53 protein-coding genes (2 of these 53 running past the window's edge) are annotated in these 56,949 nt (G+C 57.2%); 22 read left to right on the top strand and 31 right to left on the bottom strand.

Translation table 11 applies throughout. The features are described 5' to 3' along the window. From ACZ5WW_RS23550 to ACZ5WW_RS23540, 3 genes are all read left to right on the top strand, one after another. Positions 1–231: the 3' portion of an MgtC/SapB family protein gene (locus tag ACZ5WW_RS23550; RefSeq protein ID WP_377163533.1), read on the top strand. The gene continues 1,026 nt to the left of window position 1, outside the view; the window shows 231 of its 1,257 coding nt (coding positions 1,027–1,257); its start codon lies off the left edge, out of view; it ends in the stop codon at positions 229–231. 67 nt (positions 232–298) lie between these two features. Then, the gene (locus ACZ5WW_RS23545) at positions 299–1,261 is read left to right on the top strand and encodes a DnaJ C-terminal domain-containing protein (RefSeq protein WP_377163531.1); all 963 of its coding nucleotides are present in this window, start codon (positions 299–301) and stop codon (positions 1,259–1,261) included. A 1-nt stretch (position 1,262) separates the two neighbouring features. After that, complete coding sequence (locus ACZ5WW_RS23540) at positions 1,263–1,517, top strand: chaperone modulator CbpM (protein ID WP_377163529.1); 255 nt, start codon at positions 1,263–1,265, stop codon at positions 1,515–1,517. Between the two features lie 5 nt (positions 1,518–1,522). On the opposite strand, the gene ACZ5WW_RS23535 is transcribed toward ACZ5WW_RS23540, so the two are convergent. From ACZ5WW_RS23535 to ACZ5WW_RS23525, 3 genes are all read right to left on the bottom strand, one after another. Further along, positions 1,523–2,899, bottom strand: a complete 1,377-nt coding sequence (locus tag ACZ5WW_RS23535; RefSeq protein WP_377163527.1) for a Gfo/Idh/MocA family protein — start codon at positions 2,897–2,899, stop codon at positions 1,523–1,525. Positions 2,900–3,077: 178 nt separating this feature from the next. Continuing rightward, a complete protein-coding gene (locus ACZ5WW_RS23530) occupies positions 3,078–3,560 on the bottom strand; it encodes a hypothetical protein (protein WP_377163525.1) in 483 nt (160 codons plus the stop codon). A gap of 2 nt (positions 3,561–3,562) precedes the next feature. Then, positions 3,563–3,883 carry a hypothetical protein gene (locus ACZ5WW_RS23525; RefSeq protein ID WP_377163523.1) on the bottom strand — a complete coding sequence of 107 codons (321 nt, stop codon included), beginning with the start codon at positions 3,881–3,883 and terminating at the stop codon, positions 3,563–3,565. A gap of 153 nt (positions 3,884–4,036) precedes the next feature. Between ACZ5WW_RS23525 and ACZ5WW_RS23520 the strand changes: the two genes are divergently transcribed. Beyond that, entirely contained in the window at positions 4,037–4,402 is a 366-nt protein-coding gene (locus ACZ5WW_RS23520) for a HesB/IscA family protein (protein ID WP_377163521.1), read from the top strand. A gap of 5 nt (positions 4,403–4,407) precedes the next feature. Further along, complete coding sequence (locus ACZ5WW_RS23515) at positions 4,408–4,968, top strand: hypothetical protein (RefSeq protein WP_377163519.1); 561 nt, start codon at positions 4,408–4,410, stop codon at positions 4,966–4,968. Positions 4,969–4,971: 3 nt separating this feature from the next. Here the strand turns inward: ACZ5WW_RS23515 and ACZ5WW_RS23510 are convergent, their stop codons facing one another. Together ACZ5WW_RS23510 and ACZ5WW_RS23505 are read right to left on the bottom strand one after the other, a co-directional pair. After that, positions 4,972–5,178, bottom strand: coding sequence for a hypothetical protein (locus tag ACZ5WW_RS23510; protein WP_377163517.1), 207 nt, complete (start codon positions 5,176–5,178; stop codon positions 4,972–4,974). Positions 5,179–5,181: 3 nt separating this feature from the next. Next, positions 5,182–6,120, bottom strand: coding sequence for a TPM domain-containing protein (locus ACZ5WW_RS23505; protein ID WP_377163515.1), 939 nt, complete (start codon positions 6,118–6,120; stop codon positions 5,182–5,184). Positions 6,121–6,381: 261 nt separating this feature from the next. Here ACZ5WW_RS23505 and ACZ5WW_RS23500 point away from each other — a divergent pair, with 261 nt between their 5' ends. Further along, positions 6,382–6,591, top strand: a complete 210-nt coding sequence (locus ACZ5WW_RS23500; RefSeq protein ID WP_377163513.1) for a transposase — start codon at positions 6,382–6,384, stop codon at positions 6,589–6,591. Positions 6,592–6,605: 14 nt separating this feature from the next. Here the strand turns inward: ACZ5WW_RS23500 and ACZ5WW_RS23495 are convergent, their stop codons facing one another. The 4 genes from ACZ5WW_RS23495 to ACZ5WW_RS23480 form a co-directional block, all read right to left on the bottom strand. Next, the gene (locus tag ACZ5WW_RS23495) at positions 6,606–8,663 is read right to left on the bottom strand and encodes a prolyl oligopeptidase family serine peptidase (RefSeq protein ID WP_377163511.1); all 2,058 of its coding nucleotides are present in this window, start codon (positions 8,661–8,663) and stop codon (positions 6,606–6,608) included. An 80-nt stretch (positions 8,664–8,743) separates the two neighbouring features. After that, positions 8,744–9,148, bottom strand: coding sequence for a type II secretion system protein (locus ACZ5WW_RS23490; RefSeq protein ID WP_377163509.1), 405 nt, complete (start codon positions 9,146–9,148; stop codon positions 8,744–8,746). A 186-nt stretch (positions 9,149–9,334) separates the two neighbouring features. Continuing rightward, positions 9,335–10,168, bottom strand: coding sequence for a class I SAM-dependent methyltransferase (locus ACZ5WW_RS23485; protein WP_377163506.1), 834 nt, complete (start codon positions 10,166–10,168; stop codon positions 9,335–9,337). 43 nt (positions 10,169–10,211) lie between these two features. Then, positions 10,212–11,033, bottom strand: coding sequence for a hypothetical protein (locus ACZ5WW_RS23480; protein WP_377163504.1), 822 nt, complete (start codon positions 11,031–11,033; stop codon positions 10,212–10,214). 210 nt (positions 11,034–11,243) lie between these two features. On the opposite strand from ACZ5WW_RS23480, the gene ACZ5WW_RS23475 reads away from it, so the two are divergent. From ACZ5WW_RS23475 to ACZ5WW_RS23450, 6 genes are read left to right on the top strand one after another with little or no spacing between them, the layout of a single operon-like run. Further along, positions 11,244–12,353 (top strand): glycosyltransferase family 61 protein, encoded by a 1,110-nt coding sequence (locus ACZ5WW_RS23475; RefSeq protein WP_377163502.1) that lies wholly within the window; start codon positions 11,244–11,246, stop codon positions 12,351–12,353. 45 nt (positions 12,354–12,398) lie between these two features. Continuing rightward, the gene (rfaQ, locus tag ACZ5WW_RS23470; protein WP_377163500.1) at positions 12,399–13,394 is read left to right on the top strand and encodes a putative lipopolysaccharide heptosyltransferase III; all 996 of its coding nucleotides are present in this window, start codon (positions 12,399–12,401) and stop codon (positions 13,392–13,394) included. Further along, positions 13,391–14,365 (top strand): glycosyltransferase family protein, encoded by a 975-nt coding sequence (locus tag ACZ5WW_RS23465; RefSeq protein ID WP_377163498.1) that lies wholly within the window; start codon positions 13,391–13,393, stop codon positions 14,363–14,365. The genes rfaQ and ACZ5WW_RS23465 overlap by 4 nt, the downstream gene beginning before the upstream one ends. Positions 14,366–14,401: 36 nt before the next feature. Further along, entirely contained in the window at positions 14,402–15,553 is a 1,152-nt protein-coding gene (locus ACZ5WW_RS23460) for a hypothetical protein (RefSeq protein WP_377163496.1), read from the top strand. 59 nt (positions 15,554–15,612) lie between these two features. Further along, positions 15,613–16,842 carry a glycosyltransferase gene (locus tag ACZ5WW_RS23455; protein WP_377163494.1) on the top strand — a complete coding sequence of 410 codons (1,230 nt, stop codon included), beginning with the start codon at positions 15,613–15,615 and terminating at the stop codon, positions 16,840–16,842. A gap of 33 nt (positions 16,843–16,875) precedes the next feature. Beyond that, positions 16,876–17,811 carry a hypothetical protein gene (locus ACZ5WW_RS23450; RefSeq protein WP_377163492.1) on the top strand — a complete coding sequence of 312 codons (936 nt, stop codon included), beginning with the start codon at positions 16,876–16,878 and terminating at the stop codon, positions 17,809–17,811. A 103-nt stretch (positions 17,812–17,914) separates the two neighbouring features. On the opposite strand, the gene ACZ5WW_RS23445 is transcribed toward ACZ5WW_RS23450, so the two are convergent. The 13 genes from ACZ5WW_RS23445 to ACZ5WW_RS23385 form a co-directional block, all read right to left on the bottom strand. Further along, a complete protein-coding gene (locus tag ACZ5WW_RS23445) occupies positions 17,915–18,622 on the bottom strand; it encodes a class I SAM-dependent methyltransferase (RefSeq protein ID WP_377163490.1) in 708 nt (235 codons plus the stop codon). An 89-nt stretch (positions 18,623–18,711) separates the two neighbouring features. Beyond that, positions 18,712–19,836 (bottom strand): DegT/DnrJ/EryC1/StrS family aminotransferase, encoded by a 1,125-nt coding sequence (locus tag ACZ5WW_RS23440; RefSeq protein ID WP_377163488.1) that lies wholly within the window; start codon positions 19,834–19,836, stop codon positions 18,712–18,714. Positions 19,837–19,861: 25 nt separating this feature from the next. Then, the gene (locus tag ACZ5WW_RS23435; RefSeq protein WP_377163486.1) at positions 19,862–20,830 is read right to left on the bottom strand and encodes a glycoside hydrolase family protein; all 969 of its coding nucleotides are present in this window, start codon (positions 20,828–20,830) and stop codon (positions 19,862–19,864) included. Positions 20,831–20,918: 88 nt separating this feature from the next. Continuing rightward, entirely contained in the window at positions 20,919–21,794 is an 876-nt protein-coding gene (locus ACZ5WW_RS23430) for a formyl transferase (RefSeq protein ID WP_377163484.1), read from the bottom strand. A gap of 3 nt (positions 21,795–21,797) precedes the next feature. Continuing rightward, positions 21,798–22,478 carry an acetyltransferase gene (locus ACZ5WW_RS23425; RefSeq protein ID WP_377163482.1) on the bottom strand — a complete coding sequence of 227 codons (681 nt, stop codon included), beginning with the start codon at positions 22,476–22,478 and terminating at the stop codon, positions 21,798–21,800. Continuing rightward, positions 22,475–24,022 carry an amino acid adenylation domain-containing protein gene (locus tag ACZ5WW_RS23420; protein WP_377163480.1) on the bottom strand — a complete coding sequence of 516 codons (1,548 nt, stop codon included), beginning with the start codon at positions 24,020–24,022 and terminating at the stop codon, positions 22,475–22,477. The genes ACZ5WW_RS23425 and ACZ5WW_RS23420 overlap by 4 nt, the downstream gene beginning before the upstream one ends. A gap of 12 nt (positions 24,023–24,034) precedes the next feature. Beyond that, on the bottom strand, positions 24,035–24,787 hold the full coding sequence (locus tag ACZ5WW_RS23415) for an SDR family NAD(P)-dependent oxidoreductase (protein WP_377163478.1): 753 nt from the start codon (positions 24,785–24,787) through the stop codon (positions 24,035–24,037). After that, positions 24,784–25,011 (bottom strand): acyl carrier protein, encoded by a 228-nt coding sequence (locus ACZ5WW_RS23410; protein WP_377163476.1) that lies wholly within the window; start codon positions 25,009–25,011, stop codon positions 24,784–24,786. Before ACZ5WW_RS23410 ends, ACZ5WW_RS23415 begins: the two co-directional genes overlap by 4 nt. Beyond that, positions 25,008–25,736, bottom strand: coding sequence for a WbqC family protein (locus ACZ5WW_RS23405; RefSeq protein WP_377163474.1), 729 nt, complete (start codon positions 25,734–25,736; stop codon positions 25,008–25,010). Before ACZ5WW_RS23405 ends, ACZ5WW_RS23410 begins: the two co-directional genes overlap by 4 nt. Before the next feature lie 13 nt (positions 25,737–25,749). Continuing rightward, positions 25,750–26,619 carry a glucose-1-phosphate thymidylyltransferase RfbA gene (gene rfbA, locus ACZ5WW_RS23400; RefSeq protein ID WP_377163472.1) on the bottom strand — a complete coding sequence of 290 codons (870 nt, stop codon included), beginning with the start codon at positions 26,617–26,619 and terminating at the stop codon, positions 25,750–25,752. A 7-nt stretch (positions 26,620–26,626) separates the two neighbouring features. After that, on the bottom strand, positions 26,627–27,703 hold the full coding sequence (gene rfbB / locus ACZ5WW_RS23395) for a dTDP-glucose 4,6-dehydratase (RefSeq protein WP_377163470.1): 1,077 nt from the start codon (positions 27,701–27,703) through the stop codon (positions 26,627–26,629). A 37-nt stretch (positions 27,704–27,740) separates the two neighbouring features. After that, positions 27,741–28,688, bottom strand: coding sequence for an NAD-dependent epimerase/dehydratase family protein (locus tag ACZ5WW_RS23390; RefSeq protein ID WP_377163468.1), 948 nt, complete (start codon positions 28,686–28,688; stop codon positions 27,741–27,743). Further along, positions 28,685–29,980, bottom strand: a complete 1,296-nt coding sequence (locus ACZ5WW_RS23385) for a nucleotide sugar dehydrogenase (RefSeq protein WP_377163466.1) — start codon at positions 29,978–29,980, stop codon at positions 28,685–28,687. Before ACZ5WW_RS23385 ends, ACZ5WW_RS23390 begins: the two co-directional genes overlap by 4 nt. A gap of 603 nt (positions 29,981–30,583) precedes the next feature. Between ACZ5WW_RS23385 and ACZ5WW_RS23380 the strand changes: the two genes are divergently transcribed. The 3 genes from ACZ5WW_RS23380 (at position 30,584) to ACZ5WW_RS23370 (ending at position 35,552) form a co-directional block, all read left to right on the top strand. Next, the gene (locus tag ACZ5WW_RS23380) at positions 30,584–31,714 is read left to right on the top strand and encodes a glycosyltransferase (protein ID WP_377163464.1); all 1,131 of its coding nucleotides are present in this window, start codon (positions 30,584–30,586) and stop codon (positions 31,712–31,714) included. A gap of 72 nt (positions 31,715–31,786) precedes the next feature. Continuing rightward, positions 31,787–33,661: an ABC transporter ATP-binding protein gene (locus tag ACZ5WW_RS23375; RefSeq protein ID WP_377163462.1), complete on the top strand. Its 1,875-nt coding sequence runs from the start codon at positions 31,787–31,789 to the stop codon at positions 33,659–33,661. A gap of 196 nt (positions 33,662–33,857) precedes the next feature. Then, the gene (locus ACZ5WW_RS23370) at positions 33,858–35,552 is read left to right on the top strand and encodes a cation:proton antiporter domain-containing protein (protein WP_377163459.1); all 1,695 of its coding nucleotides are present in this window, start codon (positions 33,858–33,860) and stop codon (positions 35,550–35,552) included. Between the two features lie 50 nt (positions 35,553–35,602). Here ACZ5WW_RS23370 and ACZ5WW_RS23365 read toward each other — a convergent pair whose 3' ends face one another. Then, positions 35,603–35,740, bottom strand: a complete 138-nt coding sequence (locus ACZ5WW_RS23365) for a hypothetical protein (protein WP_377163457.1) — start codon at positions 35,738–35,740, stop codon at positions 35,603–35,605. A 49-nt stretch (positions 35,741–35,789) separates the two neighbouring features. Between ACZ5WW_RS23365 and ACZ5WW_RS23360 the strand changes: the two genes are divergently transcribed. Together ACZ5WW_RS23360 and polA are read left to right on the top strand one after the other, a co-directional pair. Beyond that, positions 35,790–37,817 carry a monovalent cation:proton antiporter family protein gene (locus ACZ5WW_RS23360; RefSeq protein WP_377163455.1) on the top strand — a complete coding sequence of 676 codons (2,028 nt, stop codon included), beginning with the start codon at positions 35,790–35,792 and terminating at the stop codon, positions 37,815–37,817. 110 nt (positions 37,818–37,927) lie between these two features. After that, entirely contained in the window at positions 37,928–40,729 is a 2,802-nt protein-coding gene (polA, locus tag ACZ5WW_RS23355) for a DNA polymerase I (RefSeq protein ID WP_377163453.1), read from the top strand. A gap of 25 nt (positions 40,730–40,754) precedes the next feature. Here polA and ACZ5WW_RS23350 read toward each other — a convergent pair whose 3' ends face one another. From ACZ5WW_RS23350 to cphA, 6 genes are all read right to left on the bottom strand, one after another. After that, positions 40,755–41,741, bottom strand: coding sequence for an ABC transporter permease (locus tag ACZ5WW_RS23350; protein WP_377163451.1), 987 nt, complete (start codon positions 41,739–41,741; stop codon positions 40,755–40,757). Further along, a complete protein-coding gene (locus tag ACZ5WW_RS23345) occupies positions 41,734–42,654 on the bottom strand; it encodes an ABC transporter permease (RefSeq protein WP_377163449.1) in 921 nt (306 codons plus the stop codon). Before ACZ5WW_RS23345 ends, ACZ5WW_RS23350 begins: the two co-directional genes overlap by 8 nt. A gap of 43 nt (positions 42,655–42,697) precedes the next feature. After that, complete coding sequence (locus ACZ5WW_RS23340; RefSeq protein WP_377163447.1) at positions 42,698–43,558, bottom strand: class I SAM-dependent methyltransferase; 861 nt, start codon at positions 43,556–43,558, stop codon at positions 42,698–42,700. Positions 43,559–43,565: 7 nt separating this feature from the next. Beyond that, complete coding sequence (locus tag ACZ5WW_RS23335; RefSeq protein ID WP_377163445.1) at positions 43,566–44,567, bottom strand: NAD(P)H-dependent glycerol-3-phosphate dehydrogenase; 1,002 nt, start codon at positions 44,565–44,567, stop codon at positions 43,566–43,568. After that, positions 44,564–45,214 (bottom strand): glycerol-3-phosphate 1-O-acyltransferase PlsY, encoded by a 651-nt coding sequence (gene plsY / locus ACZ5WW_RS23330; protein ID WP_377163443.1) that lies wholly within the window; start codon positions 45,212–45,214, stop codon positions 44,564–44,566. The genes ACZ5WW_RS23335 and plsY overlap by 4 nt, the downstream gene beginning before the upstream one ends. Before the next feature lie 75 nt (positions 45,215–45,289). Further along, positions 45,290–47,896, bottom strand: a complete 2,607-nt coding sequence (cphA, locus tag ACZ5WW_RS23325; protein ID WP_417715078.1) for a cyanophycin synthetase — start codon at positions 47,894–47,896, stop codon at positions 45,290–45,292. A 166-nt stretch (positions 47,897–48,062) separates the two neighbouring features. Here cphA and ACZ5WW_RS23320 point away from each other — a divergent pair, with 166 nt between their 5' ends. The 3 genes from ACZ5WW_RS23320 to ACZ5WW_RS23310 are packed head-to-tail and all read left to right on the top strand — an operon-like array spanning position 48,063 to position 51,939. Next, positions 48,063–50,282, top strand: coding sequence for a cyanophycin metabolism-associated ABC transporter (locus tag ACZ5WW_RS23320; protein ID WP_377163439.1), 2,220 nt, complete (start codon positions 48,063–48,065; stop codon positions 50,280–50,282). Next, positions 50,279–50,758, top strand: coding sequence for a DUF1854 domain-containing protein (locus tag ACZ5WW_RS23315; RefSeq protein WP_377163437.1), 480 nt, complete (start codon positions 50,279–50,281; stop codon positions 50,756–50,758). The genes ACZ5WW_RS23320 and ACZ5WW_RS23315 overlap by 4 nt, the downstream gene beginning before the upstream one ends. Positions 50,759–50,760: 2 nt before the next feature. Then, entirely contained in the window at positions 50,761–51,939 is a 1,179-nt protein-coding gene (locus ACZ5WW_RS23310) for an acyltransferase family protein (protein ID WP_377163435.1), read from the top strand. Here the strand turns inward: ACZ5WW_RS23310 and ACZ5WW_RS23305 are convergent. Both ACZ5WW_RS23305 and ACZ5WW_RS23300 read right to left on the bottom strand, forming a co-directional pair. Beyond that, entirely contained in the window at positions 51,901–53,058 is a 1,158-nt protein-coding gene (locus ACZ5WW_RS23305; RefSeq protein ID WP_377163433.1) for a hypothetical protein, read from the bottom strand. The two genes, ACZ5WW_RS23310 and ACZ5WW_RS23305, sit on opposite strands and share 39 nt — an antisense overlap. 162 nt (positions 53,059–53,220) lie before the next feature. Beyond that, positions 53,221–55,380 carry a cyanophycin synthetase gene (locus ACZ5WW_RS23300; RefSeq protein WP_377163431.1) on the bottom strand — a complete coding sequence of 720 codons (2,160 nt, stop codon included), beginning with the start codon at positions 55,378–55,380 and terminating at the stop codon, positions 53,221–53,223. 122 nt (positions 55,381–55,502) lie between these two features. Here ACZ5WW_RS23300 and ACZ5WW_RS23295 point away from each other — a divergent pair, with 122 nt between their 5' ends. Both ACZ5WW_RS23295 and ACZ5WW_RS23290 read left to right on the top strand, forming a co-directional pair. Beyond that, positions 55,503–56,327, top strand: a complete 825-nt coding sequence (locus ACZ5WW_RS23295) for an MBL fold metallo-hydrolase (RefSeq protein WP_377163429.1) — start codon at positions 55,503–55,505, stop codon at positions 56,325–56,327. A gap of 35 nt (positions 56,328–56,362) precedes the next feature. Further along, positions 56,363–56,949, top strand: partial view of an NAD(P)-dependent oxidoreductase gene (locus tag ACZ5WW_RS23290; protein WP_464694191.1) — the 5' portion only. The gene runs 298 nt beyond the window's last position; only the first 587 of its 885 coding nucleotides appear in the window; the start codon lies at positions 56,363–56,365; its stop codon lies off the right edge, out of view.

Raw genomic sequence — 56,949 nt, 5'->3', positions numbered from 1 at the left:
GGCCTGCCGGACATGTCGGCGATCACTCTTTCCACCTCCCGGCTGGTCTCCACCGGTCATCTTGAAACGTCCGTCGCCTGGCGCATGATTCTCGTCGGCGGCATGGCCAACCTCGTCTTCAAGATGTTTTTCGTGATCATACTCGGCTCGCGTGCCTACATCAAACCTGCACTGCTGGGCCTGCTGCTGTCTGTCGCCGGAGGCGCGGCCATTCTCACACTCTGGCACTGAATTCCGGCCAAAGAATGCAGGATGATTCACAACGACATCCTCATGTGCCACGTAATTATTTCCAACCATGCCCGCAGAATTTAAAGACTACTACGCCACCCTGGGTGTCCCGCGTGATGCCAGCGCGGACGACATCAAAAAGGCCTTCCGGAAACTGGCCCGTCTCTACCACCCCGACACTGCGAAGGACAAAAAAACGGCGGAGGCCAAATTTAAGGAGGTCAATGAAGCCAATGAAGTGCTAAGCGACCCCGAAAAGCGCAGGAAATACGACACCCTGGGAGCCAACTGGCAAGAAGCTGGCGACTTCCAACCGCCCCCCTCTGGAGCTGGCGGCCGTGAGCAAGAATTTCACTTTGGAGGCACGGGGTTCAGCGACTTTTTCGAGCAATATTTCAGTGGCGGCAGCCGCTATGGCTTCCCGCAGGGCTTTGAAGAAGAAATCCCGTCTGGCGGCAGCAGGAAAGGCCGAGCAAGGCGCGGGCATGACATTGAGGGCGACATCCTCGTCACTCTTGAGGAAGCCATGCATGGCACCCAACGGCCGATTTCACTGCAGACTGTGAACCGCCAGACGGGAGCGGTGCAGACACACAGCTTTGAAGTCCGCATCCCGCCCGGGGCTACGGACGGCCGCCGCATCCGGGTGCCTGGCCAGGGCGAGCCCGGACGCAATGGAGGAGAAGCAGGCGATCTATACCTGCGCGTGCGCCATGCCGCGCATCCCGACTTCACCACTCAGGAGGCCGACTTGCATCATGATCTCGCCATTGCTCCATGGGAGGCCGTGCTGGGTGCGGAGATCATCGTGCCGACTCTGGACGGCTCCATCAAACTACGAATCCCAGCAGGCAGTGAAAACGGCCAGAGCCTGCGTGTGCGCGGCCGCGGCCTGCCCAAAGGCAAGACTGCCGAGCGCGGCGACTTTTTTGTGAAACTGCAGATCGTGCTGCCAGACAAGACCAGCGATGCCGAACGCAAGCTGTGGGAGCAGCTGCGCAGTGCCTCCACCTTCAACCCACGCGCCTGAGATGAACGACCATACCCCGCAGACTTATTCGCTGGAAATCCTTGCGGAGGCAACCGGTGTCTCCACGCAAATGATCGTGCAGTATCAGCAGAACGGCATGATTTCCGATCATCTTGATGATGACACCTTGCGCACCCTGCGCCGCCTCGAGCACCTCAGGGAAAATTGCGAGATGAATCTTAAAGGGCTGAAGCTGCTGACGCAGCTGCTCGACGAAGTCGAACAGCTGCGCCAAGAATTGCGCTCCAGACGCTGAGCTCCTCAGACAAACTGCGTCTCGCCAGGAATGGGCAAAGGCCCTGGCTCAAAATGGTCGGCAAACTGCAGGTTGTCTGGCGCAAGATCCTGCTTTGAGGACATGATCGCCAAGGCTGTGCGCGACGGTTTTTTGTCCGCTTTCGCATCCTTGCCACCACCTTCAGCGGCGGCTTCTTCCTTCCAAAGGATTTTCTGACCTGTGTAGGCGGCCTCGCGCCCCATGATGGCGATGATCGTGCTGCTCATCATGCGATCACCATCATTAATGACTTCGCCTTTGCGGATGGCATTGAAGAGCGCCTGGTGCTCCAGGTCGTACATGTTTTTCTCCTCACCACGCCAGCGCCAGCGCTTTTCACCGTCGATGTAGGGCGCAGAGCCCTTGCCGATGACCAGCTTGCCCTTGGTGCCCTGTATGTTGTCGATGACTTCGTTGTGGCAGCCGTTGATCTGACGGTTGGTGAGGTGACAGATGATTCCGCCCTCCCATTCATAGGCGCAGTGAAAGTGATCGAAGATGTTTCCACCCTCCGCCTTTCGCTGGCGCCCCCCGGTGCCGATAACGCTGACCGGAGGCGCATCCTTCATGGCCCAGCAGATCTTATCCAGGCTGTGAACTGCCTGTTCGACGATGCTGTCCCCGCTCAACCAGGAAAAATTGTACCAGTTGCGGACCTGCCACTCCACATCCCCCATTCCCGCAGGGCGACCGGCGGCTGGAGGCATGACTTTCACCGGACCAGCATAGTAGGTGGCCAGAATGCTGGTGATGTCACCAATCTGCCCTTCGTGGAGGCGCTTGTAGCACTCGATGCGGCTGGTGGAATAGCGCCAGCAAAAGCCGGCCACCAGGTTGAGCTTCTTCTGCTTCGCTTTTTCGACCGCTGCCTGGGCCACACGATAGCCGGCTGCATCCACCGCCATGGGCTTCTCGCAAAAGATATGCTTTCCGGCTTCAACCGCAGCAGTCAGGTGCAGCGGGCGGAACCCTGGCGGCGTGGCAAGCAGGACGACGTCCACTCCGCAATCGATGAGTTTTTGGTAGGCATCGAGACCGGTAAATTTTTTGTCTGGCTTTACATCAACCCTGTCAGGAAACTGGGTGGAGAGATTTTTGATGCTGTTTTCGATCTGTGAGTCGAAGGCATCAGCCATCGCCACAATTTTTGAGTTATAATCTGCTCCGAGCGCCTGTGCCGCCGCGCCAGTCCCGCGACCGCCGCAGCCGATGAGACCAATCTTCAAGGTTTCGTTGGAGTCAGCCTTCTGCTGCGCCAGCAAGGAGCCTGCGGAAGTCAGAACAGCAGGCGCGAGAAGCGCCCCGCCGCTGGCATTGAGAAAACGACGACGAGAAAAGGCTGTGGCAGCTGGATCAGACATGGGAAAGGATGAGGTTGTAAACAGAGCAGAGATTTCGCCACCGGAACGGCAAACCTTTCAGCAAAGGGCAGATTGCACCGGTCTCATGAACAGGTCATTAGGAGCATACTAACAGGCAGCCAGAGTTTGCCGGATCACACATTTCTCAAAACAGCTCACGGCAGGATGAAGAAAAGGCTCAGGCGTGGCGGGGAATCACCTTTGTCAGCCCAGAAGACTGCGGCGGATGCCCACCGTCCTCCATGGGGCTGAGCGGCTGCGTCTCGATACGGCTGATTTCATCATCAGGCGAGGGCTGGAGAAGCGCATCCACTAGAAGCTGAGTGTCTTCCAAAAAGGTCAGGCCGGCACGACGCATGAAGTCAACTTCCGAAGCATGGGTATGCAGCGTGATCAGGAGACACTCCCCTTGGAAAAGCGCCAGGACAAACACGCCCTCGTACCCGAACCAGAAGGTTTTCACATCCCGATCCCCCCCGCTGCCAAAATGAGCGCGGGCATCATGCAGGCATTGGAGGAGGCGTTCGGCACGGAACTCCTCAAAAGGAAGCAGGTTGATCAGTATTTGCCGCCGCCAGCAAAGCAGCAGACCATTGACGGAACCGGCGTGCTTCAGCCGTTCGAGAGCAGACCGTAGAGAGGGAGTGATGGATGCTGCCATGGTTATGCCTCCATTGAATTGGCGCGGGTGAGAAGTTCGAACATCGGCGTCCGTTCACCGATGAGCGCCCCAGCTCCGGGATCTTTAGCATCGGTACCAGCGTCGAAATAAGCAAAATTCAAAGTGAAGTCATCTTCCTGGAGAGTTCCCATCCACGGGGCTCCAAGGTCAAGACATTCGCCTACTTTCAGTCCAAAGTGCCTGAGTCCCTGAAAGTCGGCGGCGTAATTGTTCACAGCCTCCTGGCCACTGTCACTGGCGACGAGGCCGTCTTTCAGAGTGAAGAGTTGCAGTGGGAGAGGTAAAACCTCGGATGCGCTCATGGAGATATTGAAGTTGTTCCCTTTAGGTCTCAAAAATCCGCTGATGAGGCAAGCATAATCCACTCATGCGGCAAAATAGAATCCGCCCAGTGAGCTTGACAGTGCGACGCTTTGCTTTCTTTCATTCGATCCCTGCGTTATAAGTCCCGCCCCATGACCGCCGCCCCCAGTTTTAAAATCGGCAATGAAAAGCTCATCAAGGTGCTGCCGAACGCCGCCAACCGCCTGCTGGGCCTGCTCAAAAAGCAGGGCCGCGCAGAAAGCGGAGCCCTTCGTGTGGCCGTGGTGGGTGGAGGCTGCTCAGGCCTGCAATACAAAATGGATCTGGTCGATGGGCCCGCCAACCGCGACATCATGGTCACCTCCAGCGATGTGCGTGTAGTGATCGACCCAAAGAGCGCTTTGTTTGTCTCTGGGTCCGAACTCGACTACAGTGACGACATTCAAAGCGGAGGCTTCAAGGTGAAAAACCCCAACGCCGTCGTCACCTGCTCCTGTGGCGAAAGCTTTTCCGCCTGAGAAAGATGTCGAACGCCTTTTCTCTCCTGGGGCTGCCCCGCATCGCCGCGCTGGATGACGATGCTCTGCAGCAGGCCTGGCTGGCCGCGAGTCGCAGCGCACACCCCGACCAGCCTGGAGGTGATGCCATCCGGGCGGCGGAGATCAACACCGCTTACGAAACCCTGCAGGCTCCGGAGAAACGGCTGAAGCACCTGCTTGAGCTGCATTCTGTGCCCTGGCGCACGGTCCCCATCAACGAGGCGATGATGTCGCTTTTCAGCAAACTTGGCCCTGCGCTGCAAAGCACCACCGCTTTTCTCAAGCGCAAACAGAACGCCACGGCCGCACTCGCCAAGGCCTTGCTGGCTCAGGAAGAAATGCGTCTGCGCGAACAGCTTGAGGATCTTGGTGCCACCTTGGATGCAGAGCGCACCACCTTGCTAGCGAGCCTGCCAGCCTATGACGCCCGCCTTAGCGCCGGCGATATGACAGCCCTCGCTGACCTGCAAATCCTGCAGGCTCATCTTGCCTACTTTGGGAAATGGCAGGCCCAGGTGCGTGAGGCCCTGCTGGGCTTGATGTAAGCTCTATTTTTTATCCGAGACCTCTGTGTCGACGATACTTTCGCGAACACGCCGAAGGCATTCGTCCGGGCTCGCATCCATGGGGAGCGTGAGCGGCCGGGACTGAACACGCAAGTGACGCAGTCCCCCTTCACGACGAACGTGGGTCACTTCGATGCCATGGGAGGCAAAGAAACAGACCACGTCCTGATTGCTGGCGTAGCGGCTCATGGCTTAAAAGTCGCCGCCGCCAAAATCCCCGCCGCCATCAAAGCTGCTGCCAGAATCATCGCCAAAGCTGCCGCCTGAGCTGGTGTAATCCGTATCAATGCCGGAAAATCCGGAGTCGTGCGGAGTGGCGTCTGACGAGTCTGCGCCAAAAGAAGAGGCGGCAGAGCTGTGCGAACCAAAGAACTGGTCATACATCCACATGCCAGCCGCAGCACCAAACATGCTGCCCATCATGTTTTGCAGAAAGCCACCGCCGCCGTAAGAAGGCTGGCCCACGCCGCCTGCACCGCTGGTGCCGCCAGACATGGCGCGGAAAAGACCTCGTATGAGGCTGAAGCCCAGCCAGATGAGCAGAACAATGCCGATCGTGGGCAACCAGGAGCCCGCGCCCTGCTGTGCAGAATGCGTTTTGGAAGCATATGGAGCCGCAACACCTTTGTGATGCGCGCCCATGGTCGTGGAGATGAAATTCACAGCATCAATGAGTGCATCATCATTCTTTTTTTGGCGCAACTGTCCGAGCATGCGCTTAACGAGAGTCTCGCGGTCCAGCAGTGTGAATGCCTGCCGCTGCGTGTCCGTCCCGACAACAACCTGCAAATGAGCGGGCTGTTTGACCAGAAGGATGAGCACACCGTTTACCCCCTTCTCACGGGCGAGCTGATCGGCCCATTTGGAAAAGCCCTGATTGGCAGAAGCCTTGCTGGGCTGGAGCACGGTTGCCTTCATGTCCTCTGGGACCGAAGCAAAAGTTTGTACCGCAATGTCTTTGTGAAGCCTTGCTGCGACGTCCTTGATGGTCCCTGCAGCATTCACCTTGGCGAATTCGGAGAAAAAAGCTCCATCATCTTGAATGCCACCTGCTGCGCGGGCCCCTGCAACGCCGAGCAGCAGCGTGCAGGCGAGGACGGGAAGGAGTAAACGACGAGTGAGAGTGTTCATGGAGGGGGGGGGAACGAGCGGAGCATGACCTAAAATACGAACAGCGCACCTGCGAAACACACCTGTTTTTGTAGTCGCACTGCCAGGCGTTTCAGGGATGGTGTATGGAAGTCTCGCAGCCTTGGTCCGTAGCTGGCCAAATACGCCCCCTGCACAAATTGCGTCAGCTTTGCGCGATTTGGGGACTACGTGGCATCGAGAGATGGGCTGGGAGTTGCTGATGGAAATGATGCCAGGTCACTTCCCACAAAACACAACACCATGCCACGCCCATCTCGTTACTCACCCGCAGAAAAAGCCGCCATCGTTGCTGCCGCACGTTCCAGGATCCGTCTCGGAGAAAACTTTGGCGAGATAGCCCAGCGCCTGGGGGTGAACCAGCCCTCCCTGCGTGGCTGGCTGCGGGAATCAACGCTCGACATGTTGTACCCGCCGCTACCTCCGTGCATGCCGCGCAATCGCTCGGCGTGAAACCTGAGCTCGCATCATTTCTTCTTCACCTGCCAGTGGTCATCGAAGAAGTCTGCGGCTACCACCTTGCCGGCTGACTCGGCTCCAGGCTGCTGGCTGATTTCCAGGATGGCCCAGTCAGGAAGCTTGGGGTTTTGCAGTGAGTTGGTCTTGTCATGCGCCTCACGGAAGGTGAGGCCGGTGTTGACCACGACTTCGAAGCCAGGGGATTTCAGGCAGGGGTAGGTCAGCAGCGGCACGTGGGTCTTTGCATCAAAAGACTGGCCTGCCATAGCCATCTTTTCTGCATTCCATTGCAGCGGCAGAGATCCTGCTATCTGCTTGAGGCAGGAATTTGATTCCGGAGTCCCCCAAAGAATGAGGCTTTGCATTTTGCCGGCCTCGTAAACATCCCCCACGTCCGATGCTTTCACCACACGCACTTCCCCCCGCATGAGGCCCTTCCAACGCTGGATGAAATGCGCTGACTCGGCATTCACCCAGGCATCAACCGCAGGCGAGGACGATTTGCCGTCCGGCAGCACGACAAGAAAACGCTTCATGAAGCTGGCGTCCATCGGACCGGGATGAGCCCCTGCCTTGCCGCCAGCCGGCCCCTCGTGCTGGAAAGGCTCCTCATTGCCAAAGTCGCGCCAAACGCCATTCTCTTTGATCAAACGGCACAGCGCACCCGCCACCTTGGGACCGGGACTCATGAAAGTCTCAAACTGCGGCGACAACGGGCCAACCCGCAGCTTCAACTCAGAACCGTCTATCATCACCTTCAAAGATCCCCCGCCCTTCCGCGCTTGGGGCGGCGGATAAAAAACGATGCGTGTGACATTCTGTGTTTTGATCTCAATCGTCTGCCCATCGACCACCCGTGCATCGAGGCGCGCCTCCTTCCAGCTTTCCTCCATGCCGTGAAGGTTGAGCCACTTCATGCGACCGTAAAAGGGTGTCTTTGTCTGAATGTGGACTTCGTCAGGAAACAGCACACGTCCGCTGGCGACGGCTTTTTCAATCCATGCCTGCACCTCTTTGATGACTTCAGGATGGTATTTATGCGGCATCCCCGGACCGATGAGATGAGGTGGATGCAGATCCTGCTTTGCAAGCACCTCCATCATGTACTCCGCTGAGTCACGCTGGGCATCGACCTCGCCGCTGTAGCTGATCAGCGGAACGTTGAAGAAATTCCGCGCGTAGTCCGGCACGTCGTAAACGCCCCACAGACTCTGCTCATACCAGACAGGATATTTTTCGGGCGTGAGTTTTTGATACCTCTTGACGTCGGCAAAGCCAGCGCCGGTGTGCACGCAGGCCCACTGATCGGCATAATGAGCGCCCATGTGCCATGCGCCCGCGCCACCCATGCTGAAGCCCGCCAACGCCACGCGGTTTGTGTCCACATTGAAGCGTTTCATGGCATCGTCACGGCATTCAAAGACATCTGTCTCCCCCGCGCTCTTCCAGCCGTTGCAGTAACGCCCAAAGGGATGAATCACGATCGTGCCTGCCGGCTGAAACTGCCCTGTTTTTTTCGCCATGAGCCTCGAGTAAACGAAAGGCAGGTCGGTGGCGGTATCCCCGCGACCATGCAGCCAGATCCACATGGGGACCGGTTTTTTGCCTGCGCCAAACTCCAAGCCCTCAGGGACTTCAACTCCGTAGGGCTGAGGTGAATCGTCGATCTTAGAGTAGAATCCCAGAACCTTCTGCCCGCTGCCGTTCATCCACGGCGTTTCATTTTTAGCAAGCGAGGCGATGCGCTTCTTCGCCTCGTCGAGCAGCGCCATGGCCTTCTTGACACCATCTTCGGACTTTTTGTCATACCACTCGTCAAACTCGAGCGCGTAGCGCACGGCCTTGAGAAAGATGTCCGCATCCGCGGCGCGAGGGTGCTTTTTCACCGCCTTAAAGGACTGGGTCACGGCCGCCAGCTCCTTGGCTATGCCCGCCTCCTGCTCTGCCGAAAGAGCCGCCACAGGCTTTGGCGGCAGGCTGCCCTTGAACGAAGCCGTTGCACCATTCGGACTAAGCTGCGCCTGCGCCGTCACCGCCCAGAGGGAGAAAAGAAGAAAGTATTTCATGAACCAGCATAAACGCCGCCAGGAGCCAAATTTAACCAATAGATGCACTCCTTGAACGCCTATGACACACTCTCAGAAGATCAATTTCCTGCGGGGTTTTGACCGCCCGAAGAATCAAAAAAGAGTTCTCCATTGCCCCGAATGCCTATGTACTGATAGGTTCTCGCAGCTTGGCCAGCTGTGACCGACGATTGAAACATCATGCTTGCCAGTGAACCACTGGGCGGCTTGCGACCTTCAAGAACTGCCGACACTTGTGCTGCCACATTGCCCTCAGGCCATTCCACACCAGCGGCGAGGCCAGTGGTATAAGCCAGAATGATATTTTGAGCATTACGCTTGTCTTTCACCTTGTCCGCCTCTCCTGAGACAAAGACAAGATTGGGCATGACGATTGAGGCGATGAGTCCAATGACGAGAATCACAATCACGAGTTCCACCAAGCTGAACCCGGAGCGAGATTGGCCTACAAGGCTTGTTTTCATGGGCTTGATCAGTGAGGCAGGTTGTAAAAGGGGGCATCTCTGTCGTCTCCACCCTCCAAGGTTCCCGCACAGGGAATGCTGATCCACTGAGTAAATATTCAACTGCACTCAAGCCCTGCCGAATTTCGCGCAGGCTCCTGGTGTCAATCGAGCCCGATGATCGGGACAGATTAGCAGTCCCTGCTCTCAGGCGGCCTTGCACCAGCTGACAAATACGCCGAATGGCACCGCGGGGACTCCAGCCGCCCCCTTGAGCAAAATTTCCCCAGTTTCCACAGCACCCCCGAAAACACCGAACTCCTGCCGGAAAAGATGCTGCAAAGTCGTGGGCGAAACCGCGCCCTGTCGGCAGCAAAGCAAAACACCCACCGGCTTGTCAGACAACAAGCCGCTGACCGTGCTCAGCAGGGCAGCGAGATCACGCTCCATTTCAAATCCACCGCGCTTGGCATCCTTGCTCACATACGGATCGATCACAATCAAATCGTAGCGGGTTGTCTGCGATCGCTCACGCTGGGCAAACTTCACCGGGTCATCCACGATCCAGCGGATGTCTCGGCTGGCAAGCGTGTTGAGTGCAGCATGCTCACGTGCGCGTTTGATAGCATCTGACGAAGCATCCACATGCGCCACAGCCGCCCCTGCTCGAGCGGCAGCTAGCGTAAAGCCCCCGGAGCCACCAAACAAGTTGAGGACACGAGCAGGCCTCCGCTGTTGGTCAGCAAAAGCCGTGCAGTTTGCGATAACGTTTCCCCACAGCTCCTGGAGCTCTGGGGCCAGGCTGCGAACTCCGCCCTGAGGGCTTAGCAAAAAGCGAAGAGCGCCGATACGCAGATTCAGAGGCCCTTGCAGCTCACGCTTGATGTCCACAGCCTTGCGCCACTCGCCACCCGGCAGCCTGCGGCGCCACCAAGCCGAACTGCAATTTCTGGAAGAAACCACAGCCCCCAATCTCTCCAGCAGACGGCCACCGCCGCTGTCGAGAAGCTCATAAGATTGATTGTCGGTGTCACCTTCCATATTGCTGAAATTCTAATGCCTGCGGCCAAAGTCCGTTTTCAGATCAAGAGGCGCCCTGCAGAGGTAGCACTTCCAACCCTTTTCCATCCAACGCAGCGCGAACCTCTTTGGCTGACTGCGCTTTCATCCTGCGCTTGTAGCAACTGCGGAAAAACTTGGCCACAAAATTGTTTCCTTGAGGCGGAAACGGGCGTCTTTTCAGGTTTGCCTTGACCCCTTGCTCGCGCAGATAGGCAACCCCTTGAGGCTTCCAAAACTGTCCTTTGACCGCCTCCACATAAGACACCACTTCAGGAGCCTCATTTTTCATGTAGTACAATCCCTGCTCCCCCTCTCGGTTGAGCTTGCGCAGGCGGCTCTCTGCAGCCCAGATTGAACAGTTGGGAGCCAGGATCTGACTCAAGAATGCCTTCTTCCAAAGTGACAGGTTAAGTCCTGCACGAAGATTGCCCCCTTCGATCTGGCGCAACCAGCCATCCTCAACAGGAGCCCCCAAGTCACCAAACTGGTCCAGGGCAAGGTATTTGCCCCCGACTTGATCAAGCTGCTCAACGCATGAAAGCATTTCCGCAGTGTCAATTTTGCGATCCACCAAGAAGTCATCAAGCCAGACAAACAAATTTTCTTCCTTGATCGATTGCAATGCGGTGATGAGGTTGTCAGACCAGCTTTTGTCCTCACCAACCGTGACGGTGATCACACGCGGATCCTTGTAATGCCGACGGTTGGAGATGAGATAAATCGGAAAGGGGGATTCAGGCCAGTGCTTGAAAAAAAAGTGGAAGAAAACAGGCCACAGGTCTGAATAGGCATCACAAGATGAGATGACCGTGGCTACGTTCTGCGTGTTGGGCTTCGATGGCATGCAAGCACAGCATTCAATTGAATGGGGTGAGGTGCAAACCAAACTGTTAATTGGTTGCACCACAAAGAATTGTCTATTTTTTACAAATCAGGGTTGCAATCCGCCCTGTCTCCAATACCCACTCACGCCTCATCTTTTCACTTCGCTTCCTCTGAGAAACAGGCCGGGGAAAACAAGAGCTGCTTTCATTGCTGACACTTCATTCACATCATGAAATCCTTCCGTCGACGCATACATGACATTCATGCGAATCTACGGGCAGCAGTTCATTTGTATCCCAAAATCGAGTCAGACCCGGGCAGCGCAAAACAGGTCACCGTGATGCCTCTGATCGAGGCCGGTGAAGAATCGGTCTCCTGTGAACTGGAGGCACGTTTCAAAAAACAGACAGAAACCTCCACACTGATCCGGTGGCCTTCCGTCAACCTATACCGAGTCGAAAACGCCACCGTTGTGGGTGATCAGGCGAACGTGTTTCTGGCGAATGGGAAATGGCTGCGGGTCTGCCCAAGTTTAGGTACGCTCCCTCTGAAAAAAGTTCGACCGCCCATCTACCTCGGAGCCACCAAGCTGAACGCCCCAATGTTTCACCTCTCTGGCAGAGACCATGAGAATCACGGTCATTTTCTGTTTCAGCACATGCCACGTTGGCTGGCTGCACAAAAAAAAATGCAGGAAGCGAACCCTCATTTTAAAATTTTGGTGGCTAAAGGCCACCTCAGATGGCAGTCCCGCTATCTGACTAGGACCGGAGCCAGCGAAGAGCAAATTCTGGAATGCGGAGATGGCACATCCCGCTGCAAAGACCTCTATTACCTCCCACAACTCCGCGGGCAGGATGCTTGCATCTCACGCCCTCAGGATTACCGCTCCATGAACGAGTTCTTCCACCGTTCTCAGGCCAAGACGGAACGCGCGCTGTTTCTCTCCCGAAAAGACGCCCCCAACCGCTACCTGATCAATGAGGACGAAGCCATTGCTGAAATTGAAAAAGTATTTGGTTCCTGCCGCTCCATTCAGCTCTCAAAAACCCCTTTGGATCAACAGATCGATCTGATTTCATCAGCCTCGGTTGTCGTCGGTCCTCTAGGACAGGCACTGGCAACATCGCTCTTCGCCAGAGGCTCCATCTTCATCAATCTGGATGCCGGCCATGGTCCCGACTCTTGGGGCGACGCCTTCCGTGATGTGGCCACTATCTGCGGCAATCGGGCTCTTTCGCTGTACTCCAAAACACCACGGACAGCGGACGGCTCGTTCACCTTTCCGCCAGATGCTCTCCGCCAGATGCTTGAGCGTGTCAAAATGCTCATTCAGTAGTTTTTTCCGTCCCTCAGCATCGTTTTTTCCATCCATCATATTTTAATGCGCCTGCTTCTAGTTAAACTCCGCCACATCGGAGACTCCCTCTTGCTGACGCCCACGGTCAGGGCGGTGAAAGAAGCCTACCCTGAAGCACAGATCGATGTGCTGGTGCGGGCAGGAACGGAAGGCATCCTAAAAGGCTGCTCGGACATCCGGAAAATTTACATCACGGCTTCGCCAGAAAAAAGCAAACGGTCCGTCTGGAGCTTTGTGGATGCGATACGCCTGCAGGCAGAAGTTCGCAGCGAACGCTATGATGTGGCCGTCGATTTGGGCAACAATGACCGGGGAAGAACCATTGTCGGATTGAGCGGTGCCAAAATGCGCTGCGCCAATTCCTACCTGTACCCTATCAAGTGGCTGTGGAGACAGTTCCTGACCGACATAGGCTGCAGCGACTGGTCGGTCATCCACCGGGTGCAGGCTGATTTCCTGAATGTGAAAGACTTCATTGATCTGCCGCAGCAGGAACCTGGCCCTCTGATCTTTGAAAAAAGCTGCACCAGCCGACCGCCCATCTCGCTTGTCCCGGGTAAACCCCTGGTTGTTTTTCATCCGGTGACACGCTGGCAGCGCAAGCGCTGGACGGATGCGCATTGGATCAGCCTCGGGAAAGCTTTGATCGCCCAAAATTACCAGCTCATCATCAGTGTGGGTCCGGACCCTGAAGAGATCGCACAAGGCGAGCGGCTGACGCAGGGCATCGGGCCGGAGTGCCTCAGCACCGCTGGAAAACTGCACTGGCGGCACCTCGCATGGCTGCTCTACGAAGCCCGTGTATTTGTCGGAGTAGACACAGCCGCCATGCACCTGGCAGCAGCCACAGGCTGCCCCACGGTGGCGCTTTTTGGCCCGGACTCCAATGTCGGAAACTGGGGGCCCTGGAAAACGCCAAGTCAGGTGGTCCGTTTCAAATCGGACGAGATCTCCGCGCTGCACGAAGTCGAGAGCGCTGTCGCACGCTTTCTCGCGCTCCCCACTTCCGCAAGCGCATGAAAATTCTTGTCCTCCCCTTTGGTGACGCAACTTGCGCCAGCACCCACTACCGGGTGATCCAGTATCTGGAGATGCTGAAGGCGGATGACATCGGGTGCGACATCTCACCTCCTGGGTCCATGCCGGCACCAGCGACCATTGCGGGTTATGATGCCGTGCTTGTCCAAAAGAAACTGTTCTCCACCTCCCAGGTCCGGACACTCAGATCTCACGCAAAAAGACTCTTGTTCGACATCGATGATGCGACCTGGCACCCCCACGGGCGCAAGCATAGCTGGTTGACGCGCTGGCGGACTAACCGCCGGTTGCAGAGCATCGTGCGAGCAGCCGACATGTCTCTGGTGGCTAACCATTACATCGCCAGTCATCTCTCCGCACTCGGAGCCAAGACGCAGGTACTGCCCATGGCTTTGAAGCCGGAAGACTGGCCCCCGCCGGTCCCTAATACAGCCAGTCGCGTTCGCATTGGTTGGTCGGGTGCCCCGGTAAACTTGCGATACCTCGAATCTTTGGAAACGGTGCTTGCGCAGATCATGCGTGAGCATCCGACCGTAGAACTGGCGGTCTTTTGTGGCAAGCAGCCCCAGTTTTCAGCAGAGACGCCCTACATTCACCTGCCATGGCGACAGGGTGGCGAGGCGGCTGCGGTGAAGACCTTTCACATCGGCCTGCTCCCCCTGCCCACTGACGCTTTTTCCCAAGGCAAGTCGCCCATCAAGGCGCTGCAATACATGGCAGCAGGCATTCCCACGGTAGCAACCCCTCAAGCCGGTGCGCTGGAGCTCAGCCATGAATCCGATGCTATAATGTTCGCCAAGACTCCTGCCGAATGGCATGCGAGCCTGACGTCGCTGATTGCAGAAACCAAGAGGCGTGAAGAGCTGGGCGTCCAAGCAAGGGATGTTTTTGAGGCGCACTACTCCACAGCGATCACCTACCCGTTGTGGAAATCATATCTTGTGGGGAAATGACCAACGGCAGAGTTACTGCCGGCAAACTTCTTTAATATGAGTATCAGCATAGCAATCGTCAAAGAGGCCTGTTATCAGGACTTATGGGTCGGCACCCCTGACGAGGCGCCGGAAGCTCTTGCTGTGCATACCCATTTGAGGCTGGGCCCCCTGGCACTTCTTTCGAATTGGAAGGCCGATTTCCTTATCGTGAACTCGAATTACGAAAGCAAGTCCAACGCTTTCAGGACATCACAGGTCAAGCGTGCCACCCCTGCTTTTTGCCAGCAACTGGAGCGCCGTGAAGGAACCCCGGGAGAACATTCACAAACAACACGCATTCCATTGGAGTATGCCAGGGATCCAAAAACGGTCAATTGGAGCAAGTACAATGTGGTCATCTGCCTCAACATCGCCATTCCGTATAAAATCCGAATTGCCCACCCTGGCGTGACCTGGATTTGCATGCCCGGCGAAGGAACACTGCCATGCAGCGTTGATGGGTGGCACTATTTGATTTCGCACAATTGTCCAAATGGACCTTTGCCGCAGGGAAAAATCATCGACATGCCTTACACGCTGCTTGATCCTTTTTTCATTGAAAGCAAATTTGGCAAACACGAAAAGCGCTCAGGCATCTACCTCGAAGTCAATAGCTGCCATCCGACCAAGCGACATAACTGGAGGGAGAACATTCCAGGCCTGGATGCCTTGATTGAACGCACTGTTCAGAACGTGGTGTATCATCCCAATACAACCCAAGGTCACATCGATTCACTGGTGAAATCCAAGTATTTCGTGAAGCTTGGCGGCCGGGGAACGCGAGGCAATTCACTCATCGAAGCCATATCCGCAGGACTTGTTTGCTTCTTAAGCCCAACTGACTGCTTTGGCGGAGTGCCGATGCCCCCTTACTGTTATTATGAAAGCGAGTTGGAACTCGCTGAAAAAATCAATCAACTGGAGAATTCTAACTCGTTAAGACTGGAGGTAGTGCGCCACCAGAGAGAAAGATTGCAGGAAGTTCTGGACCTTAGTTACAGGCAGCTGGTTTACGCGTCCAAGCATTCCCCCCCCTTGGTAAAGCCAAACTCCTCGCTCCATTCAAACTTAATCCGCCGAGCCAGAAACCTCCTGGCCAAGGTGATGTATAAAGCAGGAACGCGCCCCAATGTCTTCCACTGCTCCGCGCCTTTTTTTGAATCCTAAACAGAGCATTTGAAAATCTGTTGCTCAATGCCCCCTGTCGAAAAACACCTGTACACAGCATGAAAAAACACAAAATCGTTTTGCTGTCAGACAACCTTCAGGGCGGAGCCGCCCTGGTGCCGAATTTGCTGGCGAATGATCTTTCGGCCCAGGAAGGCTATGAAGTGCACCGCTGGCATTTCACGCCACCTGCCACCCCTGCCTTTTTTCAGCCAAGCGTGCAGGAAAAAAGCTTGTACCGGAATCGCAAACGGCCTTTCGTAGAGCGTATCGTCAAAAACTTTTCGAAAAAAGTCGCTTCCGTGATGCGCCATAAACGCAACGAGCTCGCATTGCTGGAAGCAGTGAAACGTGAACGCCCGGACCTGATTCACGTTCACAACATCCACTCTGCAGACATTGACCATTCGACCCTGCAAAAACTTCCGGCAGACATTCCCATCGTATGGACACTGCATGATTTCTGGCCGCTTAAGGCCATAGCCTTTTCATGGAGTGAACGGGAGGACAAACAACTGCAGCGCTATAAAATCGGCACTTGGTCACGTGCAGCGCTGCTGCAGAAACGTGACGCCTTTTTCTCTCAGCGGAAAAATCTGACTCTAGTGGCCCCTTCGGCCTATGTGCAGAGGGTGGTCCGCCATTACGCGGCGCGCCATCAGGTCCCCTGCGCGGTGATTCCTTATGTGATCAACCGCGGCTTTTTCCGCCCGCAGGATCATGCGGCAGCAGCAGAAAAATGGGGCCTCACCTCAGACAAGACCTGGATCGGCATCGGATCGACCTGGAACAACAGCCGCAAGGGGATGGACGTCTTGTGGCGCGCGCTAGCACATGCAGACTGCCGCTCACTGGGTCTGCTGATATGGGGACATGAGTCCAACCAGCAACCGATCATCAAAGATCTGACCATACGCAACGCCGGATATGTGAGCGAAACCGACAGGGTCGCTTCGTTATATGCGGCAGTGGACGCTTTCATCTGTCCGACAAAAGCAGACACAGGCCCACTCACCGTCATGGAGTCCATGGCCGTGGGCACCCCGGTGCTGGCCAGTCGCGTGGGAGGAATTCCAGAGCGGATCTCCCACGGTGAGAGCGGCCTGCTATTCCCAAGCCAGGACCACCTGGCACTGGCCGCCCTTCTAGAAGACATCCAGAAAGACATCTGGCCACTGAAGGAACTGGGCGAAAGAGCGCGCAGTTTTGCACTGCAAAATTTTGAACCTCAGCGCCAAGTTCACCAGCACATGGACCTTTATCAAAGCGTTTTGCAACGCACTCCCTGACGGGCAACAAAAAACACAACAAGCCCCCCCCCCATGACATTAGCCCCTGTAGGAATTTGCACTTACACAAGGCTCGATCATCTGATGAAGACGGTCGACGCTTTGAAGGCCAACACGCTGGCCCATCAGACAGAGCTTCATATTTTCTCGGATGGTCCACGTGCGGGAGACGAAGCCAAGGTTCAGGAATTGCGCAACTACCTGACAACGATCACCGGTTTTAAGAAGGTGCATCTGCAACTTCAGCCTACCAACAACATGTTTGAAAACACCACCAATGCAAACATGCGGCTGAATGAAAACTATGGCAGATCTATTTTCATAGAAGATGACATTGTCACATCACCTTATTTTTTGGAATTCATGAACGAAAGCCTCGAAAAATATGAGTCCAATAAAAGAGTGATGTCGATAGGTGGCTACTGCCCCCCGGTCACATTTCCCAAAAACTATGCTTCCGATGTTTTCTTTTCTCAAATCTTTTGCCCTTGGGGATTGGGCATGTGGAAAGATCGCTTTGAGTTAGTCAATCATGCAAAGACCACCTGGAGCAGGAGAGTGGAGCCAGACATAGTCAACTCCCTCAAGTATCTGGGCAAAGATTTTGTCCGAAGATACAAAGCATTGTGCAAAGAAAGCGTTACAGAAGTTGAACTTGCGGCAAAATTTGATCTCCTGGCCACGGTTACGATGCTAAAGCATCAAATGTTTTCAGTTCAGCCACGGCAAACGATGATTGAAAACATTGGTTTTGATGGATCCGGACTTCATTGCCACAGCAGTGATGATAAATTTTTTCACAAAGCTAACGCCCAATTCCGACCCAAAAATTTCACAGATGATGTCTCTCCTGACCAGCGCGTCGCCCGGAACATGTACATGATATGGAGTTTTTCCAAAAAGCAGAACCTTGTTATGAAAAGCTTCTATTTGCTCATCAGATATTTAAATTACAGACTTCATCGTTAGTAAACCCGCAAGATTCTGACGCTTACCATCTACGCTAGACGTTGCTCCATCAGAGCACACCAGACGGGGCATGGAGCAATCTCAACACCTTCAACGAGTAAGATCACTTCTTTTTTGCCGTGACGATATAAAGGTTCTGCTGCAGGCCATAAAAGTTGTCAAAGGTGTAGCCAACTGATATGTCGCAATACCTGTCAGAGAGTTCCTCTATTATTTGATGCTCTGAACGAAATGCTTTAAATTTATACCCGTTACGAATCCCAAAAGGGTCGTTGGTTATTATCACATGCCCATCCTCAGTGGCTATGCTGTTGTTCAGAATGAAATTCGAAGGTATTGGCAAATCTGTGAAGGCAGGAAAGTTGGCAATGAAATAACCTCCCGGTTTCAGGACACGGGTTATCTCCTCCAGATTGTCATCAAACGTTCCATTTTTGTCGATGTAATAGCAGGAAGCGCACGCCAAAACATAGTCGAAAAACTCAGTTTCAAACGGGATGTTGGCATTGTTCCCAACCTTAAGCGTTGTCGGTATGCCAAGCTTGCTTGTGGCAGACGACACCATGTCCACAGTCTCCTGTGTAATCTCAACCCCATATATCTCCAGACCACAATTGTGCAGCAATGGCATGTTGCGCCCATCACCAAACCCTTGATCCAGTATTTTGCCACCTGCATATTTTGACCTGTCATATTTCAGGTTTGGGTAGTTGCCAAGCATCGTGCGGATCACCCATTCCGTGGGGTATAGATGGTGTGATTTGTTGCTCAGGTGGAAGTTGGAATAGGCTTGTTTTACGTCTTCTTTCATCTTGGCAATGTTTGTTTTGAATATAGTGGCAGGTCCCGCCCCATGCTGCAGTTATTAAGGCATAGATAGCGTGTTTTGCACTCCAAGCATTAGCATATCATGCTGCGAATCAGCCTGCAGATGCCAACGATATCGTCTTCGTCCACGGCGCTGCCCGTCGGCAGGCAAAAAAGCTTTTGGGTCAATGCTTCGGTATGCGGCAGTCTCTTGCCGGCTTCGGGATACAGGGTCAAATAGGGTTCCATCCGGTGGCAGCCCGGGAAGAAATAGCGGCGGGCAAAAATTTGATGCTCGTGAAGCTTCGACACCAGCTCATCACGGGTTATACCCGCTGCTAAAGCATCCATTTCGACGACCACGTACTGGCAATTGCACTGTTCGCTGCTGTCATAAGATATCAGTTTGAGGCCCGGAACGCCTTCCAACCCCTGGCCGTAGTGCAGCAGATTGCGCTTATTGATTGAAATGAACTCAGCCATGGCTTCCAGGTTTGTAATCCCCATGGCAGCGGAGATTTCATTCATCTTCCCATTTGTTCCGATGGATTCCACCCGATCATAGTACGTGAAGCCAAAGTTCTTCATATGCCGTATTTTTAAGGCCAAGTCGTCATCGTTGGTGGTAATGGCGCCTCCTTCAAGGGTGTTGATAAACTTGGTGGCGTGAAAGCTGAAAACCTCCGCGTTCCCGAAGCCGCCAATCATGCGGCCTTCGTGAGAACAGCCAAACGCATGGGCGGCATCAAAAAGCAGTTTCAGTCCATGCCGGTCGGCGATCCCCTTCAGCGCCTGCACATCACAGCCCCTGCCCCACAGGTGCACCCCCAAAATTGCGGTAGTCCGGGGCGTGATCAGAGCCTCCACTTTCTTCGGATCAATATTGTGAGTAATAGGGTCCACATCACAAAAAACCGGTGTGATTTGCTGCCATTGCAGTGCATGCGCGGTCGCAATAAACGTGAATGACGGGATGATAACCTCACCGGAGAGTTCCATGGCACGAATGGCAATCTCCAGCCCGACGGTGGCATTGCATACAGCTATGCAATGCTTCACATCGAGAAGAGCCGCCAGACGGGCTTCAAACTTCTGAACATATTGGCCGTTATTGGACAGCCAGCGACGATCAATAATATCATTGATCCGCCGCATTAAACTATCGCGATCCCCGATATTTGGGCGGCCAACGTGGAAAATTTCACGGTCAGTTTGCATAAATTCACATTAAGCGGTCATTTTTCTACTCTAGTGCGGCAAGCACTTCTGAAATTTCAATAGACGCAACCCCCAAGCCGCCTTCTCCGAAGCCGTCTCCGCAGTAATACATGATCAATTTTTTTTCCTCTTCATCTATGAAAACCACCGGATAGCAAGCCATGCCGGAATCCCAGCCGCTTCCGCTTCCCTTCAAGCCAAACATGCTGTCATTTCTGGACCATTGAATGCCATCGTGAGAATAGGCAAAGCCCGTTTGGTAGCCTTTGTTGCCTGAGCGAAAATCCGTGGCCTGCCGGTAGGAAAACCACATCAGATAATACGGCCCCAGCTTAATGACACGAGGCGTCGCAAGAGCCTCCTCATTCCCGGGCGCGACACACACAGTTCCAGACTCAGTCCATATCAGTCCATCATCTGAAAAGCAGGTTCTGATGTCATAGGTGGGAGCATACTGCTCACCTTGCAGCCTCCAATCGTTAAAACAAGTGTACCACATGCGCCAGCCTGTCCCTTGCTTGCTGACCGACAAATTACCGACTCCAAGCGGATTGAAGCGATTTACGCCAAACACTGGTCCCTCTGAAATTTTATCGAACCTTGTTCCATCTTTCGATTCCGCCACGCCTATGTTAATAATATAAGGAGCGTTGATGGATCTTTGCCAGCCCATGTAATACAGGCGGAATAGATCGGGATGCACCTGCACAACGTCGGCCGGCATCTGACCGAACTCATCAAAGGTCCCTACCCTGCCCAAGGGAAGCAGTACAGATGCCCCCAGTTGAAGCAGCTTTGCAGGAGACTTGACATCGAAGTCGGCATAATTGATCCGGCTGGTGTAGTTGCCCTTGGCATCTTTTTTGGACCGTGTTCCAAAAAAGATCCGATAGTGGCTGCCCAGTTTACAGCCGGCAATGGGACCTGTATGAGAATTCATCCATTCAAACTGCCCGTCGGCTTTGAGTGCCAAACCTTCTCTTTTCCAACTCATAGGATATCTTTAGTAAAAAAATTGTTCTACCAGGAAAGCACTCAGGCAATCTGTTGGAGTCATTCGTTTGCCAGTCTTTGTATTGATATCAATTGGTGTGCATACGCCCGCGCAAAGGTCCGACCGGAGTCGGCGTAACGCCGGACAGTTTCACAAGCATTTTATTTTTTGCTAGCAGCAGGCAGTCTTCATAGGATTCAATCACCTGCCAGCACTCTGCCGAGGAAGCGAGGTCGTAACCTATTTCATGGCTGATGACAGAAGCATCGAAAGCTCGGTATTTTTGTTCGCCAAGAGCAAACTGGAAGCCCCTCCTAGGAGTGTTAAAAGCCCTGACACGCCGCACCAATTGTTCGGCATCGTCAGATTCATGAAACACATCGTCGCCTGCCGCGCACGTATAGTATACTTGCTTTATTTCTGACCTGCCAGCTACGGATTGAGGCACGAACTTCAGCTTCCAAGCCTCTTCAAAAACATCCGGCTCCAGCTTAAAGCACAGCTTGTAAAGCAGCTTGGAATCGAGGCCGTCAAAATATGGAATCTTGCGCTGAGCAACAATGGCACCCGTATCTATGCCATCATCCATCAGGTGGCAGGTGACACCGGAGTCTCGACCAAACAAAACGGCCCCTGGAATCGGATCAGCACCTCGCAGATCAGGCAGGAAGGACGGGTGAATGTTCACGAATTTGGCGTCCGGATGAATTCCTCGCAGCTGCGTGACAGGCAGAATATAGCGAAAGCCGGTGGAAACAAAGACATCAAACTTTTCCGCGACAAGAAAGTCTGTTGCCTGCTTTTTCGAAGCGACCGGGGTAAACGGCAGCCCCAGCTCAGGCATCTCGCGCTCCAGCCACGAGCCGACCGTTGGCAGCACATGCTTCACATCCAGCCCGAGCGAGATCATTCTGCGCAGAACCGTGCTGCGATTACCGGCATAAATGTATTTCTCGCCATTCATTGGTCACAGGTCCGCAAAGCGCGACATGCGCATGAACTGCTGGCTGCTCAGGCGAAAGGGCTTGGTGCTTGCGCTCACGAAGACCTGATCATCTTCCGTGCACTGGGTCACAAGGGCATTGGCGCCGATGAAGCAGCGCTGACCGATTTTCACACCGTGGCCGATGGTGCTGTTCACGGCAAGGAATGTATTGGCTCCGACCGTCACTACCCCAGATACATTGGCAGATGAGGTGAGCCAGACATTGTCTCCAATGGTGCTGTGGTGGCCGATCATCGCTCCGCTCCAGACGAAGACATTGCTGCCGAGCTTCACGCAGGGATGGATCATGACATGGTTCATGATGAAGCAGTTGTCTCCATGCACCAAATCTTTCGGCACGCCGGACTGGGGGTGCACGTAGGAGGCCAGCGTGTAGCCGAGCGCACGCGCCGCGGCACATTTGCCGGCACGCAATTCGTTCATGTCCTGATAGCCCAGAGCCACGAAGACTTCATATTGATCGGGAGGATAAGTTGCGGCCAGTTCTTCAAACGCCACCACGGGAAGCCCCTGCCACTCCGCCCCCGGCATGTAGGCCCTGTCCACCGTGCAGGCGGCCACTGTGCGGTCGCTTTCATTGCGCAGGAAGTACAGCATGATCTCGGCGATCTTGCCGGTGCCAAAAAGAATGATCGGTTTCATGATGGGGATGAAGCGAGGGCCAGGAGGGCGACACGGTCTATCTTACCGTTGGCATTCTTTGGCAAGGTGTCCAGCACAGTGATGCGGCGCGGCACCATGTAAGGGGGCACGATAGCGGCGACCTGGCGCACCAGCTCCTCCGAAGCGACCTGATCCGGCATGGCGGCGTAGCCAAGGATCTGCCCCATGCCATCTCCCAGGCGCTGATAGATGACCGCGCACTCTTTCACACCCGACAAGGTGCCCAGAGCCGCTTCGATCTCCTCGAGTTCGATGCGATAGCCCATGTGCTTGATCTGGAAGTCGGCACGCCCCTTGAAATGAAGCCAGCCACGCTCGTCCCGCCGAACGAGGTCTCCGGTGCGATAGCCGACGTCTGAGTAGTCTTGATGCCGGGGATTTTGAACAAAGGCACGGGCAGTGCGCTCTGGGTCGCGGTAATAGCCCAAACCCACCTGCGGCCCCCGGAGGAACAGTTCGCCAAAATCAGGGTCTGACTCATCCAGCGGAAGAATTTCATGATCAAAATTCTGTGCCAGCGGGCCTAGCGTAGCGAGGTTTTGCATGTCCTCGAAATCTCCGTCCGTAATGGTATGAGCGGAGCAGATGCAGGTGCATTCCGTGGGGCCGTATACGTTCTCCAAGTCGCACCTATGCCCCAGGAGCGTGTGGAGCTGCTTGAGCTTGGGCTTGGGAAAGCCTTCTCCACCGAAGATGATCTTCCGGATGCTGGGGAAGTCAGTCGCCCCCAGTGCACGCGTCGTCAGCAGGTAGACCAAGAGCGAAGGCACAGAAAACCAAACAGTACAGTTCGCCGTGTTGATGAGCCTGACCAGAAGTCGGGCATCTCGCGCCTGTGAATTGGTGATGGGCGCGAGCGTGGCCCCGGAAAAAATCGCCGTGTAAAAGTCGAAGACGGAATTGTCGAAATAGATGGGATTGGCGTTCGTGAGAACATCCTCGGGCGTGATGCCAAAGCGGTCTCTCCCCCATGCGATAAACCACAGCAGATTGGCATGGGACATCACTGCGCCTTTAGGCATGCCTGTAGAGCCGGAGGTGAACATGATGTATGCCGGCGTCGCGCCACTGATGCCTTTCATGTCTGGCAGAGGCTGCTCGGCAACCTTTGATGGTACAAGCTCCCGCAGATTCAAAGTTTCAGTGTGCCCAGCAGCAGTGAGGTCTGCCCCGTGGGGCAAATCTTCGAATGCATTCACAATCAGACGTGGCTGGCAGCTGCCCAAAATTTTGCGAAGCCGCTCCCAGGGGCTGTCTGCATCCAGGTTCGTGTAGATGATTCCCAGCCTGAGACAGGCCAGCATTGCCGCATAGGCGGCAGGGCTCTTGTCATGAAAAAACGCCACCACATCCCCCTGTCGCAGCCCGCGCATGTGCAGCTCCTGAGCGATGGATTCCGCCAGCTTATATAGCTCACTGTACGTCACCTTTTCACCGGAGGCCGGATAGCTCAGGGCTGTGCGCCCGGCATGGGAGCGAATGACCTCGGCAAAAGCGATGGGGAGATTCGAAATGAAAGCCATTCGGTGCAAATTTTAAAGGACCAGCCCACCGTCCACATCCAGAACCATCCCATTGAGGTAATCGTTCTCCAGAATGTGCCGGGCGCTCAAATAGATATGCTCCACACTGCCCAGCCTGCGCAGCGGGATCTGCTGCTGAAGTCGGGTGATGATAGACTCGCTCAGAGCTGCGCGAGTCGAGGGAGTATCCAGAAATCCAGGAGCAATGGCTGCGAAGCGGAATCCGAGCGGCCCGAGTTCCTTGGCCCAGGTGTGCGTCAGCGCATTCACGCCAGCTTTTGCGGCCGAGTAGGCGGACTGGCCAGGGTTTCCATGCGCAGAAATAGAGCTAATCGATACTACCACCCCTCTTTTCCGGCGAGCCATCCAGAGATCCACTGCACGACTCGTCACATAAAAAACGGAATCAAGATCCGCCGCCATGACACGCCGCCAGGCTTCACGAGAATGGACTCGTTCATTGCGGGAAAGCATGTTCACCAGTGGCTCGCTGTGGATGATGCCAGCATTGTTGACCAGGAGATCCGGAATATGGCCCTCTTCAAAGATGGACCGCATAGTGGTGTCCACGGCATCAGGATCTGTGAGGTCACAGGCCCAGGCTTGGATCTGCCCCCCGCTGGCCTCACGCAGTTCGGCACAGGAGACATCATCACGGTCGATCACCCCCACCCGGGCACCATCCGCGACAAAACGCTCAGCCAAATGACGACCGATGCCGCGAGCACCACCGGTGATCAAAACCACGCTATCTTTGACGATCATACAGCGACGGCGTGGGCTTGAAGAGCGCGGCGTGCATCCCCCACACTTTTCATGTCGGCAATTTCGTCCCCGGTCAGTTGGACGGAGAATACTTCCTCGATGCGGGTGATGAGCAGCATGTGAGTCATGGAATCCCAGGTATTGATCTGGCGAAGCTCAAGAGTGTCCGTAACAGTGCTTTCAGGAATGGCGAACACCTCAGTGAATATTTTTTCAAGAGTCATGATAAAGAAGAAGTAGGGCAGGCGGTTTCCACATGGAAAGTGCTCACGGCCTGCCGCAGCGACTGTTGGGAGTTGTACATCATCAAATCAAGGATAGAAAGCACCGGCCCATCCTCTCCGGCTGAGACAAGCTGCAAATTTTGCAGCTCGGGCTTCAGAAACTGAAGCTGCACACCGGATGATGAAAATACCGAGGCGTCATAGAGCTCCCGTCCCCCCGGCGGATTTACATACATATCCGCGCCTTCGCGCAGGCATATGTCGAGAATACGGTGCTGCCCCCGCAGTTCCCCTTTGGGGTAAATGCTCGATGAAGGCACCATCTGCGTATCGAGCCCCAGCCATGCCGCAATATCCTGCAGATTACGGCTCAGATACTGGGCCAAGTTTCCAGAAGCGGAAGAAAGCCAGGACTGAAACAACGGAAAAATGTCGGCAAAGAAAGGGGCTTTGGAATAGGTGATGGAAATGGTGCGCTCAAGTGAACGCTTCCATCCGTCATCCGTCTTGATATCAATCTCACAGATCAGACGGTTCTGGCTGGCACCGATCAGCGGCAAAGTAAACCAGGCAGGCCCCTGAGGCGTGCGAAGCCGGTTCCGGTTGATCCAGCCACGATTGATGTAATTGACGTCATCCAGAAAAACAAACCTGTCCGCCGCCTTCATCAGCTGAAAATAACCGATGTAAGGCAGAAAGTAAGGCTGCATGATGGCGAGACGCATTTCAGAGTCGTTTCTATGGGCTGGTTGTCAGCTTGAGCAAATACTGGGCGTAGGCATTCCCACCCATTTCAGCGGCGGCAGCGTGCAGCTCGGCCCTGCCAATCCAACCCGCTTGAAATGCTATTTCCTCCAAGCAGGCCACCAAATAGCCCTGATGCTCCTGGATCGTCCGGATGAACTGCGAAGCTTCAAGCAGTGACTCGAAGGTGCCGGTGTCCAGCCAGGTATGCCCACGACCAAGCTGCTCCACATGCAACAGCCCCCTCGAGAGGTATTCCTGGTTGACTGAGGTGATCTCAAGCTCCCCTCGGGCTGAAGGCCTGACCCCTTTTGCAATCGAAACCACACTGCTGTCGTAAAAATACAGTCCGGTGACGGCAAAGTTGGACTTGGGATGGGCGGGTTTTTCCTCGATTGATTTGGCACGCCCGCTGGCATCAATCTCCACGACGCCGAAACGCTCAGGGTCGTGCACCTGATAGCCGAAAACGGTCGCTCCTGTCTTGCGTGCGGCAGCGGCCTGAAGCTTGGGAGAAAAACCCTGCCCATAGAAGAGATTGTCTCCCAGCACGAGCGCGACACCGTCTCCGGCGATGAATTCTTCTCCGATGAGGAAGGCTTGAGCCAGCCCTTCGGGACGAGGCTGCTCAGCAAAGCTAAGCCGAATGCCAAAACGAGAACCGTCCCCTAACAAACGCCGGTAAAGGGGCAGATCTTCAGGTGTGGAAATCACCAGAATCTCGCGAATTCCAGCAAGCATGAGCACTGACAGCGGATAGTAGATCATCGGCTTGTCATAGACAGGCAGCAGCTGCTTGCTGACAGCCTGGCTCACAGGGCGTAGTCGAGATCCGGAACCACCGGCGAGTAGGATGCCTTTCATGGGTCGTTTAGTTGGCTTGGTTTACCTCAGCTTTTCCAGCCGTGCCGATTCTTTGCAATGAATGCTGACCTCCGAGAATGGCTTCCCACCAAGACCGGTGGGTCAAATACCACTGCACAGTCTCACGAAATCCCTGCTCTTTGGACTCGAGCGGCCGCCAGCCGAGTTCCGAACGGATTTTGGAAGAGTCTATGGCATACCGCAGATCATGACCCGGACGGTCTGTGACAAAGGTAATGAGATCTTCACTCGGAGATGGCGGAGCAAGGGTCTCGTCCACCAGCCTGCATAGCAGACGCACAAGATCCAGATTGCTCCATTCATTGTTGCCGCCAATGTTGTAAGTCTCCCCCGCCCTGCCCTTTTCAAGAACCAGGCGAAGAGCACGGCAATGATCTGAAACAGCCAGCCAGTCGCGGATGTTTTCACCGCGTCCGTAGACCGGAATAGGCTCCCGGCGGAGACACTTGAGAATCACGACGGGGATCAGCTTCTCCGGAAACTGAAACCTGCCATAGTTGTTCGAGCAATTCGTGATCAACACAGGGAGGCCAAAAGTATCATTCCATGCCCTGGCAAGATGATCCGAAGCGGCCTTGGTGGCACTGTAGGGCGAATGCGGCTTGTACGGACTGGTCTCTGTAAACCCTGGATCATCGGCATTAAGCGAGCCGTAAACCTCGTCAGTAGAAACGTGGAGAAAGCGAAATGCCCGCGCCTGCTCGCCCTTCATCGCCTGCCACCAATGCAAGGCCGCTTGAAGAAGGTTGTAGGTACCAATCACGTTGGTCTGAATGAACTGCTGAGGACCATCAATCGAACGATCCACATGGCTTTCAGCAGCCAGATGCATGACTGATCCGATTTCAAACTGCTTGAAAATCTCCCCCACAGCCTCGGCGTTGTTGATATCCGCCTGAATAAAATGATGCCGGGGGTGATTCAGCACACCCTCAAGGGAACTGAGGTTTCCGGCGTAGGTCAGCTTATCAACATTGATGATCTCATGATCAGTCTCCTCGATCAGCTGACGCACCAAATTGGAGCCGATAAAGCCAGCCCCTCCTGTAACTAAGATGGTCATTTGCTCATACGAGTTGCGCCAGATTGTGCCAGCAGGTTCATGCGCTTGTCGCTTGATAAAACTCCAAAGTGCGGCGCAATCCCTCTTCCCAGCCGACTTTGACGTCGTAATTCAGGCCGGCGCGGGCGGCGCTGATGTCCGCCAGGGAATGAAGCACATCACCTGCACGTGCAGGCTCAAACCGCGGCTGGAGCTGCTGGCCCGTGAGCTTGTTAATATCGTTGACAAGCCTGATCAAGTCTATGGAATGACCGGCAGCCACATTGAAGACCTTGCCTGCTGCCCGGTCTGCAGGCGCCTCAGCAGCCAGCAGGTTTGCGGCAACCGCATTGTCAACAAAGGTAAAGTCACGCGCCTGGCTTCCATCCCCAAAGATGACCGGCGGCTTGCCTTCCAGCATGAATGTGCAGAACTTGGCGATCACACCAGAATATGGCGAATCAAAAGCCTGGCGGGGACCAAAGATATTGAAATAGCGGAGTGCCACGGTCTCAAAACCATAGAGCTGGTGGAAGAGCTGGCAGTAACGCTCCCCGCCATACTTTTGCAGCGCGTAGGGTGAAAGCGGCTGCACTGGCAGTCCCTCATATTTTGCAGGAGCATCTGCATTCCCGTAGATAGATGACGAGGACGCAAACATCAGTCGCTTTACTCCGGCATCACGTGAGGCGAGCAGCACATTCAACGTTCCGTCGAGGTTCTGCGAATTGCTCTCAAGCGGTTCGGCGACGGAGCGCGGCACTGAAGGCAACGCGCCCTGATGGAAAACCCAATCAACTCCAGGCATCAGTTTTGCCAGCAGGTCGCGGTCGCGGATGTCTCCCTCGACGAGATCGACTTTGTCCCCGGGCTTTTTCCAGCTCAGATTGTTAGGATTCCCCAGCGAGAGATTGTCCAGCACAATGACCTCTGCCCCTTTGCGGCAAAGCGCCTCCGTGATATGAGAACCAATAAAACCTGCACCACCAGTAACGAGAGCTTTCATGCTTTGAAATAATTTGGCCTTCCTTTCATCAGTGTGCTGAGCGCATTGCGCGAATCAACCACCAGACGTGCGTGCTCCGCGATGAGGGCGGTATTCACCACTTTGTGGTTTGTGGCCACAAGAACCAAGTCGTAGTCAGCAAGCGTGCCAGCATCCAGTTCGACACTTCTGCGGCCAGCGAAATGCGCATGTTCGCGGGAAGGGCGGATCACTGGCACATGCGGATCGTGGTAGTCCACTTCTGCTCCCTGCTGCTCAAGCATGTCCCAGAGCACATAGGCAGGGCTTTCGCGATCATCATCCACATTCGACTTGTAGGCGATGCCTATCATGAGAATCCGACTGTCACGGATGGTCAGGTGCAGCGAGGACAAAGCCTCCCCCACTCGCTGAATAACGTAAGCGGGCATGGCGGTATTGACTTCGCCAGCAAGCTCGATGAAACGCGTCTCCTGCCCGTATTCACGAGCTTTCCAAGTGAGGTAAAAGGGATCGATCGGAATGCAGTGCCCGCCAAGACCGGGGCCAGGGTAAAAGGGCATAAAGCCAAAAGGCTTGGTCTTTGCAGCATCAATCACATCCCAGACGTCGATGCCCATCGCTGCATAGACCACTTTGAGCTCGTTGACCATGGCGATGTTTACCGCGCGGAAAATGTTTTCGGTCAGTTTGACCGCCTCAGCCACCCGGCATGACTCCACCGGCACCAGAGTCTTGATGGCCCTGCCATACACACTTAAGGCGTGTTTTTGGCAGTCCTCAGTGTAGCCACCGACGATTTTAGGAATGACTGCCACATCACTTTGTGGATTGCCCGGGTCTTCACGCTCTGGAGAAAATGCCAGATGAAAATCCACACCCGCTTTCAGATTGGAGCCTTCTTCCAGCACTCTGCGCAGCTCGGTATCTGTCGTTCCTGGATACGTGGTAGACTCCAGCACCACGAGCTGTCCCGGCTGGAGATGAGGCGCGATGGCGCGGCCGGTGTTCAGCACATAAGTCAGGTCAGGTTCCCGGTGTTTCGCCAGCGGCGTGGGCACACAGATGATTACCGCCTCACATTCGCGCACACGGGCAAAATCTGTGGTGGCTGAAAAACGCCCCGCATCGCGCTGGCAGCGTATGGAATCAGCAGAAATGTGCAGGATGTAGCTCTCCCCAGCTTGCAGAGAATTGATTTTGTCGGGATCAATGTCGAATCCCAGCACAGTACTCCCCGTCCGGGCAAACTGGAGACTCAAGGGCAGGCCGACATAGCCTAAACCGATGATACCGATGGTGGATGACGTCATGTAAAAAGACAGAAGTGTGAAAATTGGATATGAAGGCAAGGCGGAAGGCATGCGAGAACTTTTTTTCAAAAAGGAAGGCCTTTGAGCCTTTTGGAGCCCCCAGCGCCACACTTGGCGACACCACAAACCTTAACATCAATCAAAAAAAATCTAAAATCATCAAATCAAAAACCACCTAAAACCACACCTATATTAAATTTTAATCATTGAATTTGAACGAAGTAAATAAAGACTTGGAAACAAACCAGAAATTTGGCTCAAGTCACGCCTGATGGCCACTCTTTGGCCTAGGGGTGAGAGGGTAGGCCCTCCCAACCAAGCAGCGGAAATCCAGCTTTTTTCCACGCGCCCACAGACCACTTGATCCCGGATGAATGATTCACATTTCAGACATGAGGAGGCCCTGTTCATCCATCCCATCACTCATGCGCAAACTGGTTTCACACTCTCAAAAATGGAGCAGACGCTCCCTCTCTGACCGCGTGCATGGTTCTGGTTCATGAACAAACCGCTGGCATGGCACAGGACAGTTGCCTTCTGAGACTTCGCGCCAAAAAAGGTGTTGGCTTCACGCCCCCACGGTAATAGAGCAGAGAGGAGTACATGGCTGATTCAATCCCCCCCCGACGCACATGGCGTATCGCCCATTCCGAAGCATCCCTTGGCTGGGGAGGACAGGAACACCGCATTCTGGCAGAAATAAGCGGCTTCAGGAAACGCGGCAGCGCTGTCTGGCTCATCGCACCGGCAAACAGTGAGATTTATCGGCGCGCCAGCCAGGCCGACATCCCTTTGCTCGCCCAGCGCTTCGATCAGCGTCACCTGCTGCCTTTTCACATCCTTCGGGTTGCGTGGTGGCTGCACCGCCACCGCATCGAGATAGTAAATCCTCACAGCTCACGAGATGGGTGGCTGCTCACCATTGCAGCACGCATCGCACGAGTGCCTCTGATTATCCGCAGCCGACACTTCGATGTTCCCATCCCTAACAAAGCCCTCAGCCAGCTGATGTACAAGGACTGGAGTCACCACATCATCACGACCAGTCCAAAAATCACCGCTTCGCTGCTCTCCACCTTCAAGCTCAATCCAAACGAAATCACCACGCTGCCGACCGGCGTTGACCTGGATCGTTTCCGCCCAGAGGGCCCCAAGGCTGATTTTTCTGCCTACTCGCTGCCACCTCAGACACCACTCGTTGGCATGATCACGGTGATCCGCGCGGCAAAAGGCATTCAGGTCCTGGCCGAGGCCGTTCGTCTGCTCAAAATAAATCACGGCATTCGCGTCCATTGCATCATCGCGGGAGAGGGGCCGGCGCTCGATTACATCAAGTCTGAGATTTCACGGTTTGCCGTTGAAGATCATTTCACTCTGCTAGGCCACCGGGAGGATGTGCCGGAAATCATGCGTGCCTTGGACATCGTGGCAATCCCCTCCTTTCATGAGGCCATACCTCAGTCAGGCCTGCAGGCCCTGGCCACAGGCATCCCGGTCGTTGCCAGTGACGTCGGAGGAATACCCAGCATCATCAGGAATGGTGAAACAGGCCGCCTCGCACCTCCTGAAAATGCCGTCGCTCTGGCGGCTGCCATTCGCGAAACCTTGGAGCAAAAAGCCCAGACACAAGCCATGCGGCAGGCGGGGCTTCAGCTTGTCCGTTCTCAGCACAGCCTTGAGGCCATGCTTGACCGGCTCGAGGCCGTTTACTGCCAGCATTTGGGCGGTTGTTGAGCCTTGTGCTCAGGTTGTAAAGGCAGTTAGTGTCCCCGGTGAGAGCCAGCACTCCCCACTCGCAATTTTCACATGCAACATCCAGAAGACCCTCAGTTCTCAATCCTGATCAAAAAGACGCTCGCCTCCATCTGGAAGTATCTGCTTCCCTATCGCGGGCGTTTCGTGCTGAGCTTGCTGCTGGGAATGGTGAGTGCAGCCTTCAACGGGTTCATGCTCATCGGGTTTCAGCTCATTTTTTCCCTGGTTCTAAAAGGCAAGACCCGCACTCTGGGAGAGGGGACTGATCTGCCTCTGGTGGGTGAAATCAACCTGGCAAAGATGTTCAACCTCGATGCTGACGCCCCCATTGGCCTGACGGGAGTCATGATCGCGTGCTCCTTCATACCGGTGCTGATCTTTTTTCGCGGCTTTTTTGGTTACCTGTCCGCCTACATGCAGGCCTGGGTGACCAGCAAGGTGGCCTACCAGATGCGCAATGACGCCTTTCAATGCGTCATGCGTCAGTCCCCCGCATTCTTCAATTCCGCCAAGACTGGTGAACTGATGCAGACGGTCACCAGTCAGACGGCGGTGGTCCAGCGGAATGCCATGCAGATCATTCAAATCGTCGCGCAGCGCCCACTGACGATCATTTCCATTCTGGTCGTCCTCTTTGCGCAGGACTGGCTTTTCACCCTCATGTCCCTCGTTATCTTCCCCGCATGCCTGCTGCCGATCATCCGCATCGGCAAAAAGGTGCGCAAGAGCGGGGCGCGGGAAGAATATGACTCCAGAGAACTGATGGTGGCCATGCAGGAATCCTTTGCCGGCATCAGGCTGGTGAAGGCCTATGCCGGTGAAAAGCACGCCGAGGACCGCTTTGAACGGACCAACGCCAGCATGACGCGCAACATGATCCGCTGGGCCAAGGCCATCGAAATTGTCGGCCCCAGTGTGGAAACGATTGCCTCGCTCGGAATCGCCGCAGGCCTTGTGTATGCATGGGACCGGGGCCTTGAGGCGGAAAACTTTTTCATCATGGTGATGGCGCTCACTCAGATCTACCCTCCCGTGAAAGAACTGAGCCGCGTGCAAATGATGCTGCACAAAACGACCGTGGCGGCGGGCATGGTGTTTGAACTGCTGGAACGCACTCCGGACATTCAGGACGCACCTAACGCCGTGGACATCGGACGCTCACGGGGTGAAATCACCTTTCAAAACACCGCTCTCTACTACCGCGAAAGCAATGGGGAGAAAAAAGATCTTCCCGCCGTGACAGACATCAATCTCCACCTGGAACCTGGCAAGTTTTACGCACTTGTCGGACGCAGTGGCGCTGGTAAAAGCACTCTCTTCTCTCTTCTGCTGCGTTTTTATGATCCCGACCAGGGCTCAGTGCTGCTGGACGGTCGGGATGTGAAATCGATCTCACAAAAGTCCCTGCGCGGCAACATCGGCATCGTCAACCAGGACACTTTCCTGTTTCACGACACCATTCGTGAAAACATCCGCTACAGCTGCACCGATGCCACTGAAGAGCAGATCATCGCTGCCGCGAAAAAGGCTCATGCTCATGAATTCATCGTGCAGATCAGCAATGGCTATGATGCGGTTGTGGGTGAGGGCGGCTGCAATCTTTCCGGTGGGCAGAAGCAGCGTATCGCCATAGCCCGCGCCGTTTTGCGCAACGCCCCCATCCTGCTGCTGGACGAGGCATATTCGGCACTCGACACCGAGAGCGAAAAGATTGTGCAGGACGCCATCCACACTTTGTCCGCTGGCAAAACGGTGGTGGCCATTGCCCACCGCCTTTCCACCATCCTCGAGGCAGACCAGATCATTGTCATGGACCAGGGCCGCATCGTAGACCGCGGTCCGCATGCGGAACTGCTGACGCGCAATGCCATCTACCAAAACCTGTATAACCTGCAGTATAGCGCTGACGAGCGGAGGGACGCCTGATCTTCAGGGCTTGCCACTGACACATCATTGCTGAGTGAAATGCCTCCGCTGGCGATGTGAGAAAGCCACAATGAATCAGTGCTGACAGAGCATGGGCTAAATGTTTTCTTTAACTCAATTCATTCACGGCTTGAGGGGAAAGCCATTCATCAAAACTTGATCTGTCGCACTTGAACCGCCAAGAAAGAGGCAGCGCATGATTCAGAATTTCACCATCGCCACCTCCGCCATCCCACCGCTCTTTGCGCTGCTGGCACTGATGCTTGCAGGCGTGGTGCTGGTGTCCCTGCTGCTGCTGCGGTTGCGGCAGTCCATGCTGGCCGGCTACTTTATCTGCGGCGTGCTGATTGCGAACTCCGGCGTGCTGGGGATTCTCGGGGGGGGAGCATCACACGAACAGATTTCGCAGATGGCGGAGTTCGGCGTCGTGCTGCTGATGTTCACACTTGGGCTGGAATTCTCACTCGGTGAGCTACGATTCCTGCGACGGCTGGCGTTCGTTGGCGGCGGCTGGCAGATGGGGCTTTGCGGCATCGTGGTTGCAGCGGTTTCCAGTGTGCTCCATACCAGCTCATGGCATGGAGGCGTCATCCTCGCGGTAGCGCTCTCCCTGAGCTCCACCGCAGTCAGTTTGAAAAGCTTTCAGGATCTCGGGCTCGAAGCCAGCCCCGGCGCGCGCATGGCGCTGGCCGTGGCGATTTTTCAGGACCTCTTCATCATCGTCTTCTTCATGTTTCTGCCGCTGCTGCTGCCGCATGAAGGACCCGACGAGGCCATCCTGCCACGTCTCGGTTCCCTCGTCCTGCGTGGCGGAGCGTTTGTGGTTTTGTCCGGCGTGATGGCGCGCTGGGTCATTCCCTGGCTGCTCAATGCGGTGACGCGCACGCGCAACCGGGAGCTTTTCACGCTCACGGTCATTGGTTGCTGTGTGAGCCTTGCCTTCACAGGAGGCCTTCTAGGCCTGGGCCTCGCGCTCGGAGCTTTTGTTGCTGGCCTGGCGGTTAGCGAGTCGATCTTTAAACATCGCATCCTCGCGGATGTGATGCCGCTCAAGGATCTCTTCCTCACGCTCTTCTTTGTCTCGGTCGGCTTGATGATTGACATCAAAACGGCAGCCCGGCTGTGGATGCCCATCTCCGCCCTCACACTGGTTTTCATGCTGGCGAAGGCAGTCATCATCACCTTCGTGGCGCGCCGCCTGGGACTGGCGCAAAAGCAGGCTCTGATGGCCGGCATCGGCCTGTGCAGCGCGGGGGAGTTTTCCCTCGTGCTGCTGCAGCAAACGCGCGCCGCCGCCCTATGGAGCGATGACACACAGCAGACGATGCTGGTGGCCAGCGCGCTTTCCATGGGACTGCTTCCGGCGCTGTTGAAATTCGGCATTCCTCTCGGCGACTGGCTGGTGAAGCGCGGCTGGGGCCGCGGCAAGCCGGTGAAGTTTGACGCAGGCAGCCTCCGCCAGCGTGTCGCGTTGCTCTCGAACCACGCCATTATCTGCGGGCATGGTCCCGTGGGCGAAAAGCTCAACAATGCCCTGCTTGATGCAGGCGTGCAGACCCTCGTCGTAGAACTGAATGCTGAGACCGTCCGCAAGCTCCATCGTGAAGGGCAGCCTGTGCTCTTTGCCGACGCATGCCATGAGGAAACCTGGGAACTCACGCGCCTGAAAAACGCACGGATCGTCGCGCTCACCTTCCCCGATGCCACGATCAATGCACAGGCCCTGAGCTTGATCCGGGCGCTGCGCCCAGACATTGCGGTGCTTGCCCGTGCCCGGTTTAGCTCGGACGTCGAACGTCTCAAACGCTTAGGGGCGACTCAGGTCGTCAATGATGAGACGGAGGCTGCAAATTCCATCGTAGAGCAGGCTGAAATGCTGCAAGGAACATGATCGGAGAGCAGCCGATGGCCGCTCCTTCACTTTGACCTTTCTCCCTTCGCTTAAATCATTTTCATTGCAGTTTCGGGGGCATTTTTGGCATGATCTTTTTTTAATTCCACGGGAGCCAAACCGTCTCGTGAAGCGTATAAGCAGTGTCCTGCATCGTCCCCGGCGTGCAGGGTAAAAAAGGCGTCCATGAATGGTTCCTGGGCGGCATGCAGAAAACCCTCAATAAGTTAACCTCTGATGCACCACGTTGTATTCCTCCAAGACCTTGCCGTTGTCATGATCATCGCCGCGGTGGTCAGCTTGTTATTTCGGTGCATCAAGCAGCCGGTCGTGCTCGGTTATATCCTGGCAGGGGTCATCATCGGGCCGCACACGCCGCCTTTTTTGCTGATCAATGATCTGCATAACATCGAGACGCTGTCAGAGCTGGGAGTCATCTTTCTCATGTTTGCGCTGGGCTTGGAGTTCAGCCTCAAAAAGCTTACCAAAGTGGGTGTAACAGCGCTGCTGGGCGCCCTCTTTGAGATCTTTCTGATGACCTGGGCTGGCTACCAGATTGGCCGGGCCTTCGGCTGGGCTACGATGGACAGTGTCTTTCTGGGCGCGATCCTCTCCATCTCCTCCACCACGATCATCATCAAGGCGCTGGAAGAGATGGGAAAGACCAAGGAGCGCTTTGCCCAGATGATCTTCGGCATTCTCATCGTCGAGGACATTTTGGCCATTCTCATGATTGCCATGCTCTCAGGCTTCGCCACCACGGGCTCCCTGGCCATGGGCGATGTGGCCACGACTGTGGGCAAGCTGGCCGCCTTCCTCGGTGTGCTGCTCGTTGCCGGACTCATTGTGGTGCCACGCCTGCTTAACTGGGTCGCCAAGTTTAAGAGCAACGAGGCGACCGTCGTCACGGTGATCGGCCTCTGCTTTGGAGTTTCACTCCTCGCGGTCAAGATGGGCTACAGCGTGGCACTGGGGGCCTTCCTCATCGGCGCCATCATTGCCGAGGCCCGCCACATTGCCCATATCGAGACCTTGATGCATCCGGTGAGGGATCTCTTCAGCGCTGTGTTCTTCGTCTCCATCGGTCTGCTCATCGACCCTCATGTGATCATGGAGCACATCGGTCCGGTGGTGATCATCACCCTTGTGGTGATCGCTGGAAAGGTCATCTCCTGCGGCTTCGGCACTTATGTCGCGGGCAATGACATGCGGACCTCCATGCGCGTCGGCATGGGGCTGGCGCAGATCGGCGAATTCTCTTTCATCATCGCCGCACTCGGCCTCTCACTGAAGGTGACAAGCGAGTTTCTCTACCCCATCGTCGTGGCGGTGTCGGCTTTGACGACTCTCTCCACTCCGTATCTCATCAAGGGCTCGGACGCGGCCGTGCGAGGTATGGAGAAGATCATGCCCGGGGGGCTCATGCGCATGCTGGACGCCTACACCATCTGGGTGGGCAACCTGGCAGGCAGCGGCAACAAGAAAACACCCGGCAAGTTTCTGCGCAAGTGGGGCTGGCAGATCGCGCTGAACCTGCTGCTCATCGCCGCCGTTTTTATCGGAGCTGTTTTCCTCAAGGACCGTGTGCAGCGCTGGTGGCCCGAGGCACCGGGCGGGATGGATGGCATCAAAGGAATGCTCTGGCTCAGCGCCATGATCCTCAGCCTGCCGATGACCATCGCCGTCGTGCGCAAGTGGCAGGCCTTTGGAATGATGGTCAGCGAGATGAGTGTGACCCGCGCCGCTGCGGGCGAGCGCACTCAGGGACTCCGTGGCATCGTGTCCTCTGTCATCTTCCTGGCCGGATGCGCCGGACTCTTCCTATTCATGCTGGTGCTTAGCACGGCCGTGCTCCCTTCGCGAAATCTGCTTATCGCCTTGGTGCCCGTACTGGTGGCCATCGCCTTCCTGCTGCGGCGCACCTTCATCCAGCTGCATACGAAAGCGCAGTTCGCCCTGCATGAGACGCTCAACGAGACACCGCTCCCTCACCATGATGCGAGCGCCCCAGCCCTGCCATCCCTGTTGCGGGACGCCTCTCTGGTGACGGTAACGGTGCCTACCGGCTCTCCGGCCGTCGGGAAATTGCTCGCCGATCTCAAACTGCGCACTTTCACCGGGGCCAGCATCGTCGGTATTGAGAGGCAGGGGGAGAGCATCATCAATCCCGGCATCTCCGAGGAAATCCATGCAGCAGATTCCGTACTACTGCTGGGCAGTGAGACGCAGATCGAAAAGGCGCGCACTTTGCTGGTTCATGCCTAGTCCTGAGCGCACTGGCGCAGTGAGCGGGCGGTGAAAAGCTGCGCGATTCCGGGCACCGCCCTGAGCAGCTTCGTTTGCGCATGTCTCTGGGCTGTTTAGTCTTTGGACAAATGTCCCAACGCCTCTTCCTCCTCGATGGCATGGCGCTGCTTTACCGCGCGCACTTTGCCTTCATCAAAGCTCCCATCCGCACCAGCGACGGCCTGAACACGTCTGCGCTCTACGGCTTTGCCAACACGCTGCTCGACATTCTGAAAAACCAGCAGCCCACGCATCTCGCCGTGGCGCTGGACACCTCGGCACCAACGCCGCGCCACGAGATGTTTCCCGCCTACAAGGCGCAGCGCGAGGAGATGCCAGAAGACATCAGCATGGCCATCCCGCAAATCAAGCGGCTCATGGAGGCAATGAACGTGCCCATCCTGGTGCGCGACGGCTACGAGGCGGACGACATCATCGGCATCATGGCCAAGCGTGCCGAAAAAGAAGGCATCGAGACCTTCATGGTCACGCCTGACAAGGACTTCGGCCAGCTCGTCTCCGAGCATGTGAAGATCTACAAGCCTGGGCGCTCCGGGGCGGACACCGAGATCCTCGGTGTGAAGGAAGTCTGCGAGCGCTGGGGCATCGAGCGCCCGGAGCAGGTCATCGACATTCTCGCACTCATGGGAGACGCCGTGGACAACATCCCTGGTGTGAAAGGCTTTGGCGAAAAGACCGCTACGGCGCTCATCCAACAGTTTGGCAGCGTGGAAAATCTGCTGGCCAATGTCGGCCAGCTCAAAGGCAAGCAGAAGGAAAAGCTGGAGGCCAGCAAGGAAGACGCCCTGCTCTCCAAGAAACTGGCCACCATCTTCCACGACGCGCCTTACGAGGCTCAGGTGGCGGATCTCGTGGTGAAGCCGCACAACGATGAAGTGCTGAAAGCCTTCTTCACCGAATTTGAATTCAACGCGCTCGGCCGCCGACTCTATGGCGATGACTTCAAGGCAGGCCGCAGCCGCAAGATGGAGGCCGCCAGCCCCGCAGCAGCCGATGCGCCTGCGCAGGATGATCTCTTTTCCGCCCCCGCGCCGGCCAAGCTCAGCACCATCGCAGACACACCTCACACCTACCACCTCGTGCAGACAGCCGAGGAGCGGCAGAAGCTCATCGCGCAGCTTGCTACACTTTCATCCTTCTGCTTTGACCTGGAGACCACAGGCCTCGATCCGCGCGACACGCAGATTGTCGGCATCGCTCTGTCATGGCAGGCGCATGAGGGCTGGTTTGTGCACTTTCCGCGCGACAAGGCAGCGGCCAAGGCCACGCTGGAAGAATTCCGCGAGGTGCTCACACGGCCGGGTGTGGAGAAGATCGGACATAATCTCAAATTCGACCTCAGTGTGCTGCTCGCGCATGGCGTGGAGGTCAGCGGTCCGTACTTCGATTCCATGCTCGCGCACTCGCTCATCGACGCCGAGCAGCGCCATGGCATGGACTACCTCTCGGAGGTGTACCTGCACTACACACCCGTGCCCATCTCCAGCCTCATCGGCACGGAGAAAGACGACCTCTTCAGCCAGGCCACCATGGCCGACGTGGCGGAGAAGGACGCCCGCAAGGTGGCAGACTACGCCGCCGAAGACGCGGATGTGACGTGGCAGCTGGCCGCCAAAATGCGTCCTGAGCTGAAACAGCAGCAGTATGTCTTTGAAAAGGTCGAGTGCCCGCTGCTGCCTGTGCTGACGAAGATGGAAAACTTTGGTGTGAAGATCGACGTGCAGGCGCTGCGCGAGTACGGTCTGGAGCTGGAAAAGAAGGCGCAAGAGCTGCAGCGCCGCATTCAGGAATACGGGGGCGCCCCCTTCAACCTCAACAGCCCCAAGCAGCTCGGCGAGGTGCTGTTTGACCGCCTCAAGCTGCTCGAAAAACCCAAGAAGACCGCCACCGGTCAGTACCAGACCAACGAGCAGGTGCTGCAGTCCCTGCTGGGTCTGCACCCCATCGTGCAGGACATTCTGGACTACCGCGAGGTCACCAAACTGAACAGCACCTACGTCGAGGCGCTGCCGCATGCAGTCTCCAAAGTCACAGGGCGGGTGCACACCACCTTCCATCAGCTCATGGCCGCCACGGGCCGCATGGCCTCGACCAACCCCAATCTGCAAAACATCCCCATCCGCTCCGATCTGGGCCGCGAGATCCGCAAGGCTTTCGTGCCGGGCTTTGATGGCTGGGTGCTCTTGAGTGCGGACTACTCGCAGATCGAGCTGCGTGTCATGGCCGCTCTCAGCGGGGACAAGGCCATGATCGAGGCCTTTGCCAACGGGCACGACATTCACCAGGCCACCGCCGCGCGTGTGTATGGCGTGGAGCTAGACGGCGTGCTTCCCGAGATGCGCCGCACCGCCAAGATGGTGAACTTTGGCATTATCTACGGCATCTCCGCCTTCGGCCTCAGCCAGCGCCTTGGCATCCCACGCGGTGAAGCCGCCACCATCATTGAGAACTACTTCAAGCAGTTCCCCGGCATCAAACGCTTCATGGAGAAGATCGTCGAAGACGCCAAAAAGAGCGGCCATGTGGAGACCCTCACGGGCCGCCGCCGCGTCATCCGCGATCTCACCAGCGCCAACGCCACCGTGCGCGGCCAGGCCGAGCGCGTAGCCATGAACACCCCCATCCAGGGCACCGCCGCCGACATGATCAAGCTGGCCATGATCCACGTGGACGCCGCCCTGACCAAAGCCGGACTGCAGGCCCGCATGCTCCTCCAGGTGCACGATGAACTCCTCTTTGAAATGCCCGCAGGCGAAGTGGAGCAGGCCCGCCCCATCATCCTCGAAGCCATGAAAAACGCCCTGCCTCTGGAAGGCGTGCCCGTGGAAGTCGAGGCCGGGACCGGACTGAACTGGCTGCAGGCGCATTAACATTTAAACATCAAGACAAGCTCTCTTACTCCCCACTTTTCGGATCAAACGCATCTCTCAATCCATCACCGAGAAAGTTTAGGGCCAGCAGACTGGCTGACATGAGCAGTGCGGGGAAGACGAGCAGCCACCACTTGCTCTCGATCGGGTTGATGACCTGCGCACCATCCTTGAGCAGAGAGCCCCAACTGGCAGCGGGATCCTCGATGCCGAGCCCGAGAAAGCTCAGGAAGGATTCATCCAAAATGACCGCAGGAATGGTGAGTGTGAGGTAGGTGAGGATGATGGTGCTCAGGTTCGGCAGCAGGTGCCGCCGCAGCACCCCCCAGGGGCTCTGGCCCATGGCACGGGAAGCCGTCACAAAGGTCATCTCCCGCAGCACGAGCACCTGGCCGCGCACGATGCGCGCCATGGTGAGCCACTCCACCAGCCCCAGGGAAACGATCATCACCAGCACCTTGGAGTAGGCCTTAAGGTCGGTCATCATGGCGGCAAACTTCGGCCAGCCATGCGCCTGCGCGTAGAGCCGCAAGCCATCCACCCACTCCTTCACGTAATCATCCAGCGCGGCGATTAGGATCATGATGAAGAGGATGCGCGGCACGGACTGCAGCACCTCGATGGTGCGCATCATCACACCATCAATGCGCCCGCCAGCATAGCCGCTGATCATGCCGTAGAGCGTGCCGATACCGAGGCTGATCAGCGCGCCCACCAGCCCCACACCGAGGGAGACACGTGCGCCCGAGAGCAGGCGGTAGAGCATGTCCTGCCCGTTCACATCGGTGCCAAAGACATGCAGCGTTCGGGATTCGACGGCATGCTGCAGCGGCGGCACGAAGGAGGCGCTGCTTGTGCCCTTCAGCTCAGCCGGCAGCAGCATGGGCACCACGATGGCTAGGAGGGAAAGGCATGCGAGAAACCCGAGCGCGATGAGCGCTGCGCGGTTGCGCTTCAGGATCTGCCAGCCGTCCGGCCTCGCGATGGATGCTGGAGCGGCGCCTTCAGGCATAGAGTTTGATGCGTTTGTCCAGCAGCGTGTAGATCACGTCCACCAGCAGATTGAAGAGCACGAGCAGCGCACAGTACACGATCACCGCACCGCCGAGCAGGAAGACATCGCGGTTCTGGATCGAGTTCACAAAGATCATCCCCGCCCCGGAGATGTTGAAGACGCTTTCCACGATCATCGAGCCCGTGAGCAGATGAGCAGCGAGCGGTCCGAGAAAGGTGACCACGGGCAGGATGGCCACCTTCACTGCATGCCGCACCACGGCCTGTGTCTCGCTCAGCCCCTTGGCGCGCGCGGTGCGCAGAAAGTCGCTTTTCAGCACATCCAGCAGACTGTTGCGCATGAGCCGCGCCACGTAGGCGATGTAAGGCGCGGCCAGGCAGATCCCCGGCAGGACCATCTGCTGCACGGTACCCCAGCCGCCCACCGGCAGCCAGCCCAGCCCCAGCGCGAAGAGGGCGATCAAAAACGGCCCGCTGATGAAGGACGGAATGGAGATGGCCAGCAGCGCGCCGAACATGGCCGAGCGGTCGATCCAGGTGTCCCGCTTCATCGCCGCAAGGCTGCCAAGCGTGACGCCTGCGCAGCTCGCGATCACAAAGGCCAGCGAGCCCAGTGCAAAGGAGTTGGGCATCTTCTGCTTCAGCAGCTCGGCCACGCTCCAGTCGCGGTACTTGGTGGACAGCCCGAGATCAAAATGCGCGAGGGATGAGACATAGGAGGTGTACTGCTGCCACAGGGTGCCACTGAGTTTGTACTTTTTCTCCAGCGCCTCCTTCACATGCTTCGGGGGCTCCTTCTCCTTGTCGAATGGGCCGCCCGGTGTGATCCGCGCCAGCACAAAGGTGATCGAGATCACGCAAAAGATCACGATCACGCTGCTGAAGACGCGGCGGAGGAGAAAGGCAAGCATCGCGGAAATGTCGGATGACGGAGGCGGAATGTCGAATGCTCAATCAGTCGGCCAGCCACCAGGCATAGCTGCCGCTGGGCACAGGCAGCACGCTGGCACCGCCGCGGAGCTGCATCTCACCCTGCTCCACCTTGCCGCCGCTGCGGCCAAACTGCTGCAGCAGCAGATGATGCAGAGAGATGGGCGTCAGCTCCGGCGTGTGGCAGGAGAGCAGCACTCCCAGCGGCTCGGGGGAGATGAGCCTGCCCAGCAGCGTGAGCAGCGGAGGCAGGTCGTTTTCGATCTTAAAGACTTCGCCCTTGGCCCCGCGCCCGTAGCTCGGCGGATCGAGAATGAGCAGGTCATACTGGCGGTCACGCCGCAGCTCGCGCTCCAGAAATTTGGTCACGTCATCCACGATCCAACGCACCGGCTTTGCCTCCAGGCCATTGAGCGCGGCATTCTTGCGCGCCCAGTCCACCATGCCTTTGGAGGCGTCCACATGGCACACCTCAGCGCCGGCATGCGCGGCGGCCAGCGTGCTGCCGCCGGAGTAGGCAAAGAGATTGAGCACACGCGCCGGGCGGTTGTGCTTTTGAGCATATTCCGCACACACCGTGCGGATGCGCCGCCACTGGTCGCGCTGCTCGGGAAAGATGCCCAGGTGGCCAAAGTCCGTGGAGCTGAGCTGAAACTTGGTGCCATCCACCTCGATAGCCCAGGTCTCCGGCAGTTTGTCGCGGCCGCGCCACTGGTTGCCGCCGTCGCGGAAAAAGGTGGCGGTCACCTGCTGCCAGTCCGCCTTGGGCAGCGTCTGCCGCCAGACCGCCTGCGCGCAGGGCCTGGAGAGCACCACATTGCCAAAGCGCTCCAGCTTTTGGAAAGAGCCGCTGTCGAGGAGTTCGTAACCGTTTGTGTCAGCCATGGAAAAATCAGTCCGCCTCCGGACGGGGATCACGTGAAAAAAGATCGCGCATACCTTCCTTGGGCGATTTGCCCTGGTGAAGCACGGCATAGATCTCGCCCAGCAGCGGCATGCGCACGCCGCGTGCCTGGGCGGCGCGGTGGAGGCTGGCGGTGTTCAGCACGCCCTCGGCCACCATACGTGTGCTGGAGATGATCTCATCCAGCGGCCGTCCCTGCCCCAGCATCATGCCCACACGGTGGTTGCGGCTGTGCTCGGAGTAGCAAGTGCCCATGAGATCCCCCACTCCGCTAAGCCCGTAAAAAGTCTCCACTTTGCCACCTTCAGCCATGCCCAGCCGCACCATTTCAGCCAGTGCGCGGGTGACGAGCGCGGCGAGAGTGTTGTCTCCCATCTTCAGTCCGTGGGCGATCCCCGCCGCGATGGCATAGGGGTTCTTCATCGCTCCGGCCCATTCAGCGCCCACGATGTCGTCGGTGGTGTAGGTGCGGAAAAACGGCAGCGTGAAGCAGGCCTGCACCGCCTTGGCGATGTCATCATCCGCACAGGCCACCACGGCGGCAGTGGCCATCTGGCGCGCCACCTCTTCCGCATGGTTCGGGCCGGTGAGCACCGCCAGCGGCACGCCGGGGATGGCTGAGCCGATCAGTTCCGTCATACGGCGGCCGGTTTCCAGCTCAATGCCCTTGGAGCATGACACCAGCACCCGCGCACGAGAAGCGGCTCCACTCTGTGCCACGAGCTGCGCCGTGCTGAGCATGGCCTTGGACGGTACTACAAAAACGAGCATGTCCGCAGGCTGCAGCGCATGAAAATCAGACGTCACCCGCACCTGCGGCGGCAATTCCAGGTCCGGAAGGTAGCGGGCACTGCGGCGGGTGTCTTGGAGCTGAGCCATCAGCTCCGCATCGCGGCCCCAAAACTGCACGTCCAAACCACGCCAGGACAGCAAAGCAGCGAGTGCGGTGCCCCAGCTACCGGCACCAATGACGGTGGCGCTCTGGATCATGGCTGCGGCTTCTTTTTGGTGAAGGCCTTGTTCTCCGTGCCGGCCAGCAGGCGCTGGATGTTGGAGCGGTGGCGGACAAAGGCGAGGATCATGACCACGATGCCAAAGCCCAGCAGCACAAAATCCCAGTGCCCCTCACGGTACATCTGGATGGCCATGGCCGTGGGCACCCCCACCGCCGCAGCCAGAGAGCCGAGCGAGACATAGCGGAAGGCAAAGAGGAAGGTCAGGAAACCGATCCAGCCACCGAGCATGCCTGCCTTGGAGATGCCAAACAGCACACCGCCAGTGGTGGCGATGCCCTTGCCGCCCTTGAAGCCAAGCCAGAAGGTAAACATGTGCCCCAGCACAGCGGCAAAACCCGCCAGCACCTTGCCGATGGAGACCATCTCAGGCACCGCGCCTGTTTGTGCGATCCAGCCCGCCGCCAGCCACACTGGCAGCCAGCCTTTGACCATGTCCAGAATGAAGACCGGGATGCCGATCCCCTTCCCCAGCACGCGGATGGCGTTGGTGGCACCAATGTTGCCGCTGCCATGCTGGCGGATGTCGATTCCCTTGAGCCGCCCTGCGAGGTAGCCAAACGGCACCGAGCCGCAGAGGTAGCCGGAGGCAATGCTAAGGATGATGGCGGTTGTCGTAGTCATGGGTGGATCAACGCCTCCTAGTAGCCGAATCCTGCGTGCTGTGGCAAGCGATTCATCGAACCGAAACCACGCAAGCTACTGGGCGCCGTATTTTTCCTTCAAATACTGCACGGTTTCATCCGCCGTATCTGCCTGGATCATCACCAGATCTCCCGGCTGCGCGGACTCCAGCGCCAGATCCACCGCCTTCAGATGGCCTAGGATTGACTCTACACGCCGCGTGCGCACGGCGTTTTCCAGCCCCTGGGCGAGCAGACTCATGATTTCGCCAGATTCACGACCGCGCACATAGTCGCCTTCGTAGAGCCAGGCGTCGTCAAACTCAGCGCTAATCATGCGCCCCTGCTCGATGATGTCGCTGTCCCGGCGGTCGCCTGCAGAGCTGTAAACCACAATGCGTCGCTTGTTTTCAAACTGGCGAAGACCGTCCAGCAAAGCACGGAGCGCGTCCACATTGTGACCGTAGTCCACAATGACGGTGATACCCTTCAGATCCAGCACATTGAAGCGTCCGGCGTTCTGATCCAGGCTGGGCACAAAGCTGCGCGCCCCCTGGCGGATGAGCTCGTCGTCAATGCCCAGCGCCCAGGCAGCGGCCACGGCGGCCAGAGTGTTCTCCACCTGGAAGCCGATACGCCCTCCGTGGGTGAGTGGCACCTCGCTTAGCGGCATGAAGATGTCCTCGCTAGGACCAGTGGCACGGACGATGCTGCCATCTCTCACAAAAATTGCGCGCTCCCCTTTGATCCGGTGCAGGACGATGACCGTGTTTTCACCATCCAAGGCAAAGAAAATGGTCTTGCGGGGATAGGTCTCCGCCATTTTGACGACCAGCGGGTCGGCTGCGTTGAGGACGGCGCTGCCCTCCGCTGACACAGCGGCCACGATGCACTGCTTTACCTCGGCCAGCTGCTCAGGGGTATTGATGTCATTGATCCCCAGATGGTCCCCGGCACCGATGTTGGTCACCACGGCCACGTCACAATGGTCAAAGGCCAGCCCCTCACGCAGGATGCCGCCACGGGCGGTTTCCAGCACGGCAGCTTCGCAAAGAGGGTAGGATAAAATGCTGCGTGCACTCTTCGGGCCGCTGCAGTCTCCGGTGTCGATCATGCGGGAGCCGACGAAAACCCCGTCCGTGCTCGTCATGCCCACGCACCACTGATTCTGACTCAGCAAGTGCGCAATGAAGCGCGTGGTGGTGGTCTTGCCGTTCACTCCGGTCACGGCAACGATGGGGATGCGGCCGCGGCAGTCCGGGGCAAACATGGTGTCGATCACCGCCTTGCCTACCGGACGCGCCTCTCCCTCTGAAGGGTAAAGGTGCATGCGCAGGCCGGGACGCGCGTTCAGCTCGATGATAACCCCATTGCGCGGGCTTAGCGGCTGGGTGATGTCCGGCGCGATCATGTCAATGCCGCAGATGTCCAGCCCGACCATCTGCGCAGCCTCCACAGCTGCGGCGCAGATTGTGGGATGCACCTCGGCGGTGCAGTCCACAGCGGTGCCCCCGGTGCTGAGATTGGCATTTCGGCGGATGAGGATCATGCGGTCCTTCTCAGGGACCGACTCCGGCGTGACCCCCTGCTCCGCCAGCACAGCGAGAGCCACGGCGTCAATGCGGATGCGACTGAGTGCGGCTGCATGGTCGGCAGCACGGCGCGGGTCACGGTTTTTTTCAGCAACGAGCTCCTGGATGGTGTGCTCGCCATCCCCGATCACATGCGCAGGATAGCGCCGTGAAGCGGCGATAAGCTCACGACCAATCACGAGTACGCGATAGTCTTCCCCTTCGGCAAACTGCTCCACGATGACCGAGCGGCTTTCCTCCCGGGCGGCGGCGTAGGCGGTGCTGATCTGCTCGCGTGTATACAAATTGAGAGCGACCCCCCGCCCCTGGTTGCCATCCAAGGGTTTGACGACGACAGGCAGGCCGATTTCGTTGGCGGCTGCCCAGGCGTCCTCTGCATTCTTGACGGGACGTCCCTGCGGCACAGGCAGGCCGATTTCATTCAGCATCCGCCGGGTAAAATCCTTATCTTGGACAATGTCTTCGGCGATCGCGCTCGTCTGGCTGGTGGCGGCGGCAAGGATTTTCTTCTGTTTCGCCCCCCAGCCCAGCTGAACGAGGCTGCCTTCAGTAAGCCGGTGCACCGGAATCCCCCGCAGGCGCGCGGCATCCACCATGGCACGGGTGCTTGGGCCGAGGCAGACTTCCTGGGCAAGCTCACACAGTTCAGTCAGGGCGGCATTGACGTCCATGGTCTGGCCAAACAGCGCGGCATCAATCAGGCGCCGTGCGAGTTCGAAGGCGGCCCGGGCCACCACCTCTTCGTCAAACTGGGTGATGATGCGGTAGGTCAGAGGCTGCCCAGTGGGCATCACCTTGCCAAAGCTCACCTGAAGATCCGAGCGGCTTTGCAGATGCAGCGTTATGACTTGCAGCAGAGCCGCGAGAGAATCAGCCTGAGGTACGACGGAAGTTTCGCTAAGCTGAGGCTCCAACGCCGGCAGCCAGGAAAAAAGCCAGGAGCGCCAGTTGGCGACGTAGTCTGTCAGTTCGGGAAATTCCACTTTGCATTCCAGAACGGTCTCGCGGGCCCAGAGATTCGGGCCTCGCAACGCAAGGATTTTGCGAACAACGGTGGAGCGGAGTTCGCAGGATGGAGCTGTGTTAGGCAAGCGGGGAGTAAAACGCGCGGAATTGTCCACAGACCGGCAGGAGGTCAAGGGAAACCTCTTCCCAATGCAGGAAATGACATGATCCGGATTTGGGGAAATAACCGCCCCGGTTTGACAAGCTGTGGGAACATTCGACTATCGGCGGGTTTCCAGACCCGCCCCTACTTTGCCGCGTCCTCTCATCCAAGACCTTCCCGACCTCCTGCTTCAGCATGCCGAATCCAAACTGGCATCAGGCGAGCGCATGGTCGCCCGTTTGATGACGGATTTGGATGCCGGCCTGCATTTCCGGCATGGCCTGATTGTGCTGACAAACACACGCCTGCTGCATTTTGAGGACAAAGGCTCCGGCCAGCCAAGCTTCATCGCCTGGAAGCTGGCAGACCTGCAGGAGTTTAACCTGGAGGAAATGGGTGCGACGATAGCTCTGCACCTCATGGGAAACGGCACTCTCATCGGCCAGTGGCGGGTGACATCCGGCTCCCTGAGGCAGGTGGAGGCATTTTTGGCCCGGTTCCGGGAGCAGCGCAGCCTCCTTTGCGGAGAGGCAGGCGGCGGAGACAAAATCGGTGGTGAAAACGAGGAGGATGAGGAGGAAATCTTTGCCGCCGAAGATGCTGAAGGCTACATACCGCCAGGCAAGCCGCTGCTTCGTCTGCTTAGCTTCTGCCGTCCTTGGTACCGGCTGCTTTTTCTAGGCCTGGCGCTCACCATGGCAAGCACCGGGGCCCAGATGATCGCCCCCTGGCTCACCATGTCACTGGTCGATGATGTTCTCATACCGATGCAAAGCCAGACGGAGCGGGTGCATGTGCATCTGGTCTATGTTTTCATCACAGAACTGGCGCTCGCAGCCCTGCTGACCTGGGCGCTGAACTGGGGAAAGACTTTTGTGGTGGCGCGGATCGCCGAGCTGGTGACCAGCCGCATGCGCCGGGAGACCTTCGAGCATCTGCAGCGGCTTTCGCTCACCTATTTCAACCGCAAGCGCACAGGAGACCTTATCTCACGCATAGGCTCGGACACAGAGCACCTCTCCCTCTTTATCTCGGTGAACTTCATCGATTTTTTCTGCGATGTGCTGCAGTTCATTTTCACCGCGGTCATCCTCTTCAGCATCAACCCCCTGCTCGCCGTGGCCGCGCTTGGCCCGGTGCCCGTCGTAGCCTGGCTGGTGCAGCGAGTGCGCGAGCATCTTCGGGGTGGCTTTGCCGCCGCCAGCCGTGCAGGCAGCCAGCTCACCAGCGTGCTGGCAGACACGATTCCTGGCGTACGCGTGGTCAAGGCGTTTGCCCAGGAGCAGCGCGAGATCGAACGCTTCCGTGCAGCGGACAAGCACATCTTTGACACCAACGACCGCGTCAACAGGACCTGGTCCTTCTTCACGCCGATGATCAAGCTGCTGACTGACATCGGCCTGCTCATCGTCTGGGCTGTGGGTGCGTGGAGTGTGGCACATGACAGCATCACCGTGGGTGTGCTGACAGGCTTTGTGCTTTATATCAGCAGTTTTTATGAACGCATGGACTCCATGAGCCGCTTCACTGCGTCCATGCAGCGGGCGGCTGCCAGTGCACACCGCATCTTTGACGTGCTCGATGTCAAACCTGACGTGCCCGCGCAGTCCAATCCGATCAAGGTCGGCCGCCTGCGCGGCGAAATTGAGTTTCGTGATGTAAAGTTTCGTTATGGATCCCGTGAAATCATTCGTGGCATCAGCCTGAAAATCGCGCCGGGTGAGATGGTTGGGTTTGTGGGTCCGAGCGGCGCAGGCAAGACCACGCTGGTAAACCTGGCCTGCCGCTTTTTTGAGGTAAGCGAAGGAGCCGTGCTCGTGGACGGCTTCAATCTTGGAGAGGTCGATGTCGTTGGGTACCGTAGAAATCTCGGGCTCGTTTTGCAGGAGCCCTACCTCTTTTACGGGACGATTGCGGAAAATATCGCCTATGGGAAACCGGAGGCATCGCGGGCGGAAATCGTCGCATCTGCACGTGCAGCGCGTGCACATGACTTCATCATGCGGCTGCCGGACGCCTACGACTCGCTGGTGGGAGAGCGCGGCCAGCAGCTTTCCGGTGGTGAACGGCAGCGCATCAGCATCGCTCGCGCCCTGCTTGTCGATCCAGCCATTTTGATCCTGGATGAAGCCACCTCCTCCGTGGACACCGAGACGGAGCGTGAAATCCAGGCCGCGCTGGATCATCTCGTCAAAGGACGCACCACGATCGCCATTGCCCACCGCCTGGGCACCTTGCGCAAGGCAAGCCGGCTGGTCGTGATCGAGGAAGGCCGCATCAAGGAAATCGGATCGCATGAGCAGCTGATGCAGAGCAGCGGAACCTACGCGCGCCTGCACCAGGCCATGCTGGAGGTGAACCACGCATGAGCACGCCGCAGCCACAGAACATCGAGTTTTCCAGGGACGCCCAGGGCCGCCTGGTGCTGGTGGACGCGGAAGGAGTGCGGCATGTAAATGTGCACCCAGCCAAACTCTTTCCCCTGACAGAGAAGGACCACTGGATTTCAATCCAGTCCCAGGGCGCGCGAGAAATTCTGTGCATCGAGGATCCTCAGAGCCTGCCTGAGCCTTCACGCAGTCTGCTGTTGGAAGCGCTTGCCAGACGAGACTTCGTCCCCGTCATCCAGGTCATTCACCGCATCGTGCGTCTCGCAGACGGCCATGAGTGGCATGTCACCACAGATCGTGGCGACACCAGCTTTGAAGTCGAGACGGATGAAAGCATCCAGCCCCTCGGCCACGGCCGGCTTGTCATTATGGACCGCCGCAACACCCGCTATCTTATCCCAGACATCGCCAGCTTGGACCGGGTCAGCAAACGCAAGCTGGAACACTACTACTGAACGTGAACCCCGCCAACACCTCGCCTTCGCGTATCGGTTCGCTCGATGTGTATCGTGGCATTGTGATGTTTCTTCTCGGACTGCGCCTGCTGGAGCTGGACGAGGTTTCCGAACACTTTCCCGACAGCGCCATCTGGCAGTTTTTAGGCCATCATTCCTCGCATATTCCTTGGGTGGGCTGCTCGCTGAATGATCTGATTCACCCGTCGTTTGCCTTTCTGACCGGGGCTTCGCTGGTTTTTTCCGTATCAGCCCGCGAGCGCAAAGGACAGTCTCAATGGCACATGACCCTGCACGCCCTCTGGCGGTCGGTGGCGCTGATCTTTCTTGGGATTTTCCTGCGGAGCGTGGACCGCGATGCAACACACTGGACCTTCGACGAAACGCTGACCCAGACAGGCCTCGGCTACATGGCTGTGTTTGCTCTGGCGCACTGTGGCACTCGTGCGCGCTGGATCTGGTTTGCCATCATACTCATCTCCCACTGGCTGCTCTACGCGCTTTATCCGGTGATGCCGCCGCATGCCAATCCCATCGACTTCAACACTCCAGAAGGATGGCAGCATGATTTCACAGGCTTTTTCGCCCACTGGAACCATAACCGCAACGTGGGCTGGAGCTTTGACCGCTGGCTGCTGAATGAATTCCCGCGCGAGCGGCCCTACGTCGGCTATCTCGGAGGTTACACAACACTGAACTTCATCCCCACCATCGCCACCATGATCCTCGGGCTGATGGCAGGAACCTGGCTCAGAAAGGATGACCAGCCAGCCAGACGTCTCATGACTGCGAGTGTGGCCTGCCTTGCCTTTAGTTTCGTGCTGCACTTTGGCGGCATCTGCCCCATCGTGAAGCGCTTGTGGACACCCGCCTGGGTGTTTTTCAGCGGAGGCGCCTGCTATCTGACTCTGGCAGCCTTGTACCAGATCATTGACGTCCGGCAGTGGCGGGGCTGGTCATTCCCCTTTGTTGTCCTGGGCATGAACTCGCTGGTCTTCTATGTGATGCGCCACACTCTGGACATCTGGTTTTTTGAAACACTGCAAAAGCATTTCGGCACCCGTGTTTTTGATGTTTTTGGCGCAGAACTCAGGCCCGTCACCCTGGGGACATGCACGTTTGTGATCTTATGGCTGGTGGTGCTATGGATGTACCGGCGGAAGATCTTCGTGCGGCTGTGATGCCCGCAGAATGCGAATCATGTCCGAGTGAGGCGGCAGGATGAATCTGGGCCACTCACGTGAGGCATCCATGCAGCCGCCCTCGGCATAAATGCCACGGGCATCGCGCAAGCGGTGCATGCGCTCATAGATTCTAGCGCAGACTGCCGGCTCGGCCAGAGTTTGAGACACCAGCTCCTCCACCCTGGCCTCATCCATCTGCAGCACGCCACGCTCATTTTTGAACACACCGTCGCGCCAGTGATAGACCTCCAGACATTTGGTCAGCAGGCTGAAAGGGCGGTCACTTTTCCAGAAATTGGCAAACATTCCGCCACCCAGGTAGAACACCCAGGAGCCTTCAAAGCCAGGCACATCCGAGGAATGGGAGTCTGGATTGCGGAACCAAACCCTGTCTCCCGGCACATAATAGTGCATGGGAAAAGGCTCTTCCAGATTGCCTTGCTCGTGCAGGAACACATCCTGGAAGGGATCGGCGGTGAGGGCTTTCCTCTCCCATTGGCACTGCAGTTCGTTCAGCAGCTCCGGGTGGCTCATCTGCGCCTCCTCGGCGACCGACAGCAACACCACATACTCGGTCGCCCGGTAGCAGGAGAATGAGTACCACTGCCCGCCCTCCTCCGGCTGACAGGCTTTTTTGAGCGAGCTGATCAAAGGACTGCCCGGAATGAGAACAAAGCCCGTCTCCTTCGAGTAACGCCAGCAATCCTTCGGCCTTTCGATCGCCTCCAGGTCAAAATTCAGCCGGGTACGGGAGGCGTTTTTCACGATGCGCCTGCGCATGCTGACGGCAGCGAGCAATTCCTCTGCGCTCGGAAACTCCAGCAGCACAGGAGAGTTCAGCAAAGTGAGCCAGATCTCACGCAGCAGATCATCCTCGTTGCGGCGCACATCCAGCTTCAGACTCTCGGCCAGGCCCAGTGTGTCATGCCCGGGCATCCGCTCAAGCACCCCTTGGGCTGCAAGATGCAGCCGCAGGCACACAGCGCCTGGCAACCCCTGCTCGCGGCACACGACTTCGGATTCAATTCCCAGGCGCTCCCATTCCGTGCACAAAAGTGCCCGGCCGACTGCGGAGTCGGAAGCGGCGGGAAACCTGATGCAAATGCCTGAGTCCATGATCAGCCAAGCTCGGGTTCGTGAGCCATGGAAAAAGATGGCCTGGCATGACCTGCGGTCTTGGGCTGTATGGGTGGCATGTTCGAAGTCATGTTGCTGTCAGCAGCAGTGCTGCCGGTAGAACACGCATCTTCGAACCCGGTTCCTTCTTGGATTACGAATTTATTCGTAAGTGCTCAACCCCTTAATGATCACCTCGTCGGCCAATCCGTAAGCCCAGGCGGCTCCCACGGCGGCGAGGACATTATGGACATTGAAGCTGAAATGACCGGTGACAGGCAGGGCCACCTCGCTCAGACCGCAAAGGCGGCGTTCCTTGTCGCCTTCAGCCATAAGCACCATGTCTTCCCGGACAAAAACAGCACGCCCACCTTTGGCCAGATGGGCAATGACCACAGGATTGTCCGCAACATGCGAGATGAACAGTACGCTGCACAGGCAGTGCTCAGACTCTGCCATGCCAGCCACGTAAACATCGTCGGCATTGAGCACGGCCGTTCCCTCAGGCAGCACCACGTCCACCACGCAGCGTTTCACCTTGGTCATCTGCTCCAGGGAGTCGATATAGCCCAGCCCCAGATGCTCGGGACCAACATTGAGCACCACGCCGATCTGGCAACGGTCATAACCAAGACCTTCGAGCAGAATGGACTCCGCGCTGCTTTCGCAGATGGCAACTTCTGTCCAGGGGTGCAGCAGCACTCCGTGCGTGCCGCTGGTACGATCTCCCGTCTTGGTGCATGAGAAGCGATCTCCAAACTGAAGACCGCCGCTGTGGCATACACCGAGATACTTTCCTGTGGCCTTCATCAGGTGAGCCAGCAGCTTGACGGTGGTGGTCTTCCCATGGGTGCCGGTGACGCCGATCACAGGAATGCGGCCATTTTTTTCGGCGGGAAACATCATGTCGATGATGGCTTCCCCCACAGGCCGCACCTCGCCCGTCGCAGGTCGCAGGTGCATGATGAGCCCCGGGCTCGCATTCAGTTCCACGACCGCCCCGCCCTGTTCTTCGAGCGGTTTGGCAATATCCGTACAAACCACATCGACACCGCAGATGTCCAGCCCTGCCACCTGGGCGGCGATGGTGACATGTTCACGGTTGCGCGGATGCACCAGACCGGTGACCTCTGTGGACCAGTTGGCAAAACGAGAGATCAGCACGCGTTCGCCGTCATTGGGGATGGAATCTGGCTGATAATCCTGTTTCTCCAGTTCCTGGAGGATGGCCGGGTCCCATTCTTCCGTGTCAATTTTGGACCATGGGCAGAAGTCGCTCACGCCACGCAGAGGGTTGGTGTTGAGCTGGGTGTCCACCAGCACGCTGATCGTGTCGGCACCGTTGCCCATGACCACTGCGTGGTCACCACGGCTGGCGGCAATCAGCTCCCCTCCGACGACGAGCAGCCGGTGGTCATTGCCAGGAATAAAGCGTTCCACCATCACCCCTTCACCTTCAGTCGCCGCAGTTTGAAATGCACTCTCCACCTGCTCACGTGTGGTGAGGTTGATGAAGACTCCGCGCCCGTGATTCGCATCCTGCGGTTTCACCACGACGGGAGTCCCGATGTCTTCAGCAGCCTCCCAGGCATCGTCCGGATTGGCCACGACACGTCCTTCAGGCACAGGCACGCCCGCTTTTCTCAGAAGGGTGCGCGTCAGGTCCTTGTCCTGTACAATGTGCTCCGCGATCGCCCCTGTCCGGTCGGTTTCAGCCGTCCAGATGCGGCGCTGGTTTGCCCCCTGGCCCAGCTGCACCAGGCTGCGCCCCTCCCGGAGCCGCCGCCATGGGATGCCACGCTTTTCAGCTGCGGCGATGATGGCATTCGTGCTCGGCCCCAGAGCATTGCGGTCCACCACACGCTTCATCCGCGCCACAGCGTCTTCGATGTCATAATCCTTGCCGGCGTACCCGGCCAGCAGGATCTCACGCGCTTCACGCATGCAGGCCTCTGCCACCACTTCATCGAGGTATTCGATGACCACTTTGTACAAGCCCTCCACGCACGTCTCACGCGCTTTGCCAAAACCCACCGTGTGCCCGGCCAGCGTCTGCAGTTCCAGGGTCACATGTTCCAGAATGTGCCCCGGCCAGGTGCCTGTGTCGAGCCGCTGAAAAAAGCCGCCACGCTCGCCAATGCTGCAGCGGTGCTCGATCATCCCTGGAAACCACCGTTTGAGCTGATCTGCAAACCCGGGAACGATATCAGACGAAGTGTCTTTGAGGCCGCCCAGATCCACCCAGGCTTCCAGCACACGGTCATTGGTCCAGATGTTGGGTCCGCGCAGAAAGTGGATTTCACGAATATCGAGGTCGGTCATGGCGCGCCGATGTTACTAGCGAGTCCGCTCGTGGCAAGGATTCCCGCAGGCAGTTCACGCTTTGTAACGAACCGGCGGCACATAGGCCTTGCCTTCGCCGTGAGAACGCCTTGAATCGGCCCATGCAACTCCCCCTTGAAGACCTTTTCAATGACGTGATCGCCAAGTCCATGCGCGGCCTGGGCCTCAGTGAGACCGAGCTGGCCTCCCGCTCCGGCGCGAGCGTCGAAGACATTGCCGCCGTCAAAAATGGCACCGCCAATGATGCCGTGCTTCGCCAGATTGCCCCGCATCTGAACCTGCACGCCGCATCCCTGGTGGCCATGGCTCACAATGAATGGCGGCCGCACCCGGTCATGGTGCCTGGTTTGGAGCAGTTTAACACCCCCTACCACGACATGACGGTAAACGCCTACCTGGTGTGGGACGCAGAGACGAAGAACGCCATCGCTTTTGACACAGGAGCGGATGCCGCCCCCATGATCGACTTCATTCAAAAGAGAGGCCTCAATTTGAGCCTGATCTTTGTCACGCACACTCACGGTGATCATATCGCGGACCTGGCCAAACTCTCCGCCGACGGAACGGTGACGGTTTTTGTGCATGAGAAAGAATCCTGCGCGGGTGCCAAGACCTTCAAGCTCGGCGACGCCGAAGCCTGGGAGTCCGGCGGACTCCGCGTGGAGCCACGCAGCACCTGGGGTCATTCCAAAGGCGGCATCACCTATGTGGTCAGCGGCCTGGAGCGCCCGGTGGCGGTCGTGGGAGACGCGCTCTTTGCCTCCAGCATGGGTGGCGGCATGGTTTCCTATGCCGATGCTCTGGCCACCAACCGGAAGGAAATTTTCACCCTGCCCGACAACACTGTCATCTGCCCAGGCCACGGCCCTCTGACAACCGTCGGAGAGGAAAAGGCGCACAATCCGTTTTATCCCGAGTTCAAGTAAATCCAACCAGTCCAAGCCAACCTCATTTTCTCATTATGTCCCAGACCGTTGCATTTGTCGGAGTCGGTAAAATGGGGGCCAACATGGCCCGCCGCCTCAAAGATTGTGGCTGCAGCGTCACCGCCGTCCTCGATGTGAACACCCAGGCCGCCGCCGAACTGGCCACCGAGCTCGGTTGCAAGGCCTGCACCAGCCTCGCCGAAGTCACCACCGCCGCAGATGTCATCTTCACCGTGGTGACGAACGACGCCGCCATGCGTACCATCTTCCTCGGCAGCGGCGACAACCTGCTCACCAACGCCAAGGGCAAGATTTTCATCAACTGCGCCACCCTTTCCCCTGCCATCCACCGCGAAGTGCATGCGGCTGCTGAAAAGGCGGGCGCGCACAGCCTGGAGGCCTGCATGGCCTCCTCCATCAGCCACGCACGCGAGGGCAAGCTCTACCTCATGCTCGCAGGAGATGAGGCTGTGTACAAGCAGGTGCTGCCCATGATCGAGCAGATGAGCGTGAACCGCCGCTTCATCGGTGGGCCAGGACGCGCGGCCGAGGTGAAGGCGCTCGTGAACATGGTCATGAACATCAACACCGCCGGTCTGGCCGAAGGCCTGGGCCTTGCCGC

The organism is Prosthecobacter fluviatilis (assembly GCF_055388355.1).
Note: the sequence above shows the minus strand (reverse complement) of the source record. Positions and strands in the feature narration are given on the sequence as shown.

Coding starts and splice junctions, on each gene's coding strand:
- ACZ5WW_RS23480 (WP_377163504.1), bottom strand. CDS start 11,033: ATGCCATCGAAGCCCAACACGCAGAACGTAGCCACGGTCATCTCATCT.
- rfbA (WP_377163472.1), bottom strand. CDS start 26,619: ATGAAAGGCATCCTACTCGCCGGTGGTTCCGGATCTCGACTACGCCCT.
- ACZ5WW_RS23385 (WP_377163466.1), bottom strand. CDS start 29,980: ATGACGTCATCCACCATCGGTATCATCGGTTTAGGCTATGTCGGCCTG.
- rfbB (WP_377163470.1), bottom strand. CDS start 27,703: ATGACCATCTTAGTTACAGGAGGGGCTGGCTTTATCGGCTCCAATTTG.
- ACZ5WW_RS23435 (WP_377163486.1), bottom strand. CDS start 20,830: ATGAGTTGGAAAAGAGAAGGTTTGGCACTCAAAGCCGACGGGCAGTTT.
- ACZ5WW_RS23415 (WP_377163478.1), bottom strand. CDS start 24,787: ATGATCGTCAAAGATAGCGTGGTTTTGATCACCGGTGGTGCTCGCGGC.
- ACZ5WW_RS23425 (WP_377163482.1), bottom strand. CDS start 22,478: ATGAAACCGATCATTCTTTTTGGCACCGGCAAGATCGCCGAGATCATG.
- ACZ5WW_RS23335 (WP_377163445.1), bottom strand. CDS start 44,567: ATGATCCAGAGCGCCACCGTCATTGGTGCCGGTAGCTGGGGCACCGCA.
- ACZ5WW_RS23360 (WP_377163455.1), top strand. CDS start 35,790: ATGCACCACGTTGTATTCCTCCAAGACCTTGCCGTTGTCATGATCATC.
- ACZ5WW_RS23380 (WP_377163464.1), top strand. CDS start 30,584: ATGGCTGATTCAATCCCCCCCCGACGCACATGGCGTATCGCCCATTCC.
- ACZ5WW_RS23490 (WP_377163509.1), bottom strand. CDS start 9,148: ATGAAAACAAGCCTTGTAGGCCAATCTCGCTCCGGGTTCAGCTTGGTG.
- ACZ5WW_RS23545 (WP_377163531.1), top strand. CDS start 299: ATGCCCGCAGAATTTAAAGACTACTACGCCACCCTGGGTGTCCCGCGT.
- ACZ5WW_RS23440 (WP_377163488.1), bottom strand. CDS start 19,836: ATGCAAACTGACCGTGAAATTTTCCACGTTGGCCGCCCAAATATCGGG.
- ACZ5WW_RS23420 (WP_377163480.1), bottom strand. CDS start 24,022: ATGGCTTTCATTTCGAATCTCCCCATCGCTTTTGCCGAGGTCATTCGC.
- ACZ5WW_RS23465 (WP_377163498.1), top strand. CDS start 13,391: ATGAAAATTCTTGTCCTCCCCTTTGGTGACGCAACTTGCGCCAGCACC.
- ACZ5WW_RS23455 (WP_377163494.1), top strand. CDS start 15,613: ATGAAAAAACACAAAATCGTTTTGCTGTCAGACAACCTTCAGGGCGGA.
- ACZ5WW_RS23510 (WP_377163517.1), bottom strand. CDS start 5,178: ATGAGCCGCTACGCCAGCAATCAGGACGTGGTCTGTTTCTTTGCCTCC.
- ACZ5WW_RS23340 (WP_377163447.1), bottom strand. CDS start 43,558: ATGGCTGACACAAACGGTTACGAACTCCTCGACAGCGGCTCTTTCCAA.
- polA (WP_377163453.1), top strand. CDS start 37,928: ATGTCCCAACGCCTCTTCCTCCTCGATGGCATGGCGCTGCTTTACCGC.
- ACZ5WW_RS23495 (WP_377163511.1), bottom strand. CDS start 8,663: ATGAAATACTTTCTTCTTTTCTCCCTCTGGGCGGTGACGGCGCAGGCG.
- ACZ5WW_RS23370 (WP_377163459.1), top strand. CDS start 33,858: ATGATTCAGAATTTCACCATCGCCACCTCCGCCATCCCACCGCTCTTT.
- ACZ5WW_RS23520 (WP_377163521.1), top strand. CDS start 4,037: ATGACCGCCGCCCCCAGTTTTAAAATCGGCAATGAAAAGCTCATCAAG.
- ACZ5WW_RS23530 (WP_377163525.1), bottom strand. CDS start 3,560: ATGGCAGCATCCATCACTCCCTCTCTACGGTCTGCTCTCGAACGGCTG.
- ACZ5WW_RS23430 (WP_377163484.1), bottom strand. CDS start 21,794: ATGAATGGCGAGAAATACATTTATGCCGGTAATCGCAGCACGGTTCTG.
- ACZ5WW_RS23410 (WP_377163476.1), bottom strand. CDS start 25,011: ATGACTCTTGAAAAAATATTCACTGAGGTGTTCGCCATTCCTGAAAGC.
- ACZ5WW_RS23460 (WP_377163496.1), top strand. CDS start 14,402: ATGAGTATCAGCATAGCAATCGTCAAAGAGGCCTGTTATCAGGACTTA.
- ACZ5WW_RS23450 (WP_377163492.1), top strand. CDS start 16,876: ATGACATTAGCCCCTGTAGGAATTTGCACTTACACAAGGCTCGATCAT.
- ACZ5WW_RS23540 (WP_377163529.1), top strand. CDS start 1,263: ATGAACGACCATACCCCGCAGACTTATTCGCTGGAAATCCTTGCGGAG.
- ACZ5WW_RS23350 (WP_377163451.1), bottom strand. CDS start 41,741: ATGCCTGAAGGCGCCGCTCCAGCATCCATCGCGAGGCCGGACGGCTGG.
- ACZ5WW_RS23295 (WP_377163429.1), top strand. CDS start 55,503: ATGCAACTCCCCCTTGAAGACCTTTTCAATGACGTGATCGCCAAGTCC.
- rfaQ (WP_377163500.1), top strand. CDS start 12,399: ATGCGCCTGCTTCTAGTTAAACTCCGCCACATCGGAGACTCCCTCTTG.
- ACZ5WW_RS23345 (WP_377163449.1), bottom strand. CDS start 42,654: ATGCTTGCCTTTCTCCTCCGCCGCGTCTTCAGCAGCGTGATCGTGATC.
- ACZ5WW_RS23535 (WP_377163527.1), bottom strand. CDS start 2,899: ATGTCTGATCCAGCTGCCACAGCCTTTTCTCGTCGTCGTTTTCTCAAT.
- ACZ5WW_RS23515 (WP_377163519.1), top strand. CDS start 4,408: ATGTCGAACGCCTTTTCTCTCCTGGGGCTGCCCCGCATCGCCGCGCTG.
- ACZ5WW_RS23315 (WP_377163437.1), top strand. CDS start 50,279: ATGAGCACGCCGCAGCCACAGAACATCGAGTTTTCCAGGGACGCCCAG.
- ACZ5WW_RS23405 (WP_377163474.1), bottom strand. CDS start 25,736: ATGCGTCTCGCCATCATGCAGCCTTACTTTCTGCCTTACATCGGTTAT.
- plsY (WP_377163443.1), bottom strand. CDS start 45,214: ATGACTACGACAACCGCCATCATCCTTAGCATTGCCTCCGGCTACCTC.
- ACZ5WW_RS23390 (WP_377163468.1), bottom strand. CDS start 28,688: ATGAAAGCTCTCGTTACTGGTGGTGCAGGTTTTATTGGTTCTCATATC.
- ACZ5WW_RS23300 (WP_377163431.1), bottom strand. CDS start 55,380: ATGACCGACCTCGATATTCGTGAAATCCACTTTCTGCGCGGACCCAAC.
- ACZ5WW_RS23505 (WP_377163515.1), bottom strand. CDS start 6,120: ATGAACACTCTCACTCGTCGTTTACTCCTTCCCGTCCTCGCCTGCACG.
- ACZ5WW_RS23525 (WP_377163523.1), bottom strand. CDS start 3,883: ATGAGCGCATCCGAGGTTTTACCTCTCCCACTGCAACTCTTCACTCTG.
- ACZ5WW_RS23500 (WP_377163513.1), top strand. CDS start 6,382: ATGCCACGCCCATCTCGTTACTCACCCGCAGAAAAAGCCGCCATCGTT.
- ACZ5WW_RS23445 (WP_377163490.1), bottom strand. CDS start 18,622: ATGAAAGAAGACGTAAAACAAGCCTATTCCAACTTCCACCTGAGCAAC.
- ACZ5WW_RS23475 (WP_377163502.1), top strand. CDS start 11,244: ATGAAATCCTTCCGTCGACGCATACATGACATTCATGCGAATCTACGG.
- ACZ5WW_RS23485 (WP_377163506.1), bottom strand. CDS start 10,168: ATGGAAGGTGACACCGACAATCAATCTTATGAGCTTCTCGACAGCGGC.
- ACZ5WW_RS23365 (WP_377163457.1), bottom strand. CDS start 35,740: ATGGACGCCTTTTTTACCCTGCACGCCGGGGACGATGCAGGACACTGC.
- ACZ5WW_RS23375 (WP_377163462.1), top strand. CDS start 31,787: ATGCAACATCCAGAAGACCCTCAGTTCTCAATCCTGATCAAAAAGACG.
- ACZ5WW_RS23305 (WP_377163433.1), bottom strand. CDS start 53,058: ATGGACTCAGGCATTTGCATCAGGTTTCCCGCCGCTTCCGACTCCGCA.